Origin of the sequence: Clostridium lentum (assembly GCF_014287815.1) — a bacterium.
Classification (GTDB): Bacteria; Bacillota; Clostridia; order Clostridiales; family Clostridiaceae; genus Clostridium; species Clostridium lentum.
The window spans coordinates 1-56876 of sequence record NZ_JACOOQ010000015.1 but is presented as its reverse complement, the minus strand read 5'-3'; the positions used below and the strand labels follow the sequence as shown (position 1 = coordinate 56876).

Below are 56876 nucleotides of genomic sequence, written 5' to 3'. Positions count from 1 at the left end.
CATTCACCATCTCATTCACATCTAATATTCTAGTATCTATATTAATTCCTACTTTTTGCAACTCATAGCTTAATTCTGTTACTTGAGGAACATCTAGCCCTATATTTTTCATCTTTTCTACATTAGAGAAAACATCTCGTGGCTTTCCATCTAAAATCAACTTTCCTTTATCCATCACAACTATTCTATCAGCCTTAGCTGCTTCATCCATATAATGAGTTATAAGTATTACTGTAATTCCATAATTTCTATTTAAATCAATAATAGTATCAAGTACTTCTTTTCTACCTGATGGATCAAGCATTGCTGTTGGCTCATCAAATATTATACATTTAGGTTTCATAGCTAAGATGCCTGCTATGGCTATTCTCTGCTTTTGTCCACCAGAAAGCAAATGTGGTGCATGCTTTTTATACTCTGACATTCCAACCCTCTCTAAAGCCTCATCAACTCTTTTTCTTATTTCTTCTGGTGGTACACCTAAGTTTTCTGGTCCAAAAGCAACATCTTCTTCTACTATAGTTGCTACTAATTGATTATCTGGATTTTGAAAAACCATTCCAGCTGTTTCCCTTATATTCCATAAGTTATTCATATCAGAAGTATCCATTTTATTTACTAACATTTTTCCATCGGTAGGAATCAACAATGCATTCATATGTTTTGCCATAGTAGATTTTCCCGAACCATTATGTCCTAATATAGCAATAAATTCACCCTCTGTTATTTGAAGATTTACATCATTTATGGCAATCTTTTCTTCCTGGTTTTCACTAGCTGTATATTTAAAAACTAAATTTCTACATTCAATCATTGTATTCAAGCATTTTCCTCCCTTTTAATCATTAAATATCATATAAAAACCTATAGTGCTTTTATTTTCTTTATAAGCTAACTTATTAAATTTAAGTATACATTATTTTCTATAATATTATAAGCTTTTACATAATATTTATAAAAAAAAAGAGGGATTAAGCTTAACACTTAATCCCCCCTAAAAGAAATTATACTAATTCAAGTATAACAACTTCTGCTCCGTCCCCTCTTCTAGGGCCTTTTTTAATTATTCTAGTGTATCCACCATTTCTTTCAGCATACTTTGGTGCGATTTCTTCGAATAATGTCTTAACAACTTCTTCTTCTAAAACATAAGATAAAACTTGTCTTCTAGCGTGAAGATCTCCTCTTTTTGCAAGAGTGATCATTTTTTCAGCTATACTTCTAGTTTCTTTAGCTCTAGTTTCAGTAGTTTCTATTCTTCCGTGCTTTAAAAAGCTTGTTACTAAGCTTCTTAACATAGCTCTTCTTTGGTCTGTAGCAAGACCTAACTTACGATAACCTGCCATGGATCTTCCTCCTTACTCGTCGCTTAATTTTAAGCTTAAACCTAATTCTTTAAGCTTTCTTTCAACTTCTTCTAAGGATTTCTTTCCTAGATTTCTTACCTTCATCATGTCATCCATTGATTTACCAGCAAGCTCTTGAACTGTATTAATACCAGCTCTCTTTAAACAGTTATATGATCTAACTGAAAGATCTAGCTCTTCAACAGTCATTTCTAGTACTTTTTCCTTTTTATCTTCTTCTTTTTCTATCATTATTTCAACATCATTAGTCGCAACGCCTAAGGACATGAATAACTTGAAGTGTTCTATTAAAATTTTAGCAGATAAGCTTATAGCTTCATCTATTTTAATAGTACCATTAGTCCAGATTTCTAAAGTTAACTTATCATAGTCAGTAATTTGACCAACTCTAGTATTCTCTACTGTGAAATTAACTCTTTTAACTGGAGTATATATTGAATCAACAGCTATAGCTGAAAGTGGTAATGATTCACTCTTATTTTTATTTTGAGTAACATATCCTCTTCCTCTGTTTACTGTTAACTCCATATATAGTTTTCCGTTATCATCTAAAGTCGCTATATGTAGGTCTTTATTAATAACTTCAACATCTCCGTCTGTCTTAATGTCAGCTCCTGTTACTACACCTGGACCTTGAGCATCTATATAGATAGTCTTTGGTCCTTCACCTTCCATTGTTAACGCTAATGATTTGATGTTAAGAATTAATTCTGTAACATCTTCTTTAACGCCTTGTACAGTTGAGAATTCATGAAGTACTGTATCGATTTTAACAGATGTAGTTGCTACACCTGGAAGTGATGAAAGTAATATTCTTCTCATAGCATTTCCAAGTGTAATTCCATATCCTCTTTCAAGTGGTTCAACTACATACTTACCATAAGTACCATCTTCATTTGATTCAATGCACTCTATTATTGGCTTTTCGATTTCTAACATTTAAAAACCCTCCTTATATTAAAATGGCAATCTAATTATGAGGGCAACTGATTCTAAAATTGCACTTAAGACTAGATCTTATTTTACAAAGTTAGATTTTATTTGCTGTATAACTCAACGATTAGAGTTTCATTAATTGGTACATCAATGTCTTCTCTAGCTGGTTCAGCAACAACTTTACCTTCATAGTTTTCAACGTTAGCTTCTAACCATTTTGGTAATGTTTTTGGGTTTTCAACAAATGTCTTGAACTTTTCAGTTCCTCTGCTCTTTTCACAAACAGATATAACATCGTTAACTGATACCTTGAATGATGGAATATCAACTTTTTTACCATTTACTAAGAAATGACCGTGTGTTACTAATTGTCTAGCTTCGTTTCTTGAAGCACCGTATCCTAATCTGTAAACAACGTTATCTAATCTCATTTCTAATAATTTAAGTAAGTTTTCACCGCTGATACCTTTCATGTGTTCAGCTTTTTCATAGTATGCTCTAAATTGTCTCTCTAAAACACCGTATATTCTTCTTGCTTTTTGCTTTTCTCTTAATTGAACTCCGTAGTTAGACATCTTTTTCTTAGCTGCTCCATGTTGTCCTGGTGCATAGCTTCTTCTAACGAAAGCACATTTATCAGTAAAGCATCTATCTCCCTTAAGGAATAGCTTTTGACCTTCTCTTCTACATAATCTACATGTAGCTCCAGTATATCTTGCCATTCGTTACACCTCCTGTTGAACTTATATATAAACTAAACTCTTCTTCTTTTTGGTGGTCTACATCCGTTGTGTGGAATTGGAGTAACATCTTTTATTAAAGTTACTTCTAATCCAGCAGCTTGTAAAGATCTTATAGCTGCTTCTCTTCCAGCACCTGGTCCCTTAACGTATACTTCTATACTCTTTAGACCGTGTTCCATAGCCGCTTTAGCTGCAGTTTCTGCTGCCATTTGTGATGCGAATGGAGTACTCTTTCTTGATCCTCTGAAACCTAAAGCTCCAGCACTTGACCATGATAAAGCATTTCCTGCTGCATCAGTTAAAGTAACTATTGAGTTATTGAAAGTTGATTTGATGTGTGCAGCACCATGTTCAACATTCTTTCTTTCTTTTCTTCTTCTAGTCTTTTTAACTTTTTGAGCCATTGAAATCCCTCCTCACTATTTCTTCTTGTTTGCGATTGTCTTCTTAGGACCTTTTCTAGTTCTAGCATTAGTCTTAGTCTTTTGTCCTCTAACTGGAAGACCTTTTCTATGTCTTATTCCTCTGTAACATCCGATTTCAACTAATCTCTTTATGTTTAAAGCAACTTCTCTTCTTAAGTCACCTTCAACTGTAATATTCTTAACGAAGTTTCTGATTGCATTAACTTCTTCTTCAGTAAGATCTTTAACTCTAGTGTCTGGGTTTACTCCAGTTTCAGCTAAAATCTTTTGAGAAGTAGATAATCCTATACCGTATATATATGTTAGACCTATCTCAACTCTTTTTTCTCTTGGTAGGTCAACTCCTGAAATTCTTGCCATTGATTTACACCTCCTGATAAGTTGGAATGCAATTATTTATTAAATAATTTATAATGAATTTTAGGTTAATAGATAACTAATTGCAATTACTATTGCAGCCGCACCTAAAATTATCGACTTAAATATTGCCTATATAATAATATTGAAATTTGTAATAAAAGTCAATATATTAATATTTGTAAAAATATATTTGCCTAATACTTAATTATATTAGCCTTGTTTTTGCTTGTGCTTAGGATTTTCACAGATAACCATTACTTTTCCTTTTCTTCTTATAATCTTGCACTTTTCGCAAATAGGCTTAACTGATGGTCTTACTTTCATCGCTAACCCTCCTTGTGTAATTTATGGTGACTTCACACCTTATTTTGCTCTCCAAGTAATTCTTCCTCTTGTTAGGTCATATGGAGAAAGCTCTATTGTTACTTTATCTCCCGGAAGAATTCTTATGAAGTTCATTCTTAATTTTCCTGATATGTGAGCTAGTATTTTATGACCACTTTCTAACTCAACTTGAAACATTGCATTAGGTAAAGCTTCTAAAACTACACCTTGCATTTCTATTACATCATCTTTTGACATAAGGTAATCAACCCTCCTTAACAATGCCTTTAAGCTTTAAAAATCTCTTAATCTTTAAATCAGTGCCTTTATCTTTAGCTGCTAGAGCAGTTTTAATATGATCTTCAGCATCTTCTAAAACATCAAAATGTTTTATCTTCTTTTTTTTCGGCATCTGAATTGTCTTTGTTTTTCCATTGCTCAATAGGTAATAATTATCATCTATATTATCTACTATGACATACATTTGATTTTTATCCCTACCTGAATTTGAAATAACAAGTTTTCCAATTAAGTCATTGTTTTGCAAACTTTTCACCTCGATGATTACCTTAGCCATAAATTTACAAGACACCATATGGTTTCATGCGAATTTATAACTAAGCAACACTTATTTAACTAGTGTTAGTATCTCTGGTCCATCTGGTAAAATTATGACTGTATTTTCATAATGTGCTGATAGACTTTTATCACTGGTGATAACTGTCCAATCATCACCTAATGTTTTAACTCTATGACTTCCTACGTTAACCATAGGTTCAATAGCTAGAGCCATACCAGTCACTAATTTTGGACCTCGGCCTGGTCTTCCGAAGTTTGGAACCTCTGGATCTTCATGAAGATCTTTTCCAATTCCATGCCCAACGAAATCTCTTACAACAGAGAACCCTGAAGCCTCAATATATTTTTGTATTTCATTTGAAATATCAGTTAGATTATTTCCTACTTTTGCAGCTTCTAAACCTTTGAAAAAACTTTCTTTAGTTACTTCAATAAGCTTTTGTGCTTCTTCTGAAATATTTCCAACAGCGAAGGTTCTTGCAGCATCTCCGTGATAGCCATCAATAATAGCTCCACAATCTACACTAACAATATCTCCTTCTTTTAATACATACCTTCCTGGTATTCCATGAACTACTTGCTCATTAACAGATATGCATAGTGATGCAGGAAATCCATAGAGCCCTTTAAATGAAGGTTTTGCCCCATGCTTAGTTATAAATTCTTCTGCTATCCTATCTAATTCGGCAGTAGTTATGCCTGGCTTTATGTTTTTCTCAACCACTAGAAGCGTTTCCGCTACTATTTTACCAGCTTTCCTCATTAGGTCGATTTCTTTATCATTTTTAATAATGATCATTAATCAACTCTCCCGAATAATTCACAAATATCATTAAATACTTCGTTAATAGCTTTTGTTCCATCTACCGTAGAAAGTAGATTTTTTTCTTTGTAAAAATCAATCAGTGGTTGTGTTTGTCTTTCATATACGTCTAGTCTTTCCCTAACCGTATCTTCTCTATCATCTTTTCTTTGAACTACTTCGCTTCCGCATACATCACATATTCCTTCAACCTTAGTTGGGTTGAATTTCACGTGGTAACTAGCTCCACATGATCCACAAACTCTTCTTCCTGTCATTCTTTCAAGTATGAATTCCATAGGTACATCAATTAATAAAGCTGTATCTATATTTTCATCTCTTGAATCTAAGAATGTTTCAAGGGCTTCTGCTTGTGCAACAGTTCTTGGAAACCCATCTAAAAGATAACCGTTTTTACAGTCTTCCCAAGTTAATCTATCTTTAACCATGTTAATAGTTACTTCATCAGGAACTAAAAGTCCCTTATCCATATATCCTTTAGCTTCAATTCCTAAAGGGGTTGCTTCAGAAATATTTTTTCTAAAGATATCCCCAGTAGAAATATGTGGTATAGAGTATCTATTACTAATTGATTTTGCCTGTGTTCCTTTTCCAGCCCCTGGAGGACCTAACAATACGATTTTCACCGGCATCATCTCCATTATTAATCTATTTTAAGAATCCATCATAGTGTCTCATCACTAATTGTGAGTCTAATTGTCTAGAAAAATCTAGTGCAACCCCAATTATTATTAATAAAGATGTTCCACCGAACTGAACTCCTGATATATATTTTCCAACTAATATTGGTGTTACTGCTAAAAACGCTGCAAATAACCCTCCAATTATAGATACTTTAGTAAGTAGATTTTCAAAATACTTTTCTGTAGCTTCTCCAGGTCTTATACCAGGAACAAATCCTGCTGACTTATGAAGATTTTCAGCCATTTCATCTGGTTTAAATGTTATTTGAGTATAGAACCATGTAAAGAAAATAGTTAATACTGAATAACAAACCGGATACATCCAAGTACCTGTATTGAAAATACTGTACTTACTGCTAGTAATCCAGCTAGCCCATCCCTTTGAAGGGAAGAAAGCAGCAATTGTTGTTGGGAACATCATTACTGACATTGCAAATATTATAGCAATAACTGCAGATCCTATTATACTTAGTGGTATATGTGTTGATTGGCCTTTCATTACTTTTGAACCAACAGCTTTACCAGCATATTGAATTGGCACTCTTCTTTCTGCTAATGAGAAGAATATTGTAACTGCTAAAAGGGCAATCACTCCAACTAAGAATAATAATATTTCAATTATAGATATCTCTCCTGCTGTCTTTAGGGTATAAACCGAATTAACAGTTGAAGGTATCTGAGATACTATATTTACAAATATTAAGATTGAAACACCATTTCCAAATCCTTTTTGTGTGATTTGGTCACCAAGCCACATACAGAAAGTTGATCCAACTACTAGTGAGAATATTATTACTATTTTTTCAGGTGTTCCTACTCCACTAGTTGCACCTAAATTAGCAATAGTTGAATAAACACCTAAAGCTAATACGCAAGCAATCCCTATAGATACATATCTAGTAATGCTTTGGATCTTCTTTCTTCCTTCTTCACCTTCCTTAGATAATTGTTCTAATGAAGGTATTGCAATTGTTAATAATTGCATTATGATTGAAGCATTGATGTAAGGCGATACACTTAAAGCTAATATACTAGCTTTCGTGAAAGCTCCACCTGATATTAAGTTATAAAAACTTAATAATCCACCGGATTCAGTTAATGTGCTCAAGGCACTAGTGTCAATCCCAGGAACTGGAATATGTATCCCAATCCTGAAAATTGCAACTAGAAAAATCGTCCATAAGAACCTTTTTCTTAATTCCGGAACCTTCCAGGCATTACGTAGGGTTGATAGCATACTAAATCACCTCAACTTTTCCTCCAGCTGCCTCGATCTTTTCAGCCGCTGATTTTGAGAATTTACATCCTTGAACCGTTAGGCTTTTATCTATAGTCCCATTTCCTAATATTTTAACACCATCTAATACTTTACTTATAACTCTTGTTTCAAGTAATAATTCTGGAGTAACAACTGTTCCATTTTCAAAAATGTTTAATCTATCAACATTTATTGAAACATACTTCTTAGCGAAGATATTTGTGAATCCTCTCTTTGGAAGTCTTCTGTATAATGGCATTTGACCACCTTCGAATCCAGGTCTAACTCCACCACCAGATCTAGCGTTTTGTCCTTTTTCACCTTTACCAGCATTTCTTCCTAATCCTGAACCAGTACCTCTACCAACTCTTTTAGGAGCTTTTTTACTACCTGCTGCAGGTTTTAACTCATGAAGTTTCATTCTAAAAACACCTCCTCGTTATATTATACTTCTTCTACTTTTAATAAGTAGTTTACTTTATCGATCATACCTTTTATTTGAGGAGTAAGCTCATGCTCTACTGTCTTTCCGATCTTTTTTAGACCAAGAGCGTTTGCAGTAGCGATATGGTCTTTCTTTCTGCCTATTAAGCTTTTAACTAAAGTAACCTTTATCTTTGCCATTGCGTGATACCTCCTAACCTAATATCTCTTCAACAGTTTTGCCTCTTAACTTAGCTATATCCTCAGCTGTTCTTAAGCTTGCTAAACCATTAATTGTAGCATTTACCATGTTTCTTGGGTTGTTTGAACCTAAAGACTTAGCTCTAACGTCCTTTAACCCTGCTAATTCTAATACAGCTCTTGCTGGTCCACCAGCGATAACTCCTGTACCTTCTTTAGCTGGCATGATTAAAACTTTACCAGTTCCAAATCTACCATATATTTCGTGAGGAACTGTTGTTCCAACTATAGCAACGCTAACCATGTTTTTCTTAGCGTCTTCGATACCTTTTTTGATTGCTTCTGGGATTTCGATTGATTTACCAGTTCCAACACCAACGTGTCCGTTCTCATCACCAACAACTACTAGTGCGCTGAATCTGAAGTTTCTACCACCCTTAACAACCTTAGTAACTCTGTTTATATAAACAACCTTTTCTTTAAGGTCTAGTGTGCTAGGATCGATTCTCATTGCGTTCCCTCCTCGTTCTATTAGAATTTTAAGCCTGCTTCTCTAGCTGCTTCAGCTAAAGCTTGAACTCTTCCGTGATATACGTATCCACCTCTGTCAAATACAACTTCAGTAATACCTTTATCTAAAGCTCTCTTAGCTACAGCTTCACCGATCATTTTAGCTGCTTCTTTGTTTCCACCAGCATTTACTTTTAACTCTTTATCTACAGTAGAAGCTGATACTAATGTTACAGCATTAACATCGTCTATTATTTGAGCATATATATTTTTTTCACTTCTATATACTGAAAGTCTTGGTCTTTCAGGAGTACCAGAAATCTTTTTACGTACTCTAAGGTGACGTTTTGCTCTTAAAGCCTTTTTGTCTGCCTTTTTAAACATATTGGTTCACTCCTTCCTAATTATTTCTTACCAGTTTTTCCTTCTTTACGTCTGATTACTTCACCTTCAAACTTGATTCCCTTACCTTTGTATGGTTCAGGTTTTCTCCATTTTCTGATATCAGCAGCAGCCGCTCCAACTAATTCCTTATCGATACCTGATACAACTACTTTAGTAGCAGCAGGTGTTTCGAAAGTAATTCCTTCGATTGGTTCTATTTCAACTGGATGTGAAAATCCTAAGTTCATTACAAGTTTCTTTCCTTGTAATTGTGCTCTGTAACCAACACCAACTAATTCTAGAGTTTTTGAGTATCCCTTTTCAACTCCAGTAACCATGTTATTGATAAGAGCTCTAGTTAATCCGTGAAGAGCTCTGTGCTCTTTAACATCACTAGGTCTAGTTACAACTACTTGGTTGTCTTCAACTGCAATATTCATGTCTTTGTCCATAGCTTTAACTAATTGACCCTTTGGTCCTTTTACAGTAACAACGTTAGCTTCGTCAACTGTTACAGTAACACCAGCTGGGATAGCTATTGGTAATCTACCTACTCTTGACATAATCGCACCTCCTGTTTTAATTGTATATCTATAATAATCTATATAAAGTTAATTTCTGAATTAATTACTACCATACGTAGCAGATAACTTCTCCGCCTAAGCCCATTTTTCTAGCTTCTCTGTCTACAACTAAACCTTTAGAAGTTGAAACTACAGCAATTCCTAATCCATTAAGAACTCTTGGAACTTCATCCTTCTTGCAGTAAACTCTTAGACCTGGCTTAGATATTCTCTTAATACCAGTTATAACTCTTTCTTTGTTTGCTCCATATTTAAGAGATATTCTCATCATTGGAACTACACCATCGTTGTATTCCTCGATTTCTTTAATGTATCCCTCTTGTAATAATATATTTGCAATAGCCTTCTTTACGTTTGAAGAAGGAACTTCTACTACTTCATGTCTTACAGAATTTGCATTTCTGATACGTGTTAGCAAATCTGCGATAGGATCTGTCATAACCATTTATTTTGCCTCCTTTCAGTCGTTTAAGTTCTTACCAGCTTGCTTTCTTGCAACCAGGGATTTCACCTTTGTAAGCAAGTTCTCTAAAGCATATACGGCAAATACCAAACTTCTTTAATACTGAATGTGGTCTTCCACATAATCTGCATCTTGTATAAGCTCTTGTTTTATATTTAGGAGTCTTGCTCCACTTTTCAATAATAGCTTTACGTGCCACAGTTTTCCCTCCTTATTATTGAGCGAATGGCATACCAAGGAATCTTAATAATTCTCTTGCTTCTTCGTCAGTTTTAGCTGTTGTTACGAAGATTATATCCATCCCTCTAACCTTATCGATCTTATCGTATTCAATTTCTGGGAATATTAATTGTTCTTTAATTCCTAAAGAATAGTTTCCTCTTCCATCGAATGCTCTATCAGAAACTCCTCTGAAATCTCTTACTCTTGGAAGAGCTATTGACATAAGCTTATCAGCGAATTCAAACATCTTAGCTCCTCTTAAAGTAACTTTGCATCCTAATGCCATGTTTTCTCTGATCTTAAAGTTAGCAACTGATTTCTTTGCTCTTGTTAAGATAGGTTTTTGTCCTGAGATTAAAGTTAAATCATTAACCGCAGATTCTAAAATCTTTTGGTTATCTTTAGCTTCTCCAACTCCCATGTTTATAACTATTTTTTCAAGCTTTGGAACTTCCATGACATTTTTGTATCCGAACTTTTCAACCATAGCTTGAACTACTTCGTTTTTATACTTTTCTTGAAGTCTTGGTGTCATTTATAGTGCCTCCTTTCAGAAATTAGAATGTTTCTCCGCACTTCTTACAAACTCTAACCTTAGTACCATCTTCTAAGATTTTGTTGCTAATTCTTGTAGCGTTTTTGCATTTTGTGCAGTATAACATAACTTTTGAGCTGTATATAGCTCCTTCTTTTTCTATTATTCCACCTTGAGCGTTTGCTCTGTTAGGTTTTTGGTGTTTCTTAACTATATTAACTCCTTGTACTAGAACTTTTCCAGTCTTTGGATATACTTTTAAAACTTCACCAGTTTTACCTTGATCTTTACCTGAAATAACTACAACTGTGTCATTCTTTCTAACATGTAACTTCAAATGAGCCACCTCCTTATTATAGAACTTCAGGTGCTAATGATAATATTTTGTTAAATTCTCTATCTCTTAGCTCCCTAGCAACTGGCCCGAAGATACGAGTTCCTCTTGGTTGCTTATCATCTTTTATTATTACTGCTGCGTTTTCATCAAATTTGATGTATGAACCGTCAGCTCTTCTTAATCCTCTTACAGATCTAACTATAACAGCTTTAACTACGTCACCTTTTTTAACAACTCCGCCTGGTGTTGCCTTTTTAACGCTAGCTACTATTACATCTCCAATGTTACCGAACTTTCTCTTTGATCCGCCTAATACTCTGATACACATGATTTCTTTAGCACCTGAGTTATCAGCTACGTTTAGTAAGGTTTGTTGTTGTATCATTGAATTACCCTCCTTTCAGTTTTAAAGCCTATTTAGCTCTTTCAACTATTTCAACAAGTCTCCATCTCTTATCTTTAGATAATGGTCTAGTTTCCATTATTACAACTCTATCATTCATTTTAGCTTCATTATTTTCATCATGAGCTTTGAATTTAGTAGTAGTATTCATAGTTTTTCCGTATAATGGATGTCTAACCTTAGTTTCAACAGCAACTACGATAGTCTTATCCATTTTATCAGAAACAACTCTACCTAATCTTTTCTTTCTTAGTCCTCTTTCCATTAGGGGCTACCTCCTTCCAGATTTACTGTTCAAATGCCCTGATCTCTTCTTCTCTTATGATGGTTTTGATTTGGGCTATAGATTTTTTAACTTCTCTTATTCTCATAGGATTTTCTAATTGTCCAGTAGCTAATTGGAATCTTAAGTTGAATAATTCAGCTTTAAGGTCATTTAACTTAACTTTTAAATCTTGAGAATTGCTTGTTCTTAACTCTTTTAGGTCTCTAGCCTTCATTATTCTTCACCACCCATTTCCTCAAAATCTCTTCTTGTAACGAATTTACACTTTACAGGAAGCTTGTGTGATGCAAGTCTCATTGCTTCTCTTGCAACTTCTTCATTAACTCCAGATAATTCGAATAATACTCTACCTGGTTTAACTACTGCTACCCAATATTCTGGTGAACCTTTACCTGAACCCATTCTTGTTTCAGCTGGTTTTTCAGTTACTGGCTTATCTGGGAAAATCTTTATCCAAAGTTTTCCACCTCTTCTAATGTATCTGTTTATAGCAATTCTGGCAGATTCTATTTGATTACTAGTGATCCATCCACAAGTTTGTGCTTGAATACCATAATCTCCGTATGCAAGGAAGTTACCTCTAGTAGCTTTCCCTTTCATTCTACCACGTTGTACCTTACGATGCTTAACTCTTTTAGGCATTAACATAGTCTAATTCCTCCTTTCTTATGCTTCAACTTCTTCCTTCTTTTCAACTTTTTTTGTAGGAAGAACTTCTCCATTATAAACCCATACTTTAACACCTATCTTACCGTATGTTGTATTTGCTTCAGCAAATCCATAGTCGATATCAGCTCTTAAAGTTTGTAGTGGGATTGTTCCTTCATGATATTGTTCAGTTCTAGCCATTTCAGCTCCACCTAATCTACCTGAACAAGCTGTTTTAACACCTCTAGCTCCTAATTTCATAGCTCTTTGGATGCTTTGTTTCATAGCTCTTCTGAAAGATACTCTTTTTTCTAATTGTGCAGCTATGTTTTCAGCAACTAATTGTGCATTAGCTTCTGCATTCTTAACTTCAACAATGTTAATTAAGATGTTCTTTCCATCAACTATTTTAGCTAATTTAGCTTTTAAAGCTTCAATTCCAGCTCCGCCTTTACCAATTACTACACCTGGTTTAGCAGTGTGGATGTTTAATTTAATTCTCTTAGCTGATCTTTCGATTTCAATCTTAGCGATACCAGCTGAGAAAAGTTCTTTCTTTACGAATTCTCTTATTTTGTTATCTTCAACTAAGTTGTCAGCAAATGTCTTCTTATCAGCATACCATTTTGCATCCCAACCTTTGATAACTCCTACTCTAAGTCCGTGAGGATTTACTTTTTGACCCACTTGTTTTCCCTCCTTCTTCTAATTATGCTCTTTCTTTAACTACTACCGTAATATGACTTGTTCTCTTGTTGATTCTGAACGCTTTACCGTGATCCATTGGTCTGAATCTCTTTAAAGTTGGACCAGCACCTACAAATGTTTCTGCAACATATAGGTTTTCAACGTTTAAGTCATGATTGTTTTCTGCATTAGCAACTGCTGATTTTAAAACTTTGTTTATTACTACTGCAGCTTCTTTTGGAGTATATTGTAATATCGCAAAAGCTTCGTTAACGTTTTTTCCTCTTATTAAATCAAGAACTACTCCTACTTTCATTGGAGACATTCTCACATATTTAGCTATAGCTCTAGCTTCCATTGATGTTCCTCCTTTCAAAGATTACTTTCTCTTTCTTGATGCTTTTTCGTCGTAATCGTGTCCTCTGTATGTTCTAGTTAAAGCAAACTCACCTAACTTGTGTCCAACCATATCTTCACTTATATAAACTGGAACGTGCTTTCTACCGTCGTGTACAGCTATTGTATGACCGATCATTTGTGGGAAAATTGTTGAACTTCTTGACCAAGTCTTAACAACTTTATTTTCACCATTAGCATTCATTTCTTCTATCTTCTTTAAAAGACTTTCTTTAACGAAAGGTCCCTTCTTTATTGATCTACTCATTATAATTGGCCTCCCTTCATAATTTGTGGCTAGTAAGCTTGAAGAGAATTTATCTTCTCTTCAAATTACTTACTATTTCTTCTCTTTATTATGAATCTATCAGAATATTTCTTATTCTTTCTAGTCTTGTATCCAAGTGCTGGTTTACCCCATGGAGTAACTGGACTTGGTCTACCGATTGGTGATCTACCTTCACCACCACCATGAGGGTGATCGCAAGGGTTCATTACAGAACCTCTAACTGTAGGTCTCCATCCCATATGTCTCTTTCTACCAGCTTTACCAATATTGATGATATCGTTAGTAGTGTTAGAAACTGTACCGATTGTAGCTCTACATTCGATTCTTACATATCTCATTTCACCTGATGGTAATCTTAATGTTGCATAGTTACCTTCTTTAGCCATTAATTGAGCTGAAGTACCTGCAGATCTTACCATTTGACCACCTTTACCAGCTTGTAATTCAATGTTGTGAACTACTGTACCAACTGGCATGTTCTTTAATGGTAATGCATTACCTGGTTTGATATCTGCTTCTGGTCCAGAAACAACTACATCTCCAACTTTTAATCCTACTGGAGCAAGTATGTATCTCTTTTCCCCATCTGCATAAACAACTAACGCAATGTAAGCTGTTCTGTTTGGATCGTATTCTATAGTAGCAACTTTTGCTGGAATACCATCCTTATTTCTCTTGAAATCTATTATTCTGTATTTTCTCTTAGCTCCACCACCGTGGTGTCTAACAGTTATTTTACCTTGTGCATTTCTACCACCAGTTTTCTTTAAAGAAACAAGAAGTGACTTTTCTGGTGAATTTGTTGTTATTTCATCAAATGTAGCCATTGTCATTTGTCTTCTTGATGGTGTAGTAGGTCTAAACTTTTTAACTGCCATGCTAATTCCCTCCTTCTTTAAGCTTATCTGGTTTAATACCAATACTGCGCTTTATTATTATTGCATTCCTTCAAAGAATTCAATAGCTTTGCTGTCTTTAGCTAATGTTACGATAGCTTTCTTTTGGTCAGCTCTCTTTCCAACATGTACGCCCATTCTCTTAGTTTTTCCCATAGTTCTAACTGTTTGAACTTTTTCAACTTTAACACCGAAAACTTCTTCTACAGCTCTTTTTATTTGAACTTTGTTAGCGCTCATATGAACTATGAAAGTGTACTTATTTTCAGCCATTGCTGCCATACTCTTTTCAGTTATAACAGGCTTTCTGATTATATCGTGGCTTGTCATTCTCATTATGCGTACACCTCCTCGATTTTTGATACAGCATCCTTAGTCATTATAACTTTTGGATATTTTAATAAATCATAAACGTTGATGTTGTTTACAGGCATAACTGTAACACCTTCAATGTTTCTAGCTGATTTATATACTGCTTCATTTGATTCAGCAGTAACGATTAATGTTTTCTTAGCTTCGAATGCGTTTAACATTCCAACTACAGTCTTAGTTTTTGGAGCATCCATTACTAAGCTTTCTAATACTATCATTTCATCATTTTGAACTTTGCTTGTTAATGCTGATAACATAGCAACTCTTCTCATTGATTTAGGGATAGACATTCTGTAGCTTCTTGGCTTTGGTGCGAATACAACTCCACCTTTGATCCATTGAGGTGCTCTTATAGAACCTTGTCTAGCTCTACCAGTTCCTTTTTGTCTCCAAGGCTTGATTCCGCCTCCTCTAACCTCAGCTCTTGTTTTAGCTGATTGAGTTCCTTGTCTCTTGTTAGCTAATAATGCAACAACTACTTGGTGCATTGCGTCTGCATTTACTTCTGCAGCAAATATATTATCATTTAATTGGATTTCTCCAACTTGCTTTGCTTCTATGTTAAATAATCCTAACTTAGGCATTCTGTTTCCTCCTTTCTAAAGAAATTAAGCTTTAACTGCGTTTCTTATAACAACAGTGCTCTTGTTAGCTCCTGGGATACCACCCTTAACTAATATTAAGTTCTTTTCAGCTATTACTTTAACAACTTCTAAGTTTAATACAGTAGTGTTTTTAGCTCCCATATGCCCTGGCATTTTTTTGTTTTTGAAAGTTTTTGATGGATCAGAAGAAGCTCCCATTGAACCTACTGCTCTGTGGAACTTAGAACCGTGTGACATTGGTCCTCTGTTAGCATTCCATCTCTTGATAACCCCTTGGAATCCCTTTCCTTTAGAAACTCCTGATACGTCTACTTTATCTCCTGCAACGAAAACATCAGCAGTTATTTCTTGACCTACTTCATATTCGTTAGCATTTTCTAATCTGAATTCCTTTAAAGTTCTTCTTAAAGAAACACCAGCTTTAGCAAAGTGACCTTTTCTTGGGCTGTTAACTAATTTTTCTCTAACATCGCCAAATCCTACTTGTATTGCTTCATAACCATCTTTTTCGATAGTTTTCTTTTGAACAACAACACATGGACCAGCTTCTACTACAGTTACAGGAATAACTCTTCCATTTTCATCGAAAATTTGAGTCATACCAATTTTTTTACCTATTATAGCTTTTTTCATGTATTTACACCTCCCAAACGAATTAGCGGATTGCTTAGCAATCATAACCGTTCAAACTGTTTATTTAATTATTTAAATTAAAGCTTTATTTCGATATCAACACCTGCTGGTAAGTTTAATCTCATTAAAGCATCAACTGTCTTAGGTGATGGATTAACTATATCGATTAATCTCTTGTGTGTTCTTATTTCGAATTGTTCTCTAGAGTCTTTGTACTTATGTACAGCTCTTAATATTGTAACAACATCTTTCTCAGTTGGTAGAGGTATTGGACCTGCAACCTTTGCACCTGTAGATTTAGCTGTTTCAACAATTTTTTCAGCTGATTGATCTAATATAGTGTGATCAAAAGCTTTTAATCTGATTCTTATTTTTTGTTTTGACATTCTGGTTTCCCTCCTTTTCATGTACGCTTTACTTCTAACGCACAACAGTAGCTGTTCTGTAAACTGTTCCAGGTGTATCACACCTAAACATATAGCACACTACTGCCGTCGGATTCTAGATCCTGACTAGCTCCTCAAGAATACCCCGGAAGTCCGGCAACCTCTTGATTCATCGCATTATGCTACACAACTTCTTTATTATACTATGTTTATATATGTTAATCAAGACTTTTTTTTCGCCTTTTTGATTAATTTTTTCAATGCTTTTTAAAAACTTTAATTATTTTTTCGTCAGTTGTTACTTATAATTCTATATGGATTTATTGCTTTTTTCAACATATTTTTTATTTTAAATTTAACCTTATATTACTCTTATTTTTAACTTTCCCAATTATTAATATATTAAACATTTACTTTTTTCTATTTACTTCATTTAATTGATTATTTTCTTATAATATATAAAAAAAGAAAGCAAAGGCGTCCCTTTACTCTCTTTTTTTATTGTGATCACATTTATTTAACGCTATAAAATTTATTTAAAAGTTAAATTTGTTATTTTAGTAATTAAGATAGTTAAGCTATTCTAAAGTAGGAATTATCCTAAAACTTTAGTAACAACTCCTGAACCTACAGTTCTTCCACCTTCTCTGATGGCAAATCTTAATCCTTCATCCATAGCAACTTGAGTTATTAACTCAACGTTCATATCGATGTGGTCTCCTGGCATAACCATTTCCATACCTTCTGGTAATTTGATTGATCCAGTAACGTCAGTTGTTCTGAAGTAGAATTGTGGTCTGTATCCATCGAAGAATGGAGTATGTCTTCCACCTTCTTCTTTTTTAAGTACGTATACTTGACCTACAAACTTGCTGTGTGGCTTAATTGATCCAACTTTAGCTAAAACTTGACCTCTTTCGATTTCAGTTCTTTGGATACCTCTTAATAATACCCCTACGTTATCTCCAGCTTGTGCTTCATCTAGTAACTTTCTGAACATTTCGATTCCTGTTACTACTACTTTTCTGCTTTCTTCTGCTAAACCAACGATTTCAACTTCGTCAGATACGTGAAGTACACCAGTTTCAACTCTTCCAGTTGCAACAGTTCCTCTACCAGTGATTGTGAATACATCTTCTACTGGCATTAAGAAGTTCTTATCTGTAGCTCTTTCTGGAGTTGGGATGTAGCTATCAACAGCATCCATTAATTCCATGATACAAGCTGTTGCTTCTGGATCAGTTGGGTTTTCTAAAGCTCTTAATGCAGAACCTTTAATTACAGGGATATCATCTCCTGGGAAGTTGTATTCAGATAATAATTCTCTAACTTCCATTTCAACTAATTCTAATAATTCTTCATCGTCAACCATATCAGCTTTGTTTAAGAAAACAACGATGTAGTCAACACCAACTCTTGAAGCTAGTAGTATATGTTCTCTTGTTTGTGGCATTGGACCATCTGCTGCTGAACATACTAATATAGCACCGTCCATTTGAGCAGCACCAGTGATCATGTTCTTAACGTAGTCAGCATGTCCTGGACAGTCAACGTGAGCATAGTGTCTTGTTTCTGTTTCATATTCAACGTGAGCAGTGTTGATAGTGATTCCTCTTTCTTTTTCTTCTGGAGCCTTATCTATATCTGCATAGTTGAATGCTTCTGCATATCCTCTGTTTGCTAAAACAGTTGTGATTGCTGCTGTTAATGTAGTCTTACCGTGGTCAACGTGACCAATTGTTCCGATATTTACGTGTGGTTTACTTCTTTCGAATTTTTGCTTTGCCATTTGCAAATTCCTCCTTTTTGGAAATAAAATTATATGATTCATACTAATTATTATTATAATTAATATGTTTTCTAATTCATTATTTATATTTTTTAATATTTGTAATATTGACTATTATTATAATCAATATTACAAATAGTTATTACTTAATTAGTTAATTATTTAGCTCTATTACCAGCTATTTGTTCTTGAATGTTCTTTGGAACTTCTTCATAGTGATCAAATACCATTGAATAAACTCCTCTACCTTGAGATCTTGATCTTAAAGTAGTAGCATATCCAAACATTTCAGATAATGGTACGAATGCTCTTATAACTTGAGCTCCATTAACTGCTTCCATTCCTTCCATTCTACCTCTTCTTGAGTTGATATCACCGATAACATCTCCCATGTACTCTTCTGGTACAGTTACTTCAACCTTCATCATTGGTTCAAGTAATACTGGGCTTGCTTTTTGCATAGCATTTTTGAATGCCATAGATCCAGCAATTTTGAATGCCATTTCTGATGAATCGACTTCGTGGTATGAACCGTGAACTAATTTAACTCTGAAGTTAATAACTTCGTATCCAGCGATTATACCATTCTTAGCTGCTTCTTGGATACCAGCATCGATAGCAGGAATGTATTCTTTTGGAATAGCTCCACCAACGATAGCATTTTCAAATACGTATTCACCTTCAGTTGGTTCCATTTCAATAACAGCGTGACCGTATTGACCTTTACCACCTGATTGCTTAGCATATTTAGCTTCAGCTTTAACAGCTGATCTGATAGTTTCTTTGTAAGCAACTTGAGGAGCACCTACGTTACATTCAACTTTGAATTCTCTTTGTAATCTATCAACGATGATATCTAAGTGTAACTCACCCATACCAGCGATGATTGTTTGACCAGTTTCTTGATCTGTCCAAGTCTTGAAAGTTGGATCTTCTTCAGCAAGTTTAGCTAAAGCTAATCCCATCTTTTCTTGACCAGCCTTAGTTTTAGGCTCGATAGCAACTTCGATAACTGGTTCTGGGAATTCCATTGATTCTAATATGATTGGTGCATTTTCATCACATAAAGTGTCACCAGTAGTAGTGTTCTTTAATCCGATGATTGCTCCTAATTCACCTGCTTCTAATGCTTCAACTTCTTCTCTAGTGTTTGAATGCATCTTAACAAGTCTTCCGATTCTTTCTTTCTTACCTTTTGTTGAGTTAAGAACGTAAGAACCACTGTTCATTACACCTGAATAGATTCTTGTAAATGCTAATTTACCAACGAATGGGTCAGTAGCAATCTTGAATGCTAAAGCAGACATTGGTGCATCGTCTGAAGCTGGTCTTGAATCTTCTTCTCCATCTAAGTTTGTTCCAGTTACAGCTGGAATATCTAATGGTGATGGTAAGTAAGCAACAACACCGTTAATCATTTCTTGAACACCTTTGTTCTTGTATGAAGAACCACAAATACATGGTACTATTTCATTAGCTATAGTAGCTTTTCTTAAAGCAGCATGTAATTCTTCTTCTGTTAATTCTTCACCTTCAAGGTATTTTTCCATTAATGTTTCATCAGTTTCAGCGATAGCTTCTATCATAGCCATTCTGTATTCTTCTGCTTGATCAGCTAATTCTGCAGGAATTTCTTCAATTCTTACATCTTTACCTAAATCATCATAAGTAATAATAGCATGGTTTGATATTAAGTCAATCATACCTTTGAATTCTGATTCAGCACCTACTGGTATTTGTATTGGAACTGCATTAGCTTTTAATCTATCTCTTACAGTGTTAACACATCTGAAGAAGTCAGCACCTGTAGCATCCATTTTGTTTACATAAATCATTCTTGGTACTTTGTACTTATCTGCCTGTCTCCAAACAGTTTCAGTTTGAGGTTCAACCCCACTCTTAGCATCAAGAACTGTTACAGCACCGTCAAGAACTCTTAAAGATCTTTCAACTTCTACTGTAAAATCTACGTGTCCTGGAGTATCTATTATGTTTAATTCGTGTCCATTCCACATACAAGTTGTTGCTGCAGAAGTAATTGTTATACCTCTTTCTTGTTCTTGAACCATCCAGTCCATAGTCGCAGCACCTTCGTGTACTTCACCTATTTTATGGCTTCTACCAGTGTAGAATAATATACGCTCAGTTGTTGTTGTTTTACCAGCATCAATGTGAGCCATGATTCCGAAGTTACGGAATTTGTCTAATGGATATTTTCTAGCCATTGTATATCCTCCTCTCAATGAGTAATTTTATATTCGACAAAACTGCTTTGGCATAAGCCAAAACAGTTTCAGTTTATTAATATCTGTAGTGAGCGAATGCTTTATTAGCTTCTGCCATTTTGTGAGTGTCTTCTCTCTTCTTAACAGCAGCTCCAGTATTGTTAGCTGCATCTAATAATTCTCCAGCTAATCTTTCAGCCATAACTTTTTCGCCTCTTTTTCTAGCAGCTGCTAGTATCCATCTTAAACCTAAAGTTTGTCTTCTCTCTGGTCTAACTTCTATTGGAACTTGGTAGTTAGCACCACCTATTCTTCTAGCTTTTACTTCTAATAAAGGCATAACATTGTTTAAAGCTTCTTCGAATACTTCTAAAGCATCTCTGCCTGTTTTTTGCGCCATTATTTCAAACGCATCGTAGCATATTTTTTGAGCTACTCCTTTTTTACCATCTTCCATAACATTGTTTATTAACTTAGTAACAACCTTTGAGTTATACATTGGATCTGGTAATACATCTCTTTTAGCGATAAATCCTTTTCTTGGCACTTTTCTTCCCTCCTTAATCACTTTTTACTTTTAAGTCATCGGTACTCGGCAACACTTTACATTTGCCGCAAAGTGCTTCGCTTCTTACATCTATATAAATCTAATTAAATTTCTTTAAATCTATGTAAATGCCGAAGATAAGCACTATCTTAGTTTAAGAAACTATTTTTGTTTTGGTCTCTTAGCACCGTATTTAGATCTTCCTTGCATTCTGTTAGCTACACCAGCACAGTCAAGTGCCCCTCTTACGATGTGGTATCTAACCCCAGGAAGGTCCTTAACTCTACCACCTCTTATAAGAACAACGCTGTGCTCTTGTAAGTTGTGTCCTACACCACCGATATATGCAGTAACTTCGAATCCATTTGTAAGTCTTACTCTGGCAACTTTTCTTAAAGCTGAGTTAGGCTTCTTTGGAGTAGTAGTCTTAACAACTGTACAAACTCCTCTTCTTTGTGGACATTCATTTAATGCTGGTGCTGTTGATTTGTTAGCAGCAGATTTTCTTCCTTTTCTAACTAATTGGCTTATAGTTGGCATTTTTTCACCTCCTGAAATTTATTTATCTATATAAATAAGATAAACACAAATTTATTTTTCTATGATTAATGTTGCTGCACTTCTAACTTCAATACCGCTCATCAATCCTAGTTCCTTCATTGTAGAAACTTCTACAATTTTTATGTTTTCTTTTTCCGCTAGCTCTATCAAAGGTGATATCAATCTAGCGTCTGCATCATTAGCTACATATAAAACCTTGCCTTTGCCAAGTTTTATAAATTTTAGACATTGTTTTATTCCAATAACTTTCTTTTCTACAATCTTGTCTAACATGAATCCCCCTCCTAATCTTAGTTCAGGGAGGCATGCTTCAACAAGTTTGCCTCCATGAATCATGTAGACAATCATATTGTAGTGTAGCTTTATAAATCACACAATTGGTATTTTATCATTTAAGCATACACATGTCAATAAAATTGCACTGTATTATTCTATAGTATTTGTAATTTCGACTTCTTCCTCATCGCCTTTTACATCTACATTTAATGATCTATATTTCATCATACCTGTACCAGCTGGAATTAACTTACCTATAATAACATTTTCTTTCAATCCAACTAGTGGGTCTATCTTACCTTTAATAGCTGCTTCTGTAAGAACTCTAGTAGTTTCTTGGAATGATGCTGCTGATAAGAAACTATCAGTTGCAAGTGCAGCCTTAGTGATACCTAATAATGCGATTTCACCTTGTGCTTCTTCTCCACCAAACTCTCTAACTCTAGCATTTTCAGCATTGTAATCGAACATATCTATCATAGTTCCTGGTAATAATTCAGTATCTCCTGGTTCGCTTACTTTAACCTTTCTAGTCATTTGTCTAACAACAACTTCTAAGTGCTTATCGTTGATATCAACCCCTTGAAGTCTGTAAACTTTTTGTACTTCTGAAAGTAAGTATTCTCTAGCACCATCAACACCTTTAATAGCCATAATATCATGTGGATTTACTGAACCTTCAGTAATAACATCCCCAGCTTCTATTATGTCATCGTTAGTTACTTTTAATCTTGATCCAAATGGAATTTCATAACTACGTTCTTCGCCTTCAGCTGTCATTACGTGTACCGTTCTCTTCTTCTTAGTTTCTTCAACTCTTACAGTACCACTAACTTCTGAAACTATAGCAAGCCCCTTTGGTTTTCTAGCTTCAAATAATTCTTCAACTCTAGGAAGACCTTGAGTGATATCGGCACCGGCAACCCCACCTGTATGGAATGTTCTCATTGTAAGCTGAGTACCAGGTTCACCGATTGATTGTGCAGCTATTATACCAACAGCTTCACCAATATTTATTTTTTGTGCTGTTGCTAAGTTCATACCATAACATTTAGCACAAACACCTATTTTACTGTTACATGTGAATACAGATCTTATTCTAACTTCTTTAACGCCTGAATCAGCTATCTTATCAGCCATGTGAGATTCAATAAATGTATCTCTTGGTAATAATAATTCACCTGTTTCTGGGTGGAAGATATCTTCAGCTGTATATCTACCATATAATCTTTCAGCTAATCCTTCGATTACTTCGTTTCCTTCTTTAATTTCAGAAACTAATAATCCTTCTTCAGTTCCACAATCTATTTCTCTTACGATAACATCTTGTGATACGTCAACAAGTCTTCTAGTTAAGTAACCTGAATCCGCTGTCTTAAGTGCTGTATCGGCATTACCCTTTCTCGCACCGTGTGTTGATAAGAAGTATTCAAGTACGTCAAGACCTTCTCTGAATGATGCCTTGATTGGTAACTCGATAATCTTACCTGATGGAGCAGCCATAAGCCCTCTCATCCCTGCTAATTGTTTGATTTGTGCCTTAGAACCTCTAGCTCCTGAATCAGCCATCATGAATATTGGATTAAACTTATCCATACTATCCATAAGTGCGTTGGCTACATCTTCAGTTGTCTTAGTCCAAGTAGCAATAACTCTCTCATATCTTTCATCATCAGATATGAATCCTCTTTTGTACATCTTTTCTATCTTATCTACAGTTGCTTCTGCTTCAGCTAGTAAAGTGTACTTAGCTTCTGGAACGACCATATCAGACGCTGCTACTGTAATAGCACCAATTGATGAATAGTGGTATCCTAAAGCTTTTATGTTATCTAACATTATTGATGTGTTAGTTGGACCGTGCTTAATATAACACTTATCAATAAGTTTTCCTAATGTCTTCTTAGTAATTAAGAAATCAACTTCAAGATTAAACATAGTTTCTGGATTTTCTCTATCAACATATCCTAAATCTTGTGGAATTGATTCATTGAACATTATCTTACCTACAGTAGTCTTAATTATTCCATGTTTCATTTCACCATTAACTTCTCTAAACATTCTTACATTGATTAATGCGTGAATATCTATAGCTTTAACGTTGTATGCCATTATAGCTTCGTCTACTGATGCAAAATAACTTCCTTCACCTTTACATCCTTCTTTATCCATTGTCAAATAGTATGAACCAAGAACCATATCTTGTGTAGGAACACAAACTGGCTTACCATCAGATGGTTTCATGATATTTCCAGCTGCAAGCATTAAGAATCTTGCTTCTGCTTGAGCTTCTACTGATAATGGAACGTGAACCGCCATTTGGTCACCATCGAAGTCAGCATTGTATGCTGTACATACTAATGGGTGAAGCTTGATTGCTCTACCTTCAACTAATACAGGTTGGAATGCTTGAATACCAAGTCTGTGTAGAGTAGGAGCACGGTTAAGTAATACTGGATGATCAGTAATAACTTCTTCAAGTATATCCCATACTTGATTGTTTACTCTTTCTACCATTCTCTTAGCACTCTTAATATTGTGAGCTATTCCATCTTCAACTAGTTTCTTCATTACGAAAGGCTTGAATAATTCTAAAGCCATTTCCTTTGGTAAACCACATTGGTACATTTTTAATTCAGGTCCAACAACGATAACTGATCTTCCTGAATAGTCAACTCTCTTACCAAGTAAGTTTTGTCTAAATCTACCTTGCTTACCTTTAAGCATATCTGATAATGATTTAAGGGCTCTGTTTCCAGGACCTGTTACTGGTCTTCCCCTTCTACCGTTATCTATAAGAGCATCAACAGCTTCTTGAAGCATTCTCTTTTCATTTCTAACGATTATATCAGGAGCTCCTAAATCTAAAAGCTTCTTTAATCTGTTATTTCTGTTGATAACTCTTCTATATAAGTCATTTAAATCAGATGTTGCAAATCTTCCACCATCTAATTGAACCATTGGTCTTAAGTCTGGTGGTATTACAGGAATTACGTTTATAACCATCCATCTTGGATCATTTCCTGATTTTCTGAAAGATTCTACTACTTCTAATCTTCTGATAACTCTTATTTTCTTTTGTCCGCTGCTAGTTTTTAGCTCTTCTTTTAATTCTTTTGATTGAGATTCTAAGTCTATTTCACCTAGTAACTCTTGAACAGCTTCAGCACCCATTCCAGCTACAAAGCTTTCTTCACCAAACTTATCTACTGCTTCTCTATATTCTTTTTCGCTTAAAAGCTGTTTCTTTAATAAAGAAGTTTCCTTTGGATCAATAACTACATAAGAAGCAAAATAAAGTATCTTTTCAAGTGCTCTTGGTGACATATCTAAAAGTAATCCCATTCTAGATGGAATACCTTTGAAGTACCAAATGTGAGAAACGGGAGCAGCAAGCTCTATGTGCCCCATTCTTTCTCTTCTTACCTTAGCTTTAGTAACTTCAACACCACATCTATCACAAACAATACCTTTGTATCTTACTCTCTTATATTTACCACAATGACACTCCCAGTCTTTCATAGGTCCAAAAATTCTTTCACAGAATAGACCATCTCTTTCAGGCTTAAGTGTTCTATAGTTAATTGTTTCAGGTTTTTTAACTTCACCTCTTGACCATTCTCTTATCTGATCTGGAGAAGCTAATCCTATTTGTATAGCATCAAAATTGTTTAATTCAAACAAGGGTATATCCTCCCTTCAATATTAGTGTTCATCGTTGACAAAATCGTCTAAATCTAACTCTTCATGGAACCCATCTAATGTAAATGCATCTAAATCTATATCTTCTTCAACATCTATGTCAGCATCTACTTCATTGTTATCATTAGCTGAAATATAACTATCATCTGCAACAGATTGTGTATTTCCTAAATCTTCAGTTCCCTCTATGTTAACTTCTAAATCTTCTATATCATCTTCGCTAAATTCTTTTAATTTAACTTCTTCGTTATTATCATTTAATACTTTAACATCTAAGCATAAAGCTTGTAATTCTTTAATAAGAACCTTAAATGATTCTGGTACTCCTGGTTCAGGGATGTTTTCTCCCTTAACAATAGCTTCATATGTCTTAACTCTTCCTACAACATCATCTGATTTAACAGTTAATATTTCTTGTAATGTATGAGCAGCACCATATGCTTCTAAAGCCCAAACTTCCATTTCCCCAAATCTTTGACCACCAAATTGTGCCTTACCTCCTAATGGTTGTTGTGTAACAAGTGAGTAAGGTCCTGTTGATCTTGCGTGGATCTTATCATCAACTAAATGGGCAAGCTTTAAGATATACATTATACCTACCGTTACTTCATTATCAAATGGTTCACCTGTTCTACCATCGTATAGTACAGTCTTTCCATTTGCATTATATCCAGCTTCTTCTAAATATTTTTCAATATCTTTTTCTGTAGCACCATCAAATACAGGAGTAGCTATGTGCCATCCTAATTTGCTTGAAGCCCATCCTAAGTGAACTTCTAATACCTGCCCGATATTCATACGTGATGGAACCCCTAATGGATTTAAACAAATTTGTAATGGTCTACCATCTGGTAAGAATGGCATATCTTCTTCTGGTAATACTCTTGAGATAACCCCTTTATTACCGTGACGTCCAGCCATCTTATCCCCAACAGAAATTTTTCTCTTTTGAGCGATATAACATCTAACAAGTTCATTAACTCCTGGATTTAATTCATCACCGTTTTCTCTAGTGAATATCTTAACATCAACTATGATACCAGCTTCACCATGTGGTACTCTTAATGATGTATCTCTTACTTCTCTAGCTTTTTCACCGAAAATAGCTCTTAATAATCTTTCTTCAGCTGTTAATTCAGTTTCTCCCTTAGGTGTTACTTTACCAACTAGGATATCCCCTGATCTAACTTCAGCACCAATTCTGATTATACCTCTATCATCAATGTTTTTAAGAGCATCTTCACTTACGTTTGGTATGTCTCTTGTTATTTCTTCTGGTCCTAACTTAGTATCTCTAGCTTCACATTCATACTCTTCAATGTGTATTGAAGTAAATACATCTTCTCTAACTAATTCTTCTGAAATTAGCATCGCATCTTCGTAGTTATAACCTTCCCAAGTTATGAATCCCATTCTGATGTTTTTACCTAATGCTATTTCTCCTAAATCTGTAGCTGGACCATCTGCTAATACTTGGTTCTTAAATACCATTTCTCCCTTATCAACTAAAGGTCTTTGGTTTATACAAGTACCTGGGTTACTTCTCTTAAATTTAAGTAATTTATAAGTATCAATTCCACCGTCTGCATCTCTCTTGATTCTGATTTCATCAGCACTTACATAAACAACTGTACCTGAGTTTTTAGCCTTAGGTAAAACTCCTGAATCAGCAGCTGCTCTATACTCAATTCCTGTACCAACGATAGGTGCTTGTGGCTTTAATAATGGAACCGCTTGACGTTGCATGTTGGCTCCCATCAGTGCTCTAGAAGCATCATCGTTCTCTAAGAATGGAATCATTGCTGTTGCAACAGAAACTATTTGTCTTGGAGATACGTCGATTAAATCTACTTGTGATGCATTAACTACTAATGTATCATCTTTATGTCTTACAGTTACTCTACTTTCAACAAACTTATTATCAGGTCCAATCGGTTCCTTAGCTTGTGCTATTAAGTATAAATCTTCTTCATCAGCTGTGAAGTATCTTATTTCATCTGTAACCGTTCCAGTTTCTTTATCTACAATTCTATATGGAGTTTCAATAAATCCATATTCATTAACCTTAGCATAAGTTGCTAATGAGTTAATAAGACCTATATTTGGTCCTTCAGGAGTTTCTATTGGACACATTCTACCATAATGAGAATGATGAACGTCTCTTACTTCAAACCCAGCTCTTTCTCTTGAAAGTCCTCCTGGTCCTAAAGCTGATAATCTTCTCTTGTGAGTTAATTCTGATAATGGATTTGTTTGATCCATGAATTGTGATAATTGTGAGCTACCAAAGAATTCTTTTATAGCAGCTGCAACTGGTCTTATATTGATTAGCATTTGTGGTGTAATAGCTTCTTGGTCTTGAATAGTCATTCTTTCCTTAACTACTCTTTCCATTCTTGATAAACCAATTCTAAATTGGTTTTGAAGTAATTCACCAACAGATCTTAATCTTCTATTTCCTAAATGATCAATATCATCTGTATAACCTATACCATAAGCTAAACCTATTTCGTAACTAATTGTTGCGAAAATATCGTCTCTAACTATATGTTTTGGTATTAATCTAGTGATATTTTTCTTTATTTCTTCCTTAATTGTAGCTTCATCATCATAATTGTCTAATATTTCCATTAGAGTTGGATAATGAACAGCCTCTCTTATATTTAAATCACTTATATCAAATGGTACAACCTTATTGATATCTACAAAGTAGTTACCAATTACTCTAACTACTCTATCTTCAACTAATACATCTACGGAATTTATTCCAGCACATTGTATTGCTTCAGCCATTTCTCTGCTAATTTTTTCACCTTGTTCAACCATTACTTCTCCAGTTGAAGGGTTAATAATGTCAACAGCAGCGATTTGATTTATTAATCTTAAATTAATAGCTAACTTTCTATTAAATTTATATCTACCTACTCTAGATAAGTCATATCTTTTAGCATCAAAGAATAATGAATCAATTAAAGATACAGCGCTATCCACAGTTGGTGGTTCACCTGGTCTTAATCTCTTATATATTTCTAATAATGCTTCTTCTCTAGTTTTAGTATTATCTTTTTCAATTGTAGCCTTAAATCTTTCTTCTTCACCAAAGTACTCAAGTAACTCTTGGTCGCTTCCATAACCCATAGCTCTTGCTAAAATACTTATAGGTAACTTTCTTGTCTTATCTATTCTTACATAGATAACATCATTTGAATCGGTTTCGTACTCTAACCAAGCACCTCTATTAGGTATTACAGTTGAAGCAAATAATTTCTTACCACTCTTATCAATTGTGTTGCTGTAATAAACACCTGGTGATCTAACTAACTGGCTTACAACAACTCTCTCAGCCCCGTTAATTATGAAAGTACCTTGCTCAGTCATTAATGGGAAATCTCCCATAAATACTTCTTGTTCTTTTATTTCTCCAGTATCATTGTTAGTTAGTCTAACTGATACTTTTAGTGGTGCCGCATAAGTAGAATCTCTCTCTTTACACTCTTCCACTGAGTATTTAATATTATCCATATCTAGTTTGTAGTCTACAAACTCAAGTACAAGATTTCCAGTAAAATTTGATATAGGATTTATATCATCAAATACTTCAAGTAATCCTTCTTTAAGGAACCACTCATACGAATCTAATTGTACTTCAATTAAATTTGGCATTTCGGTTACATCTTTAACCTTAGCAAAACTCATTCTTGTTCTTTTTCCGACTTGGACAGGATGTACCATGAATCTTCACCCCTTGTATAAAAGTAAAATAACCAAAAGCATAATTTCCCTAAGGACTTTTGCTTTCGGAGAGCATCACGTTCTAGTATAACCAACCATTAGTTAATTATACCTATTTTCTTAAGAATATATAATATCCCATATTGAATAGTACATTTGATAATAGTATCATAACCTTAATCATTTGTCAATATTCACTTTTTCTTTTTTCTTTCATTTTTCTACCCTTACATATAAGAGCAAGAAAAAAGGTGCTATAAAGCACCTTTTATATATAATTTCTAAAGAAATTATTTAACTTCTACTTCAGCTCCAACTTCAGCTAATTTAGCTTTCATGTCTTCAGCTTCTTCTTTAGAAACAGCTTCCTTTAATGTCTTAGGAGCTCCATCAACTATTTCCTTAGCTTCTTTTAATCCTAATCCAGTTAATTCTCTAACAACTTTGATTACTTTAATCTTGTTAGCACCAGCGTTAGCTAATACTACGTCGAATTCTGTTTTTTCTTCTGCTGCAGCACCTGCAACAGCTCCACCTACAACAGCAACTGGAGCAGCAGCGCTAACACCAAATTCCTCTTCGCAAGCAGTTACTAATTCGTTTAATTCTAAAACTGTCATTTCTTTTATAGCTTGAATGATATCTTCTCTTGTCATTTTAATTGCACCTCCAAAAATTTTAAAAAACAATGTGTCTTATATCAGTTTATTATTCAGCTGATTCTGATTCTTTTTTATCTTTAATTGCATTAATTAAATATGCAAAGTTTGATAATGGAGCTTTGAAGCTTCCAAGAAGTTTTGCAATAAGCACTTCTTTTGATGGGATAGTTGCAAGTTTTTCAACTCCAGTCTTGTCATAAACAATACCGTCAACAATACCAGCTTTTAACTCTAATTTCTTGTGATCTTTAGCGAAGTTATTTAATACTCTTGCTGGAGCAGTAGCATCTTCGTATCCGAATGCTATTGAAACTGGCCCTTCTAAGTATTGAACTACATCACCTAATCCTAATTCGTTAGCAGCTCTTGTTACTAAAGAGTTTTTGTAAACTTTGTATTCAACACCAGCTTCTCTTAAACTCTTTCTTAGCATTGTATCTTCTTCAACTGATAAACCTTGGTAATCAGCTAAAACAACACCTTGAGCTTTTTCTAACTTTTCTTTGATTTCAAGAACTTTAGCTTCTTTAATTTGTCTGTTCTTCTTTATCACTGTGTGTCCACCTCCTCACAGTTTAAAAACTGTTTTCTTAATAAGAAAGGTCTTCCTTGTAGACGCAGGAAGACCCAATATATAATCGGAACTCCTCGGTAGGTAACTATTACGTCTTGCGACACCCACTGTCTACGGAAGTTATATTCTTTTTTTCAACAAAATTTATTATAATATAGACTTTTTTTTATGTCAATACTAATCTAAAACTTTTGTTGGGTTAATTTTAGCTCCAGGACCCATTGTGCTTGAAACAGATACAGATTTGATGTATTGTCCCTTAGCAGCAGCTGGTTTAGCTTTTACTAAAGCATCCATTAAAGTCTTGAAGTTATCTTGTAATTTTTCTGCACCGAAAGATTTCTTTCCGATTGGGCAGTGAACGATAGCAGTTTTATCAACTCTGTATTCAACCTTACCAGCTTTAATATCAGCTATAGCTTTAGCTACATCAAATGTAACTGTTCCTGATTTAGGGTTTGGCATTAATCCCTTAGGTCCTAATACTCTACCTAATCTACCAACAACACCCATCATATCTGGAGTTGCAACAACTACATCGTAGTCAAACCAGTTTTCACCTTGGATCTTTTGAACTAATTCATCAGCTCCAACGAAATCTGCTCCTGCTTCTTGAGCTTCTTTAGCTTTATCACCTTTAGCGAATACTAAAACTTTTACTGATCTACCAGTTCCATGTGGAAGAACTACTGCTCCTCTTACTTGTTGATCAGCATGTCTTGGGTCTACCCCTAATCTTACGTGTAATTCGATTGTTTCATCGAATTTTGCTTTAGCAGTTTTAACAGCTAAATCTAAAGCTTCAGCTGGTGTATATAAAACGCTTTTGTCAACTAATTTTGAACTTTCAACATATTTCTTTCCCATTGTTATGCCTCCTTTGTGGTTTTAGCGGTTTTTACCTCCCACTATTTAAAAACTTAGAATTACTCAGTTATAGTAACACCCATACTCTTAGCTGTTCCTTCGATCATGCTCATAGCAGTTTCGATTGATGCAGCATTTAAATCAGGCATTTTTAATTCAGCAATTTTTCTAACTTGCTCTTTTGTTAAGCTACCAACTTTAGTTCTGTTTGGTACTCCTGAACCGCTTTCTAATCCTAATTCTTTTTTAATTAAAACTGCAGCTGGTGGAGTTTTTAATATAAAGCTGAATGATCTATCTTGATATACTGTAATTACTACTGGTATTATTAATCCAGCTTGGTTAGCAGTTTTTGCGTTGAATTCCTTACAGAATCCCATGATGTTAACACCGTGTTGTCCTAATGCTGGCCCAACTGGTGGTGCTGGTGTTGCCTTTCCTGCAGGAAGTTGTAATTTTATCATTCCTGTTACTTTCTTAGCCATTTACTATTCCTCCCTATAATGTGGTAATACGGACTTTTTGCCCTCCCACTTAATTAAACATTAGTTTTTATTAAACTAATTTTTCTACTTGGTTAAAATCTAATTCGGCTAAAGTTTCTCTGCCGAACATGTCGATTAAAGCTTTCATCTTGTGCTTTTCTAGATTGATTTCCTGGATAATAGCCACGAATCCTTTTAAAGGTCCAGAGATAACTTCAACACTCTCCCCTACTTCTAAATCAATTTCTATAGCACTTTCTGAAATGCCCATAGATTCAACTTCTTCATCAGTAAGCGGAACTGGTTTAGATCCTGGTCCAACAAATCCTGTAACTCCTCTTGTATTTCTAACAACGTACCAAGACTCATCTGTCATGAACATTCTTACAAGAACATACCCTGGAAATTTCTTTTTTAAAGAAACTTTTTGTTTACCATCTTTTTCTTCGATAACTTCTTCCATTGGAACTTGTATATCTAAAAGTAAAGATTCAAGGTTTCTATTTTCTACAGTTTTTTCAAGATTAGCTTTAACCTTATTCTCATAACCTGAGTATGTATGTACTACATACCATCTTGCTCTTTCACTCATATTTACTCTAGATGAGAAACTCACCTAAACCTCCTTTATTACAAATTAAAAATAAACTTAAAGAGGTTTGTAAAAATTAAATCTAACCCGCCAACTAATATTAAATATATTAGCACGACTACTCCTACAGCAATTAATGCTTTTTTAGTATCATCTTTTGAAGGCCAAGTTATCCTCTTAACTTCTGCTTTCATCTCTTTAAAAAATTTAAAGTGATTATTCTTTTCAGAAGCCTTACTTTTTATATTTACATTTTCTTTAACAGCCATCACTTCACATCCTTAAAACTATTGTGAATATGTGTCATTTTTAAACAAGCTAATTAAAATTATTTTGTTTCTTTGTGATTAGTATGTGTCTTACAGAATCTGCAATACTTCTTCATTTCCATTCTGTCTGGATTGTTTTTCTTGTTTTTCATTGTGTTGTAGTTTCTTTGCTTACACTCTGTGCATGCTAATGTTATTTTAACTCTCACAGTCTGCACCTCCAGTTATTAATTAATATATTAAGTCTGTATGCTATTGTGCTATTCATATTCATTAATTACTTAAACACTCTAACATAAAGGCTTTATTATGTCAATAATATTAGCTTTCTAAAGGACTAGGTAATGAAACCCAGTCCTTTTCCAATATTACTTAATATCATTATATTATATTAAACATTTTTTATGTTAAAGTAGGAATTATCCTAAAACTTTAGTAACAACTCCTGAACCTACAGTTCTTCCACCTTCTCTGATGGCAAATCTTAATCCTTCATCCATAGCAACTTGAGTTATTAACTCAACGTTCATATCGATGTGGTCTCCTGGCATAACCATTTCCATACCTTCTGGTAATTTGATTGATCCAGTAACGTCAGTTGTTCTGAAGTAGAATTGCGGTCTGTATCCATCGAAGAATGGAGTATGTCTTCCACCTTCTTCTTTTTTAAGTACGTATACTTGACCTACGAACTTGCTGTGTGGCTTAATTGATCCAACTTTAGCTAAAACTTGACCTCTTTCGATTTCAGTTCTTTGGATACCTCTTAATAATACCCCTACGTTATCTCCAGCTTGTGCTTCATCTAGTAACTTTCTGAACATTTCGATTCCTGTTACTACTACTTTTCTGCTTTCTTCTGCTAAACCAACGATTTCAACTTCGTCAGATACGTGAAGTACACCAGTTTCAACTCTTCCAGTTGCAACAGTTCCTCTACCAGTGATTGTGAATACATCTTCTACTGGCATTAAGAAGTTCTTATCTGTAGCTCTTTCTGGAGTTGGGATGTAGCTATCAACAGCATCCATTAATTCCATGATACAAGCTGTTGCTTCTGGATCAGTTGGGTTTTCTAAAGCTCTTAATGCAGAACCTTTAATTACAGGGATATCATCTCCTGGGAAGTTGTATTCAGATAATAATTCTCTAACTTCCATTTCAACTAATTCTAATAATTCTTCGTCATCAACCATATCAGCTTTGTTTAAGAAAACAACGATGTAGTCAACACCAACTCTTGAAGCTAGTAGTATATGTTCTCTTGTTTGTGGCATTGGACCATCTGCTGCTGAACATACTAATATAGCACCGTCCATTTGAGCAGCACCAGTGATCATGTTCTTAACGTAGTCAGCATGTCCTGGACAGTCAACGTGAGCATAGTGTCTTGTTTCTGTTTCATATTCAACGTGAGCAGTGTTGATAGTGATTCCTCTTTCTTTTTCTTCTGGAGCCTTATCTATATCTGCATAGTTGAATGCTTCTGCATATCCTCTGTTTGCTAAAACAGTTGTGATTGCTGCTGTTAATGTAGTCTTACCGTGGTCAACGTGACCAATTGTTCCGATATTTACGTGTGGTTTACTTCTTTCGAATTTTTGCTTTGCCATTTGCAAATTCCTCCTTATATTATTTTAATAAACTCTGCCTAGCGTTTGCATACATATATCTTATAAATTGGAGCTCACGATCGGGATTGAACCGACGACCTCCGCCTTACCAAGGCGACGCTCTGCCGACTGAGCTACGTGAGCATTAAAGTGTATTTCACTTTAATATACCAATTATAAAGTTTACTAGCATTTGTTTTTTTTGTCAATATGATTTTTCTATTTTTGTTCCTTGCTAGCTAAGCATTTTTCTAACTTTCTTTTAACTCTCTGCAATGCATTATCAATTGATTTTGCCTGTACGTCCAAATCACATGCAATTTCTTGATATGATTTGCCATCTAGGTAACTTTGGAATACTTCTTTCTCTAAATCAGAAAGCACTCTTTCAATTTGATCTTCAATTAATTTCTTCTGTTCTTGGCCTATGATTAGCTCCTCAGGATCACTGACCTTTATACTTGATAATATATCCAATAATGTTCTATCTGATTCATCATCCGATACTGGTTTATTTAATGAAACATAAGTATTTAACGGTATATGCTTCTGTCTAGTTGCAGTCTTTATTGCCGTTATAATCTGCCTTGTTACACATAGTTCTGCAAAAGCTTTAAAAGTTGTAGCCTTTTCAAAGTTAATATCCCTTATAGCCTTATATAATCCAATCATTCCTTCTTGGTAGATATCTTCCTTATCGGCTCCTATTAAAAAATATGACTTGGTCTTGGCCTTAACAAAGCTTTCATACTTTGAAATTATGTATTCTTGAGCTCTTACATCCCCATTTTTAGCATCTATCACTATACTCCTTTCAATTTCATCTTCATCCATAAGTAGATCGTTTGAAACTTCTTTGCTACACATATGACCTCCTATTTACAGTATAATTCTCAAACCCTTTAACTTCTTCTCATTGCTTCTAATTTTTTCAAAACATCATCATCTATATTGTCTAGAAGGACATTCTTATCACTTGAATTTACTTTCTTAGAATTATGTTTAATATCTTCATTGGTCTTAAAAACCAAATTATAAAATTCTATACTTGAAATTCTTACTGCACCTCTTTGGAATATTGTTTGTTGCTCTAAAGAATCAGATGTCACAACATGCACCTCATATTTTCTTCCAATATGATTTACTTCCTTTTCAATATATGCATCTGCAGTTACTCCATCCTTAGTAAATATAACCACAAGGTTCTTGTTATATTCATATTTACTTTCCCTATTGCCTGCTACCTTGTATCCATCAAAAACTAATATTACTTTACATCCATTAATAGCACCATAATTATCTAAAATATCTATCAACTTTTGTCTTGCGCTTTCTAAACTAATGCTTTTTTCTTTTTTTAGGATGTCCCAACTGTTTACAACATTGTACCCATCAACAAATACAAATCTCACTTTAGACCTCGTATATTAATAACAATTACTTTGTTATTCTTCCTTTTAATACCTCGTACATCATTATACCACCTGCAACTGATGCATTTAAAGAGTTAATTTTCCCAATCATAGGTATTTTTACAAGAACATCACATTTTTTCAAAGTTAAATTAGATATCCCTTTACCTTCGCTACCAATTACTATAGCACAAGGTCCTCCAAAATCCACATTATAGCTATAATCTTTTCCTTCGATATCTGCTCCATATATCCATATTCCTTTTTCTTTTAGAGTATCAATAGTTGCATTAACATTTGTTACCTTTGCTATTCTCATATGTTCAACTGCTCCTGCTGAACATTTATAAACTGTAGATGTAACTCCAACATTTCTTCTCTTTGGAATTATTATTCCATGAACACCACATAATTCCGCTGTTCTTATAATTGAACCAAGATTATGTGGATCTTCAATTTCATCAAGTATGATAATAAATGGTTGTTCATTTTTCTTTTCAGCATATGCTAAAATATGTTCTACTTCTGAATATTTAAATGGAGTCACTCTGGCAATAAGTCCTTGGTGAACTAACCCCCCACTCATAGAATCTAGTTTTCTTCTATCAACTTCCTTAACAACAATATTCTTTTCTTTAGCTAAAGCTAAGGCTACTTTAGCAGAACCTTCCAAATCTCCTTTACTCACATATAGAGCTTCAACAGTTCTATCACCTTTCAATGCTTCAATTACAGCATTTCTTCCTAGAACCAAATCTTCATTTACAACTTCGTTATCCCCATATCCTTGAGTATTTACTCTATTTCCTTTAGATACATATTCAGTTCTTGACGTTTCTCTTCTGTTTTTCTTCTTTTCTACATTTTCTCTTCTTTTTGGATTTTCTCTCTTTGTCATATAAAAAAACTCCTTACTATTTGCTTATGTCTATTGTTACAGCTTTACTTAATATATAATTTAATCTTTCATAATCTCCTATTAAATGCAAATATCCTACCAATGCTTCAAAGCCTGTTGCCATTCTATAATCTCTTACATCAGCATTCTTAGGCACTGTTGCTGACTTGGCATTTCTGCCTCTCTTGAAAATATAGCTTTCTTCTTCTGTAAGCTCCTCTTCTAATGAATGCATTATAGCTGATTGATTCTTTGCTTTTACATATCCTATAGCTTTAACATGTATTTTATGCGCTGATAAACTCATATTATTGGCTAATATATAATTTCTTATGTACAGTTCATATACTGCATCACCTATAAGTGCTAACTGTAATGGATTTAATAATTTTGCATCCTTAGCACTAAATTCTTTTTCTCTATAATCTTGAAGCACTTACTTCACCACTCTCTATTTTTTATTAACTTATAACATTGAAGCTGTCAAAAATGACAGCTCCCTTTTTTTAATTTTCTTTTTTCCATCTCACGCCTTGTGGTGTGTCTATTAAAACAATTCCTCTGGCTTTTAAATCATCTCTTATTTTATCAGCTAAAGCAAAATCCCTATTCTTTCTTGCTTCTTGTCTTTGTTCAATTAAACGTTCTATTTCATCTTCTAAACTTTCTTTTTTTGTTTGCTTTTGAAGCATTCCTAAAGGTGCTCCTAAGCTTCTTATTAATTCTAATGCCTTTTCACATAATTCTTTTGATGAATCTATTGTTATATTAGTATTGTAATCTCTAACTAAATCAAATAATACTGTAATTGCATCAGCTGTATTGAAGTCATCATCCATCTTTTCAATATATCTTTCTTTATATGCATTTAATTTCTCAAGATATTTAACTTCTTCTTTTGTCATCTTTTCAGTAGTTACTTCATTAATTAAATTTTCTAAATTATCTATTGCATTATATAATCTTTCCACTGAAGCTTTTGCTGAATCTAATAATTCAGTGCTGAAATTTAACTGTACTCTATAATGTGCTGAAAGCATTAAGAATCTAATAACATCTCCATCATAAGCCTTTAGAGCATCTCTAGCTGTTAAGAAGTTATTTAAAGACTTAGACATTTTTTGATTATTTACGTTTAAATATGCTGAATGCATCCAATACTTAGCAAAAGGCTTTCCTGTTAAAGCTTCACTTTGTGCTATTTCATTCTCATGATGTGGGAATGCTAAATCCATTCCACCAGCATGTATATCAATAGTTTCTCCTAACAACTTTTTAGCCATACATGAACATTCTATATGCCATCCTGGTCTTCCTGGTCCCCATGGACTTTCCCAAGCTGGCTCACCTGGTTTTTGAGCTTTCCAAATAGCAAAATCCATTGGATCTTCTTTTCTTTCATCAACATTTATTCTAGCACCAGCTTGTAAGTCTTCTAAATTTTGCTTTATAAGTTTACCATAACCTTCAAACTTCTTAGTTCTGAAATAAACATCACCATTTACTTCATAAGCAAATCCTTTCTCTATAAGTCCAGATACAAATTCAATTATATCATCAATAAATTCTGTAGCTCTTGGATTGCATGTTGCTCTTTCTATATTTAATCCATCAGCATCTTGATAATATTCGGCTATATACTTATCTCCTACTTCTTTAACAGTAGTATTATCTTCATTAGCTTTCTTTATCATCTTATCATCTATATCTGTAAAGTTTTGTATAAATTCAACTTCATACCCTCTATATTCAAAATATCTTCTTACTGTATCAAATATAATGAATGTCCTTGCATTTCCAACATGAAAGAAGTTATATACTGTAGGTCCACAAACATACATCTTAATTTTACTTGGATTTAATGGTACAAATTCTTCTTTACTTCTCGTTAAAGTATTAAAAATTTTCATTAGACATACTCCCTTTAAATTTTATAATTTTATATTATTATTTTGGAACTCATCTCTTACTCTTGAAACAACTTCTTCTATTTTTATTGTTTCCATCTCTCCATCTCTTAACTTAAATTCAACCTCACCATCAGTAATCTTTTTACCAACTGTAACTCTCATTGGAACTCCAATAAGTTCAGAATCCTTGAATTTAACTCCCGCTCTTTCATTTCTATCGTCTAATAAAGCATCAACACCAATAGCTCTTAATTCTTCATATAACTTATTAGCTATTTCCATTTGTGCCTCATCTTTAATATTTACTGGTATTACTGAAATATGGTATGGTGCTACTGATAAAGGCCATATAATCCCATTTTCATCATGATGTTGTTCTACAATTGAAGCTAAAGTTCTTGTTACACCTATTCCATAGCATCCCATTATAAATGGTTTTTCCTTACCATTTTCATCAATAAATGTTGCATTCATAGCTTCAGAATACTTAGTTCCTAATTTAAATATATGCCCTACTTCTGTTCCTCTTGAAATAGTAACTTCTCCGCCACATTCTGGGCATTTCTCTCCAGCTGTTATATTTCTAAAATCACCAACAGTTCCTGTAAAGTCTCTGCCGTAATTAACATTTTCTATATGATATGCTGTTTCGTTAGCTCCAACTATGAAGTTATACATCTTACTTACTTCTTCATCTACTAATAATTCATCAACTTTTATACCTATTGGTCCTGCAAACCCTATTTGTGCATTTGTTGCTGCAAATACTTCTTCTGCTGAAGCCATATCTAAGTTTATTACTCCACCTAAAGCATTAGATACTTTAACTTCATTAACTTCTCTATCCCCTCTTACCATTACAGCAACTATTCTGCCATCTGCATTATATATTAATGTCTTAGCAAATTTCTTTTCAGTTGTGTTAAAGAATTTAACTAATTCTTCAATAGTTCTAGCATTTGGTGTTTCTGTCTTAATAATTTCTTTTAACTCCTCTACTTCAACAACTTCTACTGTTGAAGGAGCTTTTTCTATATTAGCAGCATAATCACAACATGTGCAGAATACTACATCATCTTCTCCAACTTCTGATCTAACCATAAATTCAGCTGAATTTGATCCACCTATTGCACCTGAATCTGCTTCAACACATTTTGCATCTATACCACATCTGTTAAATATATTAATATATGCTGCATGCATCTTATCATATGAAGCATCTAATCCAGCTTGATCCTTATCAAAGCTATATGCATCCTTCATAACAAATTCTCTTGATCTCATAACACCAAATCTAGGTCTTCTTTCATCTCTATATTTAGTTTGTATTTGATAAAGGTTTACTGGAAGTTGTTTATAGGATTTTATTTCTGTTCTGGCTATATCAGTGAATACTTCTTCATGTGTTGGTCCAAGACAATAGTCTCTATTATTTCTATCTTTTAATCTGAACATTTCTGCTCCGTAAACATCCCATCTTCCTGATTCTTGCCATAATTCAGCTGGAAGCATTGCTGAAGCTAAAAATTCTTGTGCTCCTGCCGCATTCATTTCTTCTCTTACTATTTCTTCTACATTTTTTAAAGCCTTTAATCCTAATGGCATATAGTTATAAATTCCTGCAGCCATCTTTCTAATCAACCCTGCTCTAAGCATTAGCTTATGGCTATCTATTTCTGCTTCTGCTGGAACTTCTCTTAATGTTGAAACTAACATATTTGACATTTTCATAGTATTTTCCTCCTGTTATATAAGTCAATGTTATATATATGATGGCTTTGAAATACTCTTTATCCTTTTATCATCATCCATCATTAATAATTTATAAATAAAAAGTTCACCCTAATATAATTAGGGCGAACTTATAGTCGCGGTACCACCTAAATTTGTGCTCTTATAATGATAACGGTGTTAAACCGATAGTTTTGCTATAACTCTGAAGCTGGTTCAAAATCTCTTGAAAATCTTACAGCCTAGGATTTTCTCTCTGAAAGGCGATTTTTACTATTCTTCTTCCTTGCTTTATAATATATTTTTTTGATTTATTCATTATATAATTTTGCAAAAATCCTGTCAATAACCTATATAAGCCTCTCTGCTAAAATTAAATCTTCTGGGGTAGTTATTTTTATATTGATATAATCACCTTCATATAAATATACTTTATGCCCATACATTTCCACCACTGAAGTATCATCTGTTACTGCTATATTTTCCTTCTTAACTTTTTTATGACACTGATAAATTTCATCATATTTAAAACATTGAGGCGTTTGCACTGCAACTAATGTATTTCTATCTGGTGTATCTACCGATAAATTATCATTGTTTTTTATCTTTATAGTATCTTTGGGGATTACTCCTGGTGCAGATGCACCATATGCTTTAGCATATTTTATGCCTTCATCAATAATTCTCTCACTTATAAAAGGTCTTGCACCATCATGTATTAATACTATATCTGCTTTTTCCATAGCTTCTAGTGCATTGAATACTGAATCTTGTCTCTCTTTCCCACCAAATACTATCCTATCTACCTTTAAACAGTATTTTTGCAACACTTCCTTTTGGCAATAATCCACTTCATCTTCTGGAAGTACTAATATTACTTCATCTATACTTTTATTATCAATAAATTTCTCAAGTGTATATGCAAGCACTGGCTTTCCCTTTATTTCAATAAATTGCTTGCTTTTATGGTAATTCATTCTCTTACCTCTTCCACCTGCTAAAACAATAGCACTTATCATCTAAAACTCCTTTTAACTTTCCTTTGGTTTTGCAAATATCATCCTGCCAGCAGCTGTCTGTAATACAGATGTAACAACTACTATTATCTCCTCATTTATAAACTTTCTGCCACCTTCTACAACAATCATGGTTCCATCATCTAAATATGCTATTCCTTGCGATGATTCCTTACCATCTTTCATCACCATCACTTTCATTTCTTCTCCTGGAAGAAGTACTGGTTTTATGGCATTGGCTAACTCATTAATATTAAGTACTGGCACTCCTTGGAATTCTGCAACTTTATTCAAATTAAAATCATTAGTCACTACTTTTCCACTTAAAATCTGTGCTAACTTTAAAAGCTTTGCATCAACTTCCGCAATTTCCGGAAAGTCCTCTTCATATATCTGAGTTTCTATAGAAAGTTCTTTTTGTATTTTATTTAATATATCAAGACCTCTTCTTCCTCTATTTCTCTTAAGACCATCAGCAGAATCAGAAATATGCCTAAGTTCATTTAACACAAAACATGGAATTACTAAAGGACCTTCCACAAAACCAGTTTGGCATATATCAAATATTCTTCCATCAATGATTACTGATGTATCCAATACTTTAGGACATATCTTTTCACTATGCTTATTCTTCTTATCCCTTAGTCCATTCTTCTTTATAGAAGTAAGTAAATTTAATATATCTTCTTTTCGCTTAATAAATATCTTTATTCCTACCAAAGCTCCAAGTAAATCTATTAAGATAAATAAGATAGGGCCTATTACAAAATGAATTTTTGATATGGGTACTCCTATAAGAGTTGCAAATACAAGTCCTACTAAAAGCCCTAGTGTTCCAAAAAGAAATTCTGTCACTGTAAGCTTTTGAATATTCATTTCAAATCCATCTATTATAGCTATAATTCCTTTATAAATAAATGATGATAAAAAATAAAAAATAATTGCAAAAATTAAGATTACAATAAGTAAAATTAAACTCGTGTATAGAGGCTCTATAAATAATTTTATTCCCTGTTTTATGCCCAGTGTAATAAGCACTTTTCCAATAATATATCCCACTGCTATTCCCATAATTGAACTAATGAATTTCACAATTTTTTTCAGCACATTTTCACCTCCTATTATAATATATATATTAAATTTCATCTATTAGTTATCCATAAATAACCATTTAATTATATCACAGAACACTTACTGCTAAAATCAATAATTATTTTTCTATACCCCCTATTAATGAATGGCCAGGTTGTTTATTATTATATTAACCAATTCGCCCAAGGGTTATATTAACAAATTTATTTCCTTAGGAAATTTTCTTATACTAAACTCTATTTAAGGAGCTGATTCAAAATGAAGGATATAATATTTGATACATTTCAAAATGACGTTAGTACTTCTCTAATAAGACATAAAAGCATTTTAGATGTTTTAACTAAATATACTGAAAGCTGCTCTAAAGTTAATAGATCTGTGGCAAAAGCTATTACTAATTGTGGTTGCATTAATATAAATGCCTCCAAACAAGAATTCGATAATACTGATACTTCTCTTGATGAATTATCAAAATCTTTCTCAACTCATTTAAACGGAAAACTTTGTGATAATTGTCGTGAAGTAATTGAAAATCAAATAGGAACTAGCTTATTTTATCTAGTATCATTATGCAATATATTAGATATAAATCTTTATGATGTATTAATAAATGAAACCTCCAAATTAGATACTTTAGGTAAATTTACATTTAGATAATGTACTAAAAGCAGGTATAACTACATACCTGCTTTTATATTGTCACCAATTATAGACTCTTATATTCTATAAAATTACTAAAGTTCTTTTTTTAAATTTACTTGTTCCTTGATTCTCTTTAAACCATTTTTTATTGCTGCAGCACGTGCTTCACCAATTCCTTCAACTTGATCTAAATCTTCACTAGACGCTTCTAATACATTTTTCAATTGCCCAAAATGCTTTATCAAGTTTTCAATTACATTAGTAGGTATCCTTGGTATTTTAAATAATAATCTATATCCTTTTGGAGAAGTAAGAGTATCTACTAATACACATCCTGTATATCCTAAAAGTTTTGCTATGGCATCTAAGTCTACTAATTCATCAGAATTAAGCTTTTGTATTTCCTTGTATATTTCATTATAATCACTATCTTCTTTGCAATAGTCTCTAATAAGTAGTATACCATCACGTTCAATGTATCTTATAAGCTCATTAAGCTGCATAGATATCAGTCTTCCATCATTACCAAGCTCTAAGATATATCTCTTTATTTCTTCTACTATCCTCATGACCATTTCTGTCCTCTGTATAGCCGTTACCACATCAAAAACTGTAGTTAAGTCTTGAAATTCCAATATATTTAAATTATTTATTACTCTTTCTAATACATTTACGTACTTTTCTAAAGTCTGTATTGCTTGGTTAGCTCTTTCCAATATAACACTACTTTCCTGTAATACATACTTTATATCTTTTTTATAAATAGTTATTAAATTTCTTCTTTGAGATATAGCTATGACTATTGCATCTGTCTGCTTTGCTATTCTCTGTGCCGTTCTATGTCTTGTTCCTGTTTCAAAAGTACTTACTGATGGATCTGGCAGTAACTGTGTATTAGCACATACTATCCTTTTTAAGTCTTCACTAATAACTATTGCTCCATCCATTTTAGCTAATTCATATATGTATGCAGGACTATATTCTGAATTTATATAGAATCCTCCATCTACAAGCTTCATTACTTCTTCATTATCACTAAGAACTATTAATCCTCCGGTCTTTGCTCTCAAAATATTTTCTAGCCCTTCTCTTAAATTAGTGCCAGGGCTAACTATTTTTAAAATATTTTTTATCTTACTATCATCCTTAATCCTCATATAATCACCTAATTACTATAATAACTTCTAAAGCCGCACTTCTAAGTAATTTCTATCTTCCATTTTTATGTTTCTACACTAATTTATTGTGATTTTTTAAATTATCTATATACATTTATTATAACATCATTTAAAGTTTTTAATGAAATTATATCAATTCCTTCAATTTTAAAGCCCTTTGCAAAAGAATCCTTTGCTACATAAACCTTTCTGAATCCCATTCTAGCAAGCTCTTTTATTCTTCCCTCTAATGAAGGTACTTTTTTTAATTCACCTGTCAGACCTACATCTGCAATAAATGCTACATCTGTAGGTATTCCTTTATTTTTCACCGATGAAACTATACTCATAATTACAGCTAAATTAACTCCTGGTTCCTTAACTCGCATTCCGCCAGTCGTCTTTATAATTACATTTTTATCATATAAATTAATTCCACCTCTTATTTCTAAAATAGAAATTAAAGTATTTAATTTATCCTTACCTAATGTTTCTGCTATCCTTGTTGGATATGGAGTAAATGTCTTTGAAACAAGACTTTCTACTTCCATTATTATTGCCCTTGAACCTTCTTTAACAACAGTTAAAGTACTTCCTGAAACTAAATCTCCATCATCTCTCTTTGTCATAAAATACTCTGATGGATTATCGATAGATTCCATTCCCTTTTCTGTCATTTGGAAAAAGCCAGTTTCACCTGTGCTACCAAACCTATTTTTAGAGCTTATTAATCCTCTTAGCTCCTCATCACTGTTTGCTTCTATAATTAAAACAGTATCAACTAAATGCTCTAAAGCTCTAAGTCCTGCTAGTTCATCAGCTTTAGTCATCTGACCTACTATTATTACTGCCCTTGGTCTTTTATCATCCTTAGCCAATCTTAATAATTCATTGGCACATTCCATAGTCTGAGTAGGTGATCCTGCTCTGGCTGGAAGTGCATTTTCCATAGTAAAGGTTTGTATACTATCTATTATAATCAAATCAGGATCAATATCCCTAGTAGCATGCACCACATTATCCATGCTTGTTTCCTGCAGAACCCATATATTATCACTTATATTATTTAATATTCTATCTGCCCTATTTTTAATTTGACTATCACTTTCTTCTCCTGATGCATAAACAACCTTATGGCCCTTATGCGCTATGCTATGTGCTACTTGCAATAACAATGTACTCTTTCCTGCTCCTGGCCTAGCAGTAATAATTGTTATGGAATCTTTAACTATACCGCCTCCCATAACTCTATCAAATTCATTAATTCCTGTTATAATCCTATCACTTTTGCTAGAAGTAATATCTGATAATTTTTTTACAGGTTTCATAGTTAGCGATACCTTTTTAGCAACAGCTGCTACACTATTCTTCTTTTCAACTAGGCTTTCTTCAAAGGTATTCCAGTTATTACAGTCTGGACATTTTCCTAGCCATTTTGGCGATTCATAGCCACAATTTTCACAAATAAATATAGATTTAACTTTAGCCAAACTTCTCACCACACTTTAATCTATATATTAAAATTAAAATCTATTTTTCTATCTATAATATATCATAAACAAAATATAAAAAATATATAAAAGCCCAAAGTATTTACTAAAAAATCCTTATTACTCAAATTTATTTTTAACCAATTCCTTAAGTTATAAATTTACATTTAGCATACATCTTTCTAATAAGAATACTTTTTTACATTTTAGCTCATACTAATATTAATTTTAATAAGGAGTTGATATTTATGCTAAATAAATCCTATTACAAGAATATGCCTGCAAAAAACACTTTAAATGATTATAATAATAACACTGACACTAATGGTTATCTTAATTCTTTAGAGGATATACCTCTAGAAAATATGATAATAAATTCAAATTTAGAAAATGAAAACATAATAAAATAGAGCGATATCCATCGCCCTATTTTATTTATGTGAAAAAATAAGTTCATCATCCTTGAAACATACGCTAAGCCTATCGCCTCGTTTAATTTCACCTTTAAGCATTTCATCGCTTAATTTATCCTCTATTTCCCTGGTAATAATCCTTCTTATAGGCCTTGCACCAAAACTTAAATTTTCATTTTTATCTGCAATAAATTTATTAAGTTCTTTATCATAATCTAAGAATATTTCTTTTTCCTTCAATCTATTTATTGTATCACTTAACATTATATCTACTATATTCTTAATATTTTCTTCATTTAATTGATTAAATACTACTATTTCATCAAGCCTATTTAAAAATTCTGGCCTGAACTTATTCTTAAGCTCTCCCATAATAAATTCTTTCATCTTTTCATATTGCACTGCATTATTATTTACATCATTAAAGAAACCCATAGTATTCTGCTTTTTAAGTTTTTGAGCTCCTTCGTTGGAAGTCATTATAATGATGGTATTCTTAAAATTAACTATTTTACCTTTACTATCAGTAAGTCTTCCATCATCCATTATTTGAAGAAGTATATTGAATACATCTTCGTGAGCCTTTTCAATTTCATCTAATAATACTACTGAATATGGTTTTCTACGTACCGCTTCTGTTAGTTGACCACCTTCTTCATAACCAACATAACCTGGCGGCGGACCTATAAGCCTTGATACAGAATGTTTTTCCATATATTCTGACATATCTATTCTAATAAGACTATTGGTACTACCAAACATTACTTCTGCTATAACATTAGAAAGTTCTGTCTTTCCAACGCCTGTAGGGCCACAAAAGAAAAATGTACCTATAGGTCTATGAGGATTCTTAAGACCTACTCTAGCTCTCTTTATAGCCTTGCAAATAACACCAATAGCTTCATCCTGACCTATAATTTTATTTTTTAGTACTTCTTCCAATCTTAATAGCTTATCAGCTTCCTTTTCATTTAAACGCTCTAATGGTACACGACTCCAAATAGAAACAACTTTTGCTATATCTTCTTCATCAACAACGCTGACAGCATTGCACGTACAAGCCCTCCATTGCTCCTTAATGCTTTCAAATTCTTCTTTCAAAAGCTTTTCCTTATCTCTTAAGTTAGCTGCCTTTTCAAAATCCTGATTTTTTATGGCATCTTCCTTTTCCGTAACAGACTTTTCAATATCAATTTCTTTTTGCTTAAGTTCTGGTGGCAAAGTAAGCTTAGATATCCTTACCTTTGAAGCTGATTCATCAATTAAATCAATGGCCTTATCAGGCATAAATCTATCAGTAATATATCTATCTGCTAGCTCTACGGCTTTCTTTAATGCCTCATCAGTTATCTTTACTTTATGATGTGATTCATATTTATCTCTTAAGCCATATAATATCCTTAAAGTTTCTTCTTTATTTGGTTCTTCAATATTAATTGTCTGAAACCTTCTTTCTAAAGCGGCATCTTTTTCAATATACTTTCTATACTCATCAATGGTTGTAGCTCCAATACATTTGATTTCTCCTCTTGCAAGGGCAGGTTTTAGTATATTAGATGCATCTATAGCACCTTCAGCTCCTCCAGCTCCAACTATGGTATGAATTTCATCAATGAAAACAATAATTTTATCTTCATTTTTTAATTCATTCATTACCTTCTTTAAACGTTCCTCAAATTCTCCTCTATATTTTGCTCCTGCCACCATGGAAGTAATATCTAATGTTACAAGTCTTGTTTCCTTTAGACTTTCCGGAATATCACCTGCAACCATCTTTTGAGCTAATCCTTCTATAACAGCAGTCTTTCCAACACCAGGCTCACCAATAAGGCATGGATTGTTCTTTACTCTTCGGCAAAGTATCTCTAGTACCCTTTGAGTTTCCTCATCTCTACCTATAACAGGATCAAGTTTTCCTTCCTTAGCAATCTGAGTTAAATCTCGACTATACTGATCCAGCATTGGAGTCTTATTTTGCTTTTTTTCTTTATTTAATATTTTCTTATTATCTCTAAAATCATTGCCTGATATATACTTTTCCAATTCATCTTTAATCTCATGCATATCAATCTTACATGTACTTAAAATCGTATATGCAACCCCCTCACTACCATTGATAAGTGCTTCTAAGATGTGTTCTGGTGTGATGAAGCTATGATTAAATTTTCTTCCTATATCTATACTGTCATCAAAAAGCCTTTTTGCCCTAGGAGTTAAAAGCATATCTCCTGTTACTATTTCTTCATCTCCAAATCCTAAATATTCTTCTATCATCTTTTTTACTTTATCTAAAGTAATCATTCTGTTATTTAAAACTTGACTAGCATAGCCACCTTCTTTTAAAATTCCAAGTAAAATATGTTCTGTCCCTATATACCCATGCTTAAAATTCTGTGATTCCTGTTGTGCTTCAATTAGCACCACTTGTGCTCTTTCCGTAAACCTCCCAAATATCATCATTGCACCTCCATACCATATAGAACTATCCTTTTTAGCTATTCTATCCCAATTTGTATTATTTAATCTTTATAAATATTTATGACTAATATAGCAATTTAATTCTGTCATCGCACTACTATATAGTAATTTTAATAAGTTAAGTGCTTCATTATGATAATAAAATATTGACCATACCTTTTAAAATATCTGCACGAACTTTATTTTTATCTTCCACTAAGCCTAAAGTTCTATCGTTTACAGCTATTTTGATTAGTTCATATTCCCTTACTGTAATTATATTTAATTCTAGCAAATGCTCAACTATAGATACTGCACTTTGATAAGTTATACTTGAACCTATTGCTTCATTTAATATAGAAATTTTTTCTTGACCACTTTTATGGTATATCCTTTTAACTATGATATATCCCCCTCCACCTCTTCTACTTTCAATAATATATCCCTTTTCACAAGTAAACCTTGTAGTTAATACATAGTTAATTTGTGAGGGAGCACAGTTAAATTTATCTGCCAATTCATTTCTTTGAATTATTGCTTGATTGTCATCTGTTTCATCAATCAATGAATAAATGAAATCTGCAATTGTATCTGATATTCTTGCCATAATATTACCTTCCTAACGCATTGACCTTCTTTGACTTTAATTATATACAATTACTTTTCCACTGTCCATAAGCTAAATTTTAAAAAAATTCCCTACTTATGAATTATTCCCAAATTATTACTTAAACTAAATAATAATATGTTTAATAGGATGTGATAAACATGAAAATTCAATGGTTTGGCAATAGCACATTTTTGTTAACTACTAACTTAGGTAAAAAGATATTACTAGACCCCTTTAATATTTTTAGTACATTAAATGAAAATATTATTGCTAATATTTCTACCTTCAGTAGGCCTATAGACTTTTCTTCTGCTAAAAACATAAAAATCTTTGGAAAAATAGTAAATACTGATTGCAACTCTGCTATTGAAAACATTAAAGTAGAAGGCTATAAATGTAAAAGTGATTCAATTAACGGTTTAAAAAGAGGTCCAAATATAATTTATCTATTTAAAGTAGATAATTTAAAGATTTGTCATTTAGGCTATCTAGGCGAGTTTATTAATAATGAGCTAATAAAGATATTAAGTAATGCTGATATTCTTTTCATACCTATTGGCGGTAATCTTTGCTTAAATGGAATTGATGCATACTCTTTATCTGAAAAGCTTAATGCAAAATATATAATTCCAATGTGCTATAAAAATAATTATAACAATTTTTACTTTAATGGCCCTAAGGATTTTTTATCATATTGTAAAAATGTAGTTTCAATAAAAACTGACACTGTTTATCTTTCAGATTTCTATAATAGCAATATTCCTTCTACAATACTTATGCATAATGTATTATAAAATCTGATTTTATATAATAAAAAGAGATATCTTCCTAGATATCTCTCCCCCCACACTATTCTTGAACTGGTGCTCCAACTGGACAAACATTTGCACAGTTACCACAGTCAATACAAACATCAGCATTTATTTCGAACTGAGTATCTCCTTGAGATATAGCATCTACTGGACATTCTGCAGCACAAGCACCACAGCTAATGCATGAATCTTGAATTGAAAAAGCCATTCAAAAACACCTCCCATTATTTAATAACTCTACATATCTATTTTATCATATCCACTATTCATTTCAAGTCTATAAAGACCAGCTTTGTTGTTTTCTCATATAAATATTAAATATTGTTATTAATTTCTTTTAAATTGGAATTCTATCTATCTTTCATTAAGTCTTTCATCAATTTTCTATCTTCTTCAGATGTAACTTCTAATTTAATATCTGAATCATCAACTGAATCTTCATAGCTTCCTTCTAATAGTTCAATATTTTCAATTTTATAATCTTCTAAAACTTCATCTTCAGTCTTTTTACATTTTAATTTTACTTTTACACTTTCCTTAATTATATTATTAGAAACTACCACACCAGTTCCACCTTCTGTTTTTACAATAGAACCTACTTTTGGAATTCTTTTTCTAATATCTTCATATGTACTCTGCTCATAATTTAAACAACACATTAATCTTCCACATATTCCTGATATCTTCGTTGGGTTCAGTGATAAATTTTGTTCCTTAGCCATTTTTATTGAAACAGAAGCAAAGTCTCCTAAGAATGTTGAACAACACATTGGTCTACCACAAGGTCCAAGTCCTCCCAGCATTTTAGCCTCATCTCTTACACCTATCTGCCTTAGTTCAATACGTGTTTTAAATATTGTTGCAAGATCTTTTACTAACTCTCTAAAGTCAACCCTTCCATCTGCTGTGAAATAGAATATTACCTTATTATTATCAAAAGTATATTCTACATCTATAAGCTTCATGGTAAGCTTATGTTCAGCTATCTTTTTTAAACATATACTGAAAGCATCTTTTTCCTTTTCCTTATTTTGATTATGTTTTTCTATATCACTGACAGTAGCAACTCTTAATACACTTTTTAGTGGTGCAATTACATCATTTTCATTTATTTCCTTTAACCCAATGACACATTCACCAAATTCTATTCCTCTAGCTGTTTCTACCACTACAAAGTTTCCCTTTTCTATATCTAAACCTGCTGGATCAAAATAATATATCTTGCCAGCTTTCTTAAATCGTACTCCTATAACTTTAATCATTTTAACCCTCCATAAAGTCCATAAGCATTATTCTTACAGTCATTGCCCAACTAACATTATTTTTAATATTCTTTCTGGCTTCCTGCAAACCTAATAGCATTTTATTTAGTTTTTTAAAAGACATCTCATTAGTTAATCTTTCTATTGACCTAATTTTGTCTCTATTTATAATTAAATTTTCATTATAAACTTCTTTATTTACTAATATATCTCTTATAAATGAAGATAATACATTTACTACTTCTTCCTTATTTTGTTTATATGAAACCAATTGCTCTTCCTTTTCTAAAATTGCTTCTATTTCATTATTAGTCAATTGTAAAAGCAAGTCCACAATCTTATCTCTCAACTCCTGTAGCTCTGTATCACTAAAATATCTATCTATTCTTCCAGGTATTCCTTCACTGAAAGCTATTGCTGATAATTTTTCTTCCTCACTACACTCATATCCTTTTATTGCCATATATTTATATAGTTCATCTTTTGTTAAAGGTGTTAATTTATATATTTCACATCTAGATTTAATAGTATCTAAGATTAATTCTAAACTTTCACATAAAATTATTATGTATACTTCTGTTGGGGGCTCTTCTATAGTTTTTAACAATGCATTTTGTGCTTGAATTGTAAGCTTATTTCCTTGATGAATAATAATAACTTTTTTATCACCTTCAAAAGGCTTTTTATTTACTTCATCTATAATATCCCTTACATCATCAACCCCAAAAGAAGTTTTAATAGGCTTATAATTGATTATATCTACATATTCCCTATTTATATCTCCATTTAAAATCAACTTGCCTAATATCTCTGCTAATATACTTTTTCCTATACCATCTTCACCTGAAATAAGCTGTGCATGAGAAAGATTTCCATTACTACATCTACTTTTAAAGTTTTCTATAAGACTACTATATCCAATAAAATTTCTCATTAAAGCACCTCTTTTTATTTTTATATCTTTACAAACTTATCTACATCAATTACAAAAACAGTGGCTCCACCAACTTCAACTTCTAAAGGAAAAGGCATATACATACCATTTTCTCCTGATAATCCTGGTTGTGTTGATACTACCTGTTTTCTTTTCTTGCAAACTTCTTCAATAACGTTTATTACTACATCTACTTTATCAATTTCTACCCCAATCATTAATGTGGTATTACCTGATTTTAAAAATCCGCCTGTTGTTGCTAATTTTGTTACCCTAAATCCCTTATCATTTAATTCTTCGATTAAATCCAGTGCATCGTCATCCTGCACTATAGCTAAGACCAATTTCATAATAACCACCTCATTTTCAATTCTCTTTATTATATTTTATCATAATATTTGGCCAGTTAATAATATATTATTCACTTTCAACATATATTTATTTTCTTTTTATTAATATCCCTATATTTTTCTATTTTATACAAAAATTAAAAATGTAAACTTAAAGAGAAATACAAAGCTTCATTTTTAGCTTTGCATTTCTCTCTTTATATCTCTTATTATATCTTCTATACATTTTTGCAAGTCTATATTTATGTATTCTTTATTTACACCTGATTCTTTAAGTTTTTCAAGACTGAAATCAACAGAATCTGCTAAAAATCTTCTACATAACTCATTATAATTTGGATTTTTTTGATTTCTTTCTCTTATTAGTGCTCTTTCAAGCCTTAATCCATCTTCAATATTTATATATATTGGATAAACTTTTTCAGTACCAAAATAACTTCTAAAACTATTATATGCTTCTAAAGTAACTATAGCTATATAATTACTTTCTTCTAAATCAATCTGTCCATCATCTATTGTTGAATAATACCATGGACCATGTACTGTATCATATCTTCTACACTCAATAATTTTTCCCTCATTTTTAAATTGCTCTAATTTATCTTCATTAATAAAGAAATATTCTACACCATTAGTTTCATTAGTCCTCTTAGGTCTAGTAGTATATAAGACTATGGGCTTTAAACTTAGCTCATTTTTATTGCTTATTTCTTTAAAGATAGTATCTTTTCCTGAGCTACTTTTTCCCATTAAACAAAATATCTTCCCCATAATTTCCTCCAGAAAATATACTAATATCATTACATTATGGTCATTAGTATTACAAATAAAAATAACTCATCTATTTATACAATCCTCAATGAACTATATAAAAATGAGTCATAATTATATTACTATAAAGCACTATTAATGTATAGTAATTTTTCATTATAAATGCTTTATAAGTTTATTTTTTATTTTTTCTTTAATCTTATAATATTCTGGGTTGTCCATATCCATAATTGTAATTTTATCTACACATTCATTACAGATGCACTTTCCTAAAATAGTTAATTTTCCTGCACCACAATCATCATCACATACAATACATTTTTTGTTATTTTTAATAATATCTTTGTTTTTAATTACCATAATACATCCCTCCGTTACTTTTATATTATATTTCTTTCCACATTAAGAGAATTTATTCAATGAATAGTACTTTTTTATAAATATTTTATACTGTTTAAGGGAAAATAATAATATTAATAAATTTAATGGAGGAGTATTTATGAAACAAGAAATAATAAGCTATTTACATGAGCATTATGATGAACTTTTTAAATTAAACAAATATTTATATACTAATCCTGAACCTAGCTATAAAGAATTTAAATGCTATGACTATATAACAAATTTTTTAAGTACTCATAATTTTAATATACAAAAAAACTTTTTAGACTTGGAAACATCTTTTTATGCCAGCAAAGGAAATGGATATCCTAAGATATGCTTTTTATGTGAGTATGATGCAGTTCCTGAAGAAGGGCATATTACAGGACACAATCTTGTAGCAACTACCTCTATTGCAGCTTCTATAGCTTTAGGAAACATTATTGATAAAATTGGTGGAACATCAATATTAATTGGTTGCCCTGGTGAATATCTAGGTGGAACAAAATCTATAATGGTTAAACAAGGTATTTTTGATGATATAGATGTGGTAATGATGACTCATCCTGATTTAACTACTTGTGAAAGTGGAACATCTTCTGCAATTATACCTTTAAAAATTAACTTTATAGGTAATAGTGGACTAAGCTTTTTAAATAATGATGTTTATACTTCCCTTGATGCAGTACTTTTAACATTTAATATTTTAAATGCTCTCTTAAAGGGCTTCCCAAAAGAAGTAGAAATAAATTCGATCCTTTCCCAAGGTGGCTATACACCTTTAATGTTACCACTAGAAAGTGAAGCTAAATTTTATATAAGGGCTAATAACACTGAAATGGCTACCTTAGCTGAAAATAAGCTAAGAGAAATAGTGAAGGATGTTTCAAATCTCATTCATGTTAAACACACTATTTCTTTATATGAGCCTCCAAACGAAGAGCTACTTACTAATCGTACCTTAAATAGGCTTTTCAGTCATAACTTAAAAGAAAATGGAGAAATAACTATAGGTGCTCCTAAAAATGTTCATTCTGGTTTAAGTATTGGAGCTGTAAGCCGAAAAGTTCCTTGCATTCATCCTTATTATCGAATTACAGAAGATGCATCTATCAAATATGGCTCTAAAGCTTTTGGTGATTGCACCATTAGTAAATTTGCTATGGATCAATGTATTAAAGCTTCTGCTGCTTTAGCATCTACCGCTTTTGATTTAATTGAAAAAAACTATCTTTTATCTGAAGTTAAAGAAGAATTTTATAATGTTTTTAAATAACTCTTAAAGAGGCTTAAGTATTCTTTCCTTAAGCCTCTTTTTATATACCGGTAAATTTTATTATGATATACTATAAATAAAATTAACATGTTTCTGGAGGTTATTTATGATTCAAATATATAAAAGCTTAAATGAATCTGATTCAACATTGAAAGCTTTAGATTCTATTGAACCAGGATGCTGGATCAATATTGTTGCCCCTTCTGAGGAAGAACTTATATTAGTATCTAAAAAAACTGGAGTACCTCTTACTTTTCTAAGGGCACCTCTAGATGATGAAGAAACTTCTCGTATAGATTTTGAAGAAAATTGTACACTAGTAGTAGTAGATATACCCTTTACAGAAATGGAGGATAACTCTCTAACTTATGATACATATCCACTGGCAATAATTCATACTGAAAAGCAAATAATTACTGTATGCTTAAAAAACAGCAGAATACTTACAGACTTTATTAATGGACGTGTTAAATCATTCTTTTCATATAAAAAATCTAGATTTATACTACAAATTCTAAATAGAATCTCAACTTATTACTTAATTTATCTTAGACAAATAGATAAAAAGAGTCTTATGATTGAAAAAAGATTACATAAGTCTATGAAAAATCGTGAACTTATCCAACTTCATTCACTAGAAAAATCACTAGTTTATTTCTCTACATCTCTTAAGGCAAATGAAATCACCTTAGAAAAGATGCTTAAATTAGAAATAATGCAAAAGTATGAAGAAGATCAAGATGTATTAGAGGATGTAATAATTGAAAATAAACAAGCTATCGAAATGACTGATATATATAGTAATATATTAGCTAGTACCATGGACTTTTTTGCTTCTGTAATTTCTAATAATCTTAATATAGTAATGAAGGTCCTTGCTTCTGTTACTATATTAATGGCTATTCCAACTATAATAGGAGGAATCTTTGGTATGAATGTTCCTTTCCCTGGCAATATGGAAAGTAATCCTGGAGCCTTTAATGCCATTATTATCTTTACCCTTCTGCTAACTGGCGGAGCAGCTATAATATTATATAAAAAAGATATGTTCAATTAAAAATTTTTATTATCTTATAAATATATATTTTTCTTCTACATATAATATTATTAATCAAAATATATGCCTTTCCAAAATAAAAAACATATCCACACAAAACTCTCACGAGCCTGTGGATATGTTTTGTTTTTATGTTAATAACTTTATAATTGATAATTTTTCATTAAAATCCTTATATTATATTTTCAATTTTCTTTCTGTTATCAACTATTAACTATCTATTATTTTATTTTAAAAAAATAAAAAACCTACAAGATTAACTTGTAGGTTTTATGGAGGCGCCACCCGGATTTGAACCGGGGAATAAAGGTTTTGCAGACCTCTGCCTTACCACTTGGCTATAGCGCCATACCTGGTGGCTCGACCAGGAATCGAACCAGGGACACGAGGATTTTCAGTCCTCTGCTCTACCGACTGAGCTATCGAGCCACATTACCTGGCAACGTTCTACTCTCCCACACAGTCCCCCGTGCAGTACCATCGACGCTGTAGAGCTTAACTTTCCTGTTCGGAATGGGAAGGAGTGTTTCCTCTACGCCATCATCACCAGATG

The 56876-nt window shown here is 32.8% G+C and carries 71 protein-coding genes, 3 tRNA genes, 1 rRNA gene and 2 other annotated features (1 of these 77 running past the window's edge); of the genes, 5 read left to right on the top strand and 70 right to left on the bottom strand.

The features are described 5' to 3' along the window. The 57 genes from H8R92_RS09585 to H8R92_RS09305 all read right to left on the bottom strand — a co-directional run. On the bottom strand, positions 1-814 hold the 5' portion of the coding sequence (locus H8R92_RS09585; protein WP_186835322.1) for an energy-coupling factor transporter ATPase. It extends 20 nt beyond the left edge of the window; only the first 814 of its 834 coding nucleotides appear in the window; its start codon is at positions 812-814; the stop codon falls past the left edge of the window. Between the two features lie 190 nt (positions 815-1004). Then, positions 1005-1346: a 50S ribosomal protein L17 gene (gene rplQ, locus H8R92_RS09580; protein ID WP_022212004.1), complete on the bottom strand. Its 342-nt coding sequence runs from the start codon at positions 1344-1346 to the stop codon at positions 1005-1007. Positions 1347-1358: 12 nt separating this feature from the next. After that, entirely contained in the window at positions 1359-2306 is a 948-nt protein-coding gene (locus tag H8R92_RS09575; RefSeq protein ID WP_022166534.1) for a DNA-directed RNA polymerase subunit alpha, read from the bottom strand. Between the two features lie 98 nt (positions 2307-2404). Then, complete coding sequence (rpsD, locus tag H8R92_RS09570) at positions 2405-3025, bottom strand: 30S ribosomal protein S4 (RefSeq protein ID WP_022212003.1); 621 nt, start codon at positions 3023-3025, stop codon at positions 2405-2407. 32 nt (positions 3026-3057) lie between these two features. Further along, a complete protein-coding gene (gene rpsK, locus H8R92_RS09565) occupies positions 3058-3450 on the bottom strand; it encodes a 30S ribosomal protein S11 (protein ID WP_022212002.1) in 393 nt (130 codons plus the stop codon). A 15-nt stretch (positions 3451-3465) separates the two neighbouring features. Beyond that, positions 3466-3831, bottom strand: coding sequence for a 30S ribosomal protein S13 (gene rpsM, locus H8R92_RS09560; protein WP_022166532.1), 366 nt, complete (start codon positions 3829-3831; stop codon positions 3466-3468). A 210-nt stretch (positions 3832-4041) separates the two neighbouring features. Then, positions 4042-4155, bottom strand: a complete 114-nt coding sequence (rpmJ, locus tag H8R92_RS09555; RefSeq protein WP_016205879.1) for a 50S ribosomal protein L36 — start codon at positions 4153-4155, stop codon at positions 4042-4044. A 39-nt stretch (positions 4156-4194) separates the two neighbouring features. Next, on the bottom strand, positions 4195-4413 hold the full coding sequence (infA, locus tag H8R92_RS09550) for a translation initiation factor IF-1 (protein ID WP_005212092.1): 219 nt from the start codon (positions 4411-4413) through the stop codon (positions 4195-4197). A 7-nt stretch (positions 4414-4420) separates the two neighbouring features. Beyond that, positions 4421-4702: a KOW domain-containing RNA-binding protein gene (locus tag H8R92_RS09545; protein ID WP_022212001.1), complete on the bottom strand. Its 282-nt coding sequence runs from the start codon at positions 4700-4702 to the stop codon at positions 4421-4423. 81 nt (positions 4703-4783) lie between these two features. Then, positions 4784-5533 carry a type I methionyl aminopeptidase gene (map, locus tag H8R92_RS09540; protein ID WP_022212000.1) on the bottom strand — a complete coding sequence of 250 codons (750 nt, stop codon included), beginning with the start codon at positions 5531-5533 and terminating at the stop codon, positions 4784-4786. Then, positions 5533-6183, bottom strand: coding sequence for an adenylate kinase (locus H8R92_RS09535; protein WP_186835305.1), 651 nt, complete (start codon positions 6181-6183; stop codon positions 5533-5535). The genes map and H8R92_RS09535 overlap by 1 nt, the downstream gene beginning before the upstream one ends. 22 nt (positions 6184-6205) lie before the next feature. Continuing rightward, on the bottom strand, positions 6206-7477 hold the full coding sequence (gene secY, locus H8R92_RS09530) for a preprotein translocase subunit SecY (RefSeq protein ID WP_022211999.1): 1272 nt from the start codon (positions 7475-7477) through the stop codon (positions 6206-6208). 1 nt (position 7478) lies between these two features. Further along, the gene (gene rplO / locus H8R92_RS09525) at positions 7479-7919 is read right to left on the bottom strand and encodes a 50S ribosomal protein L15 (protein WP_022211998.1); all 441 of its coding nucleotides are present in this window, start codon (positions 7917-7919) and stop codon (positions 7479-7481) included. A gap of 23 nt (positions 7920-7942) precedes the next feature. Further along, positions 7943-8122, bottom strand: coding sequence for a 50S ribosomal protein L30 (rpmD, locus tag H8R92_RS09520; protein WP_022166527.1), 180 nt, complete (start codon positions 8120-8122; stop codon positions 7943-7945). Between the two features lie 13 nt (positions 8123-8135). Beyond that, positions 8136-8633, bottom strand: a complete 498-nt coding sequence (gene rpsE, locus H8R92_RS09515) for a 30S ribosomal protein S5 (RefSeq protein ID WP_022211997.1) — start codon at positions 8631-8633, stop codon at positions 8136-8138. Between the two features lie 20 nt (positions 8634-8653). Beyond that, positions 8654-9016, bottom strand: a complete 363-nt coding sequence (gene rplR, locus H8R92_RS09510; RefSeq protein WP_022211996.1) for a 50S ribosomal protein L18 — start codon at positions 9014-9016, stop codon at positions 8654-8656. Between the two features lie 20 nt (positions 9017-9036). Beyond that, the gene (rplF, locus tag H8R92_RS09505) at positions 9037-9579 is read right to left on the bottom strand and encodes a 50S ribosomal protein L6 (RefSeq protein WP_022211995.1); all 543 of its coding nucleotides are present in this window, start codon (positions 9577-9579) and stop codon (positions 9037-9039) included. 67 nt (positions 9580-9646) lie between these two features. Beyond that, entirely contained in the window at positions 9647-10045 is a 399-nt protein-coding gene (rpsH, locus tag H8R92_RS09500) for a 30S ribosomal protein S8 (protein ID WP_022211994.1), read from the bottom strand. 31 nt (positions 10046-10076) lie between these two features. After that, positions 10077-10262: a type Z 30S ribosomal protein S14 gene (locus H8R92_RS09495; protein ID WP_186835304.1), complete on the bottom strand. Its 186-nt coding sequence runs from the start codon at positions 10260-10262 to the stop codon at positions 10077-10079. A gap of 15 nt (positions 10263-10277) precedes the next feature. Beyond that, positions 10278-10820 (bottom strand): 50S ribosomal protein L5, encoded by a 543-nt coding sequence (gene rplE / locus H8R92_RS09490; RefSeq protein ID WP_186835303.1) that lies wholly within the window; start codon positions 10818-10820, stop codon positions 10278-10280. 22 nt (positions 10821-10842) lie between these two features. Then, on the bottom strand, positions 10843-11157 hold the full coding sequence (rplX, locus tag H8R92_RS09485) for a 50S ribosomal protein L24 (protein WP_022211992.1): 315 nt from the start codon (positions 11155-11157) through the stop codon (positions 10843-10845). Positions 11158-11173: 16 nt separating this feature from the next. Next, the gene (gene rplN, locus H8R92_RS09480; protein WP_022211991.1) at positions 11174-11542 is read right to left on the bottom strand and encodes a 50S ribosomal protein L14; all 369 of its coding nucleotides are present in this window, start codon (positions 11540-11542) and stop codon (positions 11174-11176) included. A gap of 28 nt (positions 11543-11570) precedes the next feature. Then, positions 11571-11825, bottom strand: coding sequence for a 30S ribosomal protein S17 (gene rpsQ / locus H8R92_RS09475; protein ID WP_022211990.1), 255 nt, complete (start codon positions 11823-11825; stop codon positions 11571-11573). Positions 11826-11847: 22 nt separating this feature from the next. Beyond that, a complete protein-coding gene (gene rpmC / locus H8R92_RS09470; protein ID WP_022211989.1) occupies positions 11848-12060 on the bottom strand; it encodes a 50S ribosomal protein L29 in 213 nt (70 codons plus the stop codon). Next, positions 12060-12494 carry a 50S ribosomal protein L16 gene (rplP, locus tag H8R92_RS09465; protein WP_022211988.1) on the bottom strand — a complete coding sequence of 145 codons (435 nt, stop codon included), beginning with the start codon at positions 12492-12494 and terminating at the stop codon, positions 12060-12062. The genes rpmC and rplP overlap by 1 nt, the downstream gene beginning before the upstream one ends. 18 nt (positions 12495-12512) lie before the next feature. Beyond that, complete coding sequence (gene rpsC, locus H8R92_RS09460; protein WP_022211987.1) at positions 12513-13181, bottom strand: 30S ribosomal protein S3; 669 nt, start codon at positions 13179-13181, stop codon at positions 12513-12515. Between the two features lie 22 nt (positions 13182-13203). Continuing rightward, entirely contained in the window at positions 13204-13539 is a 336-nt protein-coding gene (gene rplV, locus H8R92_RS09455; protein WP_022211986.1) for a 50S ribosomal protein L22, read from the bottom strand. A 21-nt stretch (positions 13540-13560) separates the two neighbouring features. After that, positions 13561-13845 carry a 30S ribosomal protein S19 gene (gene rpsS, locus H8R92_RS09450; protein WP_022211985.1) on the bottom strand — a complete coding sequence of 95 codons (285 nt, stop codon included), beginning with the start codon at positions 13843-13845 and terminating at the stop codon, positions 13561-13563. Between the two features lie 65 nt (positions 13846-13910). Continuing rightward, positions 13911-14744 (bottom strand): 50S ribosomal protein L2, encoded by an 834-nt coding sequence (gene rplB, locus H8R92_RS09445; RefSeq protein ID WP_022211984.1) that lies wholly within the window; start codon positions 14742-14744, stop codon positions 13911-13913. Positions 14745-14801: 57 nt separating this feature from the next. Next, the gene (rplW, locus tag H8R92_RS09440; RefSeq protein WP_022211983.1) at positions 14802-15098 is read right to left on the bottom strand and encodes a 50S ribosomal protein L23; all 297 of its coding nucleotides are present in this window, start codon (positions 15096-15098) and stop codon (positions 14802-14804) included. Further along, on the bottom strand, positions 15098-15718 hold the full coding sequence (gene rplD / locus H8R92_RS09435) for a 50S ribosomal protein L4 (protein ID WP_022211982.1): 621 nt from the start codon (positions 15716-15718) through the stop codon (positions 15098-15100). The genes rplW and rplD overlap by 1 nt, the downstream gene beginning before the upstream one ends. Before the next feature lie 24 nt (positions 15719-15742). Next, the gene (rplC, locus tag H8R92_RS09430) at positions 15743-16372 is read right to left on the bottom strand and encodes a 50S ribosomal protein L3 (RefSeq protein ID WP_022211981.1); all 630 of its coding nucleotides are present in this window, start codon (positions 16370-16372) and stop codon (positions 15743-15745) included. Positions 16373-16449: 77 nt separating this feature from the next. Next, positions 16450-16758, bottom strand: a complete 309-nt coding sequence (gene rpsJ, locus H8R92_RS09425; protein WP_022211980.1) for a 30S ribosomal protein S10 — start codon at positions 16756-16758, stop codon at positions 16450-16452. Positions 16759-17353: 595 nt separating this feature from the next. Next, positions 17354-18547, bottom strand: coding sequence for an elongation factor Tu (gene tuf, locus H8R92_RS09420; RefSeq protein WP_022212437.1), 1194 nt, complete (start codon positions 18545-18547; stop codon positions 17354-17356). A 158-nt stretch (positions 18548-18705) separates the two neighbouring features. Next, complete coding sequence (fusA, locus tag H8R92_RS09415) at positions 18706-20772, bottom strand: elongation factor G (RefSeq protein WP_022212149.1); 2067 nt, start codon at positions 20770-20772, stop codon at positions 18706-18708. 76 nt (positions 20773-20848) lie between these two features. Then, positions 20849-21319 carry a 30S ribosomal protein S7 gene (gene rpsG, locus H8R92_RS09410; RefSeq protein ID WP_022212148.1) on the bottom strand — a complete coding sequence of 157 codons (471 nt, stop codon included), beginning with the start codon at positions 21317-21319 and terminating at the stop codon, positions 20849-20851. A 162-nt stretch (positions 21320-21481) separates the two neighbouring features. Then, positions 21482-21859 carry a 30S ribosomal protein S12 gene (gene rpsL, locus H8R92_RS09405; protein ID WP_022212147.1) on the bottom strand — a complete coding sequence of 126 codons (378 nt, stop codon included), beginning with the start codon at positions 21857-21859 and terminating at the stop codon, positions 21482-21484. Between the two features lie 51 nt (positions 21860-21910). Further along, on the bottom strand, positions 21911-22153 hold the full coding sequence (locus H8R92_RS09400) for a L7Ae/L30e/S12e/Gadd45 family ribosomal protein (protein WP_186835302.1): 243 nt from the start codon (positions 22151-22153) through the stop codon (positions 21911-21913). 153 nt (positions 22154-22306) lie between these two features. Then, positions 22307-25840, bottom strand: coding sequence for a DNA-directed RNA polymerase subunit beta' (rpoC, locus tag H8R92_RS09395; protein ID WP_022212145.1), 3534 nt, complete (start codon positions 25838-25840; stop codon positions 22307-22309). A 21-nt stretch (positions 25841-25861) separates the two neighbouring features. Next, positions 25862-29590, bottom strand: coding sequence for a DNA-directed RNA polymerase subunit beta (rpoB, locus tag H8R92_RS09390; protein WP_186835301.1), 3729 nt, complete (start codon positions 29588-29590; stop codon positions 25862-25864). A gap of 290 nt (positions 29591-29880) precedes the next feature. Continuing rightward, positions 29881-30246 carry a 50S ribosomal protein L7/L12 gene (gene rplL, locus H8R92_RS09385; protein ID WP_022212143.1) on the bottom strand — a complete coding sequence of 122 codons (366 nt, stop codon included), beginning with the start codon at positions 30244-30246 and terminating at the stop codon, positions 29881-29883. Between the two features lie 52 nt (positions 30247-30298). Beyond that, a complete protein-coding gene (gene rplJ / locus H8R92_RS09380; protein ID WP_186835321.1) occupies positions 30299-30802 on the bottom strand; it encodes a 50S ribosomal protein L10 in 504 nt (167 codons plus the stop codon). A 36-nt stretch (positions 30803-30838) separates the two neighbouring features. Next, positions 30839-30961 (bottom strand) — a sequence feature (ribosomal protein L10 leader region). A 42-nt stretch (positions 30962-31003) separates the two neighbouring features. Further along, a complete protein-coding gene (rplA, locus tag H8R92_RS09375) occupies positions 31004-31693 on the bottom strand; it encodes a 50S ribosomal protein L1 (RefSeq protein ID WP_022212141.1) in 690 nt (229 codons plus the stop codon). 59 nt (positions 31694-31752) lie between these two features. Next, positions 31753-32178, bottom strand: coding sequence for a 50S ribosomal protein L11 (rplK, locus tag H8R92_RS09370; protein ID WP_022212140.1), 426 nt, complete (start codon positions 32176-32178; stop codon positions 31753-31755). A 70-nt stretch (positions 32179-32248) separates the two neighbouring features. Beyond that, the gene (gene nusG / locus H8R92_RS09365; protein ID WP_186835320.1) at positions 32249-32770 is read right to left on the bottom strand and encodes a transcription termination/antitermination protein NusG; all 522 of its coding nucleotides are present in this window, start codon (positions 32768-32770) and stop codon (positions 32249-32251) included. 38 nt (positions 32771-32808) lie between these two features. Further along, on the bottom strand, positions 32809-33039 hold the full coding sequence (secE, locus tag H8R92_RS09360) for a preprotein translocase subunit SecE (protein ID WP_022212138.1): 231 nt from the start codon (positions 33037-33039) through the stop codon (positions 32809-32811). Between the two features lie 59 nt (positions 33040-33098). After that, positions 33099-33248, bottom strand: a complete 150-nt coding sequence (rpmG, locus tag H8R92_RS09355) for a 50S ribosomal protein L33 (RefSeq protein WP_186835300.1) — start codon at positions 33246-33248, stop codon at positions 33099-33101. 210 nt (positions 33249-33458) lie between these two features. Then, the gene (gene tuf, locus H8R92_RS09350; RefSeq protein ID WP_022212437.1) at positions 33459-34652 is read right to left on the bottom strand and encodes an elongation factor Tu; all 1194 of its coding nucleotides are present in this window, start codon (positions 34650-34652) and stop codon (positions 33459-33461) included. Positions 34653-34720: 68 nt separating this feature from the next. After that, positions 34721-34796, bottom strand: a tRNA-Thr gene (locus H8R92_RS09345). A gap of 75 nt (positions 34797-34871) precedes the next feature. After that, positions 34872-35486 carry an RNA polymerase sporulation sigma factor SigH gene (gene sigH / locus H8R92_RS09340; protein WP_436231589.1) on the bottom strand — a complete coding sequence of 205 codons (615 nt, stop codon included), beginning with the start codon at positions 35484-35486 and terminating at the stop codon, positions 34872-34874. Positions 35487-35554: 68 nt separating this feature from the next. Further along, positions 35555-36064: an NYN domain-containing protein gene (locus H8R92_RS09335; protein ID WP_022212435.1), complete on the bottom strand. Its 510-nt coding sequence runs from the start codon at positions 36062-36064 to the stop codon at positions 35555-35557. A 25-nt stretch (positions 36065-36089) separates the two neighbouring features. After that, positions 36090-36962, bottom strand: a complete 873-nt coding sequence (gene rlmB / locus H8R92_RS09330; RefSeq protein WP_022212434.1) for a 23S rRNA (guanosine(2251)-2'-O)-methyltransferase RlmB — start codon at positions 36960-36962, stop codon at positions 36090-36092. 16 nt (positions 36963-36978) lie between these two features. After that, positions 36979-37398, bottom strand: a complete 420-nt coding sequence (locus H8R92_RS09325; RefSeq protein ID WP_022212433.1) for a Mini-ribonuclease 3 — start codon at positions 37396-37398, stop codon at positions 36979-36981. A 70-nt stretch (positions 37399-37468) separates the two neighbouring features. Next, positions 37469-38872, bottom strand: a complete 1404-nt coding sequence (gene cysS / locus H8R92_RS09320; protein WP_186835298.1) for a cysteine--tRNA ligase — start codon at positions 38870-38872, stop codon at positions 37469-37471. Positions 38873-38893: 21 nt separating this feature from the next. Continuing rightward, positions 38894-40603, bottom strand: coding sequence for a proline--tRNA ligase (locus H8R92_RS09315; RefSeq protein ID WP_022212431.1), 1710 nt, complete (start codon positions 40601-40603; stop codon positions 38894-38896). A gap of 118 nt (positions 40604-40721) precedes the next feature. After that, positions 40722-40899, bottom strand: a binding site (T-box leader). 54 nt (positions 40900-40953) lie between these two features. Then, on the bottom strand, positions 40954-41622 hold the full coding sequence (gene ispD, locus H8R92_RS09310) for a 2-C-methyl-D-erythritol 4-phosphate cytidylyltransferase (RefSeq protein ID WP_186835297.1): 669 nt from the start codon (positions 41620-41622) through the stop codon (positions 40954-40956). Between the two features lie 12 nt (positions 41623-41634). After that, the gene (locus H8R92_RS09305) at positions 41635-42726 is read right to left on the bottom strand and encodes a PIN/TRAM domain-containing protein (RefSeq protein ID WP_186835296.1); all 1092 of its coding nucleotides are present in this window, start codon (positions 42724-42726) and stop codon (positions 41635-41637) included. 243 nt (positions 42727-42969) lie between these two features. Between H8R92_RS09305 and H8R92_RS09300 the strand changes: the two genes are divergently transcribed. Next, on the top strand, positions 42970-43368 hold the full coding sequence (locus tag H8R92_RS09300; protein WP_022212428.1) for a nucleoside triphosphate pyrophosphohydrolase family protein: 399 nt from the start codon (positions 42970-42972) through the stop codon (positions 43366-43368). A 77-nt stretch (positions 43369-43445) separates the two neighbouring features. Here the strand turns inward: H8R92_RS09300 and disA are convergent, their stop codons facing one another. Continuing rightward, positions 43446-44510 carry a DNA integrity scanning diadenylate cyclase DisA gene (gene disA / locus H8R92_RS09295; RefSeq protein ID WP_022212427.1) on the bottom strand — a complete coding sequence of 355 codons (1065 nt, stop codon included), beginning with the start codon at positions 44508-44510 and terminating at the stop codon, positions 43446-43448. Positions 44511-44611: 101 nt separating this feature from the next. Continuing rightward, on the bottom strand, positions 44612-46000 hold the full coding sequence (gene radA, locus H8R92_RS09290; RefSeq protein ID WP_186835295.1) for a DNA repair protein RadA: 1389 nt from the start codon (positions 45998-46000) through the stop codon (positions 44612-44614). 248 nt (positions 46001-46248) lie between these two features. On the opposite strand from radA, the gene H8R92_RS09285 reads away from it, so the two are divergent. Next, the gene (locus H8R92_RS09285; protein WP_022212425.1) at positions 46249-46410 is read left to right on the top strand and encodes a hypothetical protein; all 162 of its coding nucleotides are present in this window, start codon (positions 46249-46251) and stop codon (positions 46408-46410) included. Between the two features lie 21 nt (positions 46411-46431). Here the strand turns inward: H8R92_RS09285 and H8R92_RS09280 are convergent, their stop codons facing one another. Together H8R92_RS09280 and H8R92_RS09275 are read right to left on the bottom strand one after the other, a co-directional pair. Continuing rightward, positions 46432-48870 (bottom strand): ATP-dependent Clp protease ATP-binding subunit, encoded by a 2439-nt coding sequence (locus H8R92_RS09280; protein ID WP_186835319.1) that lies wholly within the window; start codon positions 48868-48870, stop codon positions 46432-46434. A gap of 151 nt (positions 48871-49021) precedes the next feature. Then, positions 49022-49477: a CtsR family transcriptional regulator gene (locus tag H8R92_RS09275; RefSeq protein WP_186835294.1), complete on the bottom strand. Its 456-nt coding sequence runs from the start codon at positions 49475-49477 to the stop codon at positions 49022-49024. A gap of 161 nt (positions 49478-49638) precedes the next feature. Here H8R92_RS09275 and H8R92_RS09270 point away from each other — a divergent pair, with 161 nt between their 5' ends. Next, a complete protein-coding gene (locus H8R92_RS09270; RefSeq protein ID WP_186835293.1) occupies positions 49639-50274 on the top strand; it encodes an MBL fold metallo-hydrolase in 636 nt (211 codons plus the stop codon). Positions 50275-50329: 55 nt separating this feature from the next. Here H8R92_RS09270 and fdxA read toward each other — a convergent pair whose 3' ends face one another. The 6 genes from fdxA to H8R92_RS09240 form a co-directional block, all read right to left on the bottom strand. Continuing rightward, entirely contained in the window at positions 50330-50500 is a 171-nt protein-coding gene (gene fdxA / locus H8R92_RS09265) for a 4Fe-4S ferredoxin (protein WP_022168234.1), read from the bottom strand. A 142-nt stretch (positions 50501-50642) separates the two neighbouring features. Further along, positions 50643-51554 (bottom strand): PSP1 domain-containing protein, encoded by a 912-nt coding sequence (locus H8R92_RS09260; RefSeq protein WP_022212123.1) that lies wholly within the window; start codon positions 51552-51554, stop codon positions 50643-50645. 1 nt (position 51555) lies between these two features. Further along, positions 51556-52488 (bottom strand): DNA polymerase III subunit delta', encoded by a 933-nt coding sequence (locus H8R92_RS09255; protein ID WP_022212124.1) that lies wholly within the window; start codon positions 52486-52488, stop codon positions 51556-51558. Between the two features lie 20 nt (positions 52489-52508). After that, the gene (gene darA / locus H8R92_RS09250; protein WP_022212125.1) at positions 52509-52838 is read right to left on the bottom strand and encodes a cyclic di-AMP receptor DarA; all 330 of its coding nucleotides are present in this window, start codon (positions 52836-52838) and stop codon (positions 52509-52511) included. A 177-nt stretch (positions 52839-53015) separates the two neighbouring features. Further along, positions 53016-53609 (bottom strand): nucleoside/nucleotide kinase family protein, encoded by a 594-nt coding sequence (locus H8R92_RS09245; RefSeq protein ID WP_186835292.1) that lies wholly within the window; start codon positions 53607-53609, stop codon positions 53016-53018. Between the two features lie 156 nt (positions 53610-53765). Then, positions 53766-53969: a sigma factor G inhibitor Gin gene (locus H8R92_RS09240; RefSeq protein ID WP_022212127.1), complete on the bottom strand. Its 204-nt coding sequence runs from the start codon at positions 53967-53969 to the stop codon at positions 53766-53768. A 139-nt stretch (positions 53970-54108) separates the two neighbouring features. Here H8R92_RS09240 and H8R92_RS09235 point away from each other — a divergent pair, with 139 nt between their 5' ends. Both H8R92_RS09235 and H8R92_RS09230 read left to right on the top strand, forming a co-directional pair. Beyond that, positions 54109-55266, top strand: a complete 1158-nt coding sequence (locus H8R92_RS09235) for a zinc-binding metallopeptidase family protein (RefSeq protein ID WP_186835291.1) — start codon at positions 54109-54111, stop codon at positions 55264-55266. A 106-nt stretch (positions 55267-55372) separates the two neighbouring features. After that, positions 55373-56323 carry a magnesium transporter CorA family protein gene (locus H8R92_RS09230; RefSeq protein ID WP_022212129.1) on the top strand — a complete coding sequence of 317 codons (951 nt, stop codon included), beginning with the start codon at positions 55373-55375 and terminating at the stop codon, positions 56321-56323. A 273-nt stretch (positions 56324-56596) separates the two neighbouring features. Here H8R92_RS09230 and H8R92_RS09225 read toward each other — a convergent pair. The 3 genes from H8R92_RS09225 to rrf form a co-directional block, all read right to left on the bottom strand. Beyond that, a tRNA-Cys gene (locus H8R92_RS09225) sits at positions 56597-56671 on the bottom strand. Positions 56672-56676: 5 nt separating this feature from the next. Continuing rightward, positions 56677-56752, bottom strand: a tRNA-Phe gene (locus tag H8R92_RS09220). Positions 56753-56757: 5 nt separating this feature from the next. Beyond that, a 5S ribosomal RNA gene (rrf, locus tag H8R92_RS09215) occupies positions 56758-56874 on the bottom strand. Between the last annotated feature and the right edge of the window lie 2 nt (positions 56875-56876).

Coding starts and splice junctions, on each gene's coding strand:
- rplB (WP_022211984.1), bottom strand. CDS start 14,744: ATGGCAGTTAAAAAGTTTAGACCTACTACACCATCAAGAAGACAAATG.
- rplF (WP_022211995.1), bottom strand. CDS start 9,579: ATGTCAAGAGTAGGTAGATTACCAATAGCTATCCCAGCTGGTGTTACT.
- rplV (WP_022211986.1), bottom strand. CDS start 13,539: ATGGAAGCTAGAGCTATAGCTAAATATGTGAGAATGTCTCCAATGAAA.
- rpsL (WP_022212147.1), bottom strand. CDS start 21,859: ATGCCAACTATAAGCCAATTAGTTAGAAAAGGAAGAAAATCTGCTGCT.
- rplO (WP_022211998.1), bottom strand. CDS start 7,919: ATGAAACTTCATGAGTTAAAACCTGCAGCAGGTAGTAAAAAAGCTCCT.
- darA (WP_022212125.1), bottom strand. CDS start 52,838: ATGAAATTGGTCTTAGCTATAGTGCAGGATGACGATGCACTGGATTTA.
- rpsS (WP_022211985.1), bottom strand. CDS start 13,845: ATGAGTAGATCAATAAAGAAGGGACCTTTCGTTAAAGAAAGTCTTTTA.
- rplC (WP_022211981.1), bottom strand. CDS start 16,372: ATGAAAAAAGCTATAATAGGTAAAAAAATTGGTATGACTCAAATTTTC.
- ispD (WP_186835297.1), bottom strand. CDS start 41,622: ATGATAAGTGCTATTGTTTTAGCAGGTGGAAGAGGTAAGAGAATGAAT.
- rplQ (WP_022212004.1), bottom strand. CDS start 1,346: ATGGCAGGTTATCGTAAGTTAGGTCTTGCTACAGACCAAAGAAGAGCT.
- infA (WP_005212092.1), bottom strand. CDS start 4,413: ATGTCAAAAGATGATGTAATAGAAATGCAAGGTGTAGTTTTAGAAGCT.
- rplR (WP_022211996.1), bottom strand. CDS start 9,016: ATGTTTAAAAAGGCAGACAAAAAGGCTTTAAGAGCAAAACGTCACCTT.
- rpoB (WP_186835301.1), bottom strand. CDS start 29,590: ATGGTACATCCTGTCCAAGTCGGAAAAAGAACAAGAATGAGTTTTGCT.
- rplD (WP_022211982.1), bottom strand. CDS start 15,718: ATGCCTAAGTTAGGATTATTTAACATAGAAGCAAAGCAAGTTGGAGAA.
- H8R92_RS09270 (WP_186835293.1), top strand. CDS start 49,639: ATGAAAATTCAATGGTTTGGCAATAGCACATTTTTGTTAACTACTAAC.
- rpsD (WP_022212003.1), bottom strand. CDS start 3,025: ATGGCAAGATATACTGGAGCTACATGTAGATTATGTAGAAGAGAAGGT.
- H8R92_RS09285 (WP_022212425.1), top strand. CDS start 46,249: ATGCTAAATAAATCCTATTACAAGAATATGCCTGCAAAAAACACTTTA.
- rpsK (WP_022212002.1), bottom strand. CDS start 3,450: ATGGCTCAAAAAGTTAAAAAGACTAGAAGAAGAAAAGAAAGAAAGAAT.
- H8R92_RS09240 (WP_022212127.1), bottom strand. CDS start 53,969: ATGGTAATTAAAAACAAAGATATTATTAAAAATAACAAAAAATGTATT.
- H8R92_RS09255 (WP_022212124.1), bottom strand. CDS start 52,488: ATGAGAAATTTTATTGGATATAGTAGTCTTATAGAAAACTTTAAAAGT.
- tuf (WP_022212437.1), bottom strand. CDS start 34,652: ATGGCAAAGCAAAAATTCGAAAGAAGTAAACCACACGTAAATATCGGA.
- rplW (WP_022211983.1), bottom strand. CDS start 15,098: ATGAGAATGACAAGCCACGATATAATCAGAAAGCCTGTTATAACTGAA.
- rpsQ (WP_022211990.1), bottom strand. CDS start 11,825: ATGGAAAGAGGACTAAGAAAGAAAAGATTAGGTAGAGTTGTTTCTGAT.
- H8R92_RS09280 (WP_186835319.1), bottom strand. CDS start 48,870: ATGATATTTGGGAGGTTTACGGAAAGAGCACAAGTGGTGCTAATTGAA.
- rpsM (WP_022166532.1), bottom strand. CDS start 3,831: ATGGCAAGAATTTCAGGAGTTGACCTACCAAGAGAAAAAAGAGTTGAG.
- rlmB (WP_022212434.1), bottom strand. CDS start 36,962: ATGACAAAGAGAGAAAATCCAAAAAGAAGAGAAAATGTAGAAAAGAAG.
- rplN (WP_022211991.1), bottom strand. CDS start 11,542: ATGATACAACAACAAACCTTACTAAACGTAGCTGATAACTCAGGTGCT.
- rpmJ (WP_016205879.1), bottom strand. CDS start 4,155: ATGAAAGTAAGACCATCAGTTAAGCCTATTTGCGAAAAGTGCAAGATT.
- secY (WP_022211999.1), bottom strand. CDS start 7,477: ATGCTATCAACCCTACGTAATGCCTGGAAGGTTCCGGAATTAAGAAAA.
- secE (WP_022212138.1), bottom strand. CDS start 33,039: ATGGCTGTTAAAGAAAATGTAAATATAAAAAGTAAGGCTTCTGAAAAG.
- rplA (WP_022212141.1), bottom strand. CDS start 31,693: ATGGGAAAGAAATATGTTGAAAGTTCAAAATTAGTTGACAAAAGCGTT.
- rplL (WP_022212143.1), bottom strand. CDS start 30,246: ATGACAAGAGAAGATATCATTCAAGCTATAAAAGAAATGACAGTTTTA.
- rpmC (WP_022211989.1), bottom strand. CDS start 12,060: ATGAAGGCTAGAGACCTAAAAGAGTTAAGAACAAGCAATTCTCAAGAT.
- disA (WP_022212427.1), bottom strand. CDS start 44,510: ATGAGGATTAAGGATGATAGTAAGATAAAAAATATTTTAAAAATAGTT.
- H8R92_RS09235 (WP_186835291.1), top strand. CDS start 54,109: ATGAAACAAGAAATAATAAGCTATTTACATGAGCATTATGATGAACTT.
- sigH (WP_436231589.1), bottom strand. CDS start 35,486: ATGGATGAAGATGAAATTGAAAGGAGTATAGTGATAGATGCTAAAAAT.
- H8R92_RS09260 (WP_022212123.1), bottom strand. CDS start 51,554: ATGATTAAAGTTATAGGAGTACGATTTAAGAAAGCTGGCAAGATATAT.
- rplP (WP_022211988.1), bottom strand. CDS start 12,494: ATGTTAATGCCTAAAAGAGTTAAGCATCGTAAGGTACAACGTGGTAGA.
- fusA (WP_022212149.1), bottom strand. CDS start 20,772: ATGGCTAGAAAATATCCATTAGACAAATTCCGTAACTTCGGAATCATG.
- H8R92_RS09275 (WP_186835294.1), bottom strand. CDS start 49,477: ATGGCAAGAATATCAGATACAATTGCAGATTTCATTTATTCATTGATT.
- tuf (WP_022212437.1), bottom strand. CDS start 18,547: ATGGCAAAGCAAAAATTCGAAAGAAGTAAACCACACGTAAATATCGGA.
- cysS (WP_186835298.1), bottom strand. CDS start 38,872: ATGAAAATTTTTAATACTTTAACGAGAAGTAAAGAAGAATTTGTACCA.
- H8R92_RS09400 (WP_186835302.1), bottom strand. CDS start 22,153: ATGTTAGACAAGATTGTAGAAAAGAAAGTTATTGGAATAAAACAATGT.
- nusG (WP_186835320.1), bottom strand. CDS start 32,770: ATGAGTGAAAGAGCAAGATGGTATGTAGTACATACATACTCAGGTTAT.
- H8R92_RS09245 (WP_186835292.1), bottom strand. CDS start 53,609: ATGGGGAAGATATTTTGTTTAATGGGAAAAAGTAGCTCAGGAAAAGAT.
- H8R92_RS09315 (WP_022212431.1), bottom strand. CDS start 40,603: ATGAAAATGTCAAATATGTTAGTTTCAACATTAAGAGAAGTTCCAGCA.
- H8R92_RS09300 (WP_022212428.1), top strand. CDS start 42,970: ATGAAGGATATAATATTTGATACATTTCAAAATGACGTTAGTACTTCT.
- fdxA (WP_022168234.1), bottom strand. CDS start 50,500: ATGGCTTTTTCAATTCAAGATTCATGCATTAGCTGTGGTGCTTGTGCT.
- H8R92_RS09230 (WP_022212129.1), top strand. CDS start 55,373: ATGATTCAAATATATAAAAGCTTAAATGAATCTGATTCAACATTGAAA.
- rplK (WP_022212140.1), bottom strand. CDS start 32,178: ATGGCTAAGAAAGTAACAGGAATGATAAAATTACAACTTCCTGCAGGA.
- rpsH (WP_022211994.1), bottom strand. CDS start 10,045: ATGGTTATGACAGATCCTATCGCAGATTTGCTAACACGTATCAGAAAT.
- rpsE (WP_022211997.1), bottom strand. CDS start 8,633: ATGAGAATCGATCCTAGCACACTAGACCTTAAAGAAAAGGTTGTTTAT.
- rplE (WP_186835303.1), bottom strand. CDS start 10,820: ATGACACCAAGACTTCAAGAAAAGTATAAAAACGAAGTAGTTCAAGCT.
- map (WP_022212000.1), bottom strand. CDS start 5,533: ATGATCATTATTAAAAATGATAAAGAAATCGACCTAATGAGGAAAGCT.
- rpmD (WP_022166527.1), bottom strand. CDS start 8,122: ATGGCAAAGATAAAGGTTACTTTAGTTAAAAGCTTAATAGGCAGAAAG.
- rpsJ (WP_022211980.1), bottom strand. CDS start 16,758: ATGTCAAAACAAAAAATAAGAATCAGATTAAAAGCTTTTGATCACACT.
- H8R92_RS09575 (WP_022166534.1), bottom strand. CDS start 2,306: ATGTTAGAAATCGAAAAGCCAATAATAGAGTGCATTGAATCAAATGAA.